57 protein-coding genes and 1 other annotated feature (2 of these 58 only partly in view) are annotated in these 57,671 nt (G+C 45.2%); of the genes, 4 read left to right on the forward strand and 53 right to left on the reverse strand.

From position 1 onward, the window contains the following. The 12 genes from ACFQ0C_RS18160 to ACFQ0C_RS18215 form a co-directional block, all read right to left on the reverse strand. Positions 1 to 52 carry the 5' portion of an FAD-dependent oxidoreductase gene (locus ACFQ0C_RS18160; protein WP_379368451.1) on the reverse strand. 1,895 nt of this gene lie to the left of the window's left edge, so 52 of the gene's 1,947 nt are visible here — the first part of the coding sequence; its start codon is at positions 50 to 52; its stop codon lies beyond the left edge, outside the window. 240 nt (positions 53 to 292) lie between these two features. Continuing rightward, positions 293 to 469, reverse strand: a complete 177-nt coding sequence (locus tag ACFQ0C_RS18165) for a hypothetical protein (RefSeq protein WP_258215662.1) — start codon at positions 467 to 469, stop codon at positions 293 to 295. Positions 470 to 571: 102 nt separating this feature from the next. Beyond that, the gene (gene dtd, locus ACFQ0C_RS18170; RefSeq protein ID WP_379368452.1) at positions 572 to 1,012 is read right to left on the reverse strand and encodes a D-aminoacyl-tRNA deacylase; all 441 of its coding nucleotides are present in this window, start codon (positions 1,010 to 1,012) and stop codon (positions 572 to 574) included. Positions 1,013 to 1,057: 45 nt separating this feature from the next. Then, positions 1,058 to 3,247, reverse strand: coding sequence for a RelA/SpoT family protein (locus ACFQ0C_RS18175; protein WP_379368594.1), 2,190 nt, complete (start codon positions 3,245 to 3,247; stop codon positions 1,058 to 1,060). Positions 3,248 to 3,388: 141 nt separating this feature from the next. After that, a complete protein-coding gene (locus ACFQ0C_RS18180) occupies positions 3,389 to 4,444 on the reverse strand; it encodes a CotH kinase family protein (protein WP_379368453.1) in 1,056 nt (351 codons plus the stop codon). Positions 4,445 to 4,549: 105 nt separating this feature from the next. Then, positions 4,550 to 4,888 (reverse strand): hypothetical protein, encoded by a 339-nt coding sequence (locus tag ACFQ0C_RS18185; protein ID WP_379368454.1) that lies wholly within the window; start codon positions 4,886 to 4,888, stop codon positions 4,550 to 4,552. A gap of 205 nt (positions 4,889 to 5,093) precedes the next feature. Continuing rightward, complete coding sequence (locus ACFQ0C_RS18190; RefSeq protein WP_258215658.1) at positions 5,094 to 5,606, reverse strand: adenine phosphoribosyltransferase; 513 nt, start codon at positions 5,604 to 5,606, stop codon at positions 5,094 to 5,096. Continuing rightward, positions 5,603 to 8,050 carry a single-stranded-DNA-specific exonuclease RecJ gene (gene recJ, locus ACFQ0C_RS18195; protein ID WP_379368455.1) on the reverse strand — a complete coding sequence of 816 codons (2,448 nt, stop codon included), beginning with the start codon at positions 8,048 to 8,050 and terminating at the stop codon, positions 5,603 to 5,605. Before recJ ends, ACFQ0C_RS18190 begins: the two co-directional genes overlap by 4 nt. Positions 8,051 to 8,152: 102 nt before the next feature. Further along, positions 8,153 to 9,106 (reverse strand): cation diffusion facilitator family transporter, encoded by a 954-nt coding sequence (locus tag ACFQ0C_RS18200; protein ID WP_379368456.1) that lies wholly within the window; start codon positions 9,104 to 9,106, stop codon positions 8,153 to 8,155. 101 nt (positions 9,107 to 9,207) lie between these two features. Beyond that, positions 9,208 to 10,107, reverse strand: coding sequence for a protein translocase subunit SecF (gene secF, locus ACFQ0C_RS18205; protein WP_379368457.1), 900 nt, complete (start codon positions 10,105 to 10,107; stop codon positions 9,208 to 9,210). Next, the gene (gene secD / locus ACFQ0C_RS18210) at positions 10,097 to 11,329 is read right to left on the reverse strand and encodes a protein translocase subunit SecD (RefSeq protein WP_379368458.1); all 1,233 of its coding nucleotides are present in this window, start codon (positions 11,327 to 11,329) and stop codon (positions 10,097 to 10,099) included. The genes secF and secD overlap by 11 nt, the downstream gene beginning before the upstream one ends. A gap of 116 nt (positions 11,330 to 11,445) precedes the next feature. Next, positions 11,446 to 11,940, reverse strand: a complete 495-nt coding sequence (locus ACFQ0C_RS18215; protein ID WP_379368459.1) for a post-transcriptional regulator — start codon at positions 11,938 to 11,940, stop codon at positions 11,446 to 11,448. Between the two features lie 277 nt (positions 11,941 to 12,217). Here ACFQ0C_RS18215 and spoVB point away from each other — a divergent pair, with 277 nt between their 5' ends. Then, complete coding sequence (gene spoVB / locus ACFQ0C_RS18220) at positions 12,218 to 13,783, forward strand: stage V sporulation protein B (protein WP_379368460.1); 1,566 nt, start codon at positions 12,218 to 12,220, stop codon at positions 13,781 to 13,783. Position 13,784: 1 nt separating this feature from the next. Here spoVB and ACFQ0C_RS18225 read toward each other — a convergent pair whose 3' ends face one another. After that, the gene (locus ACFQ0C_RS18225) at positions 13,785 to 14,507 is read right to left on the reverse strand and encodes a YetF domain-containing protein (protein WP_379368461.1); all 723 of its coding nucleotides are present in this window, start codon (positions 14,505 to 14,507) and stop codon (positions 13,785 to 13,787) included. A gap of 356 nt (positions 14,508 to 14,863) precedes the next feature. Here ACFQ0C_RS18225 and ACFQ0C_RS18230 point away from each other — a divergent pair, with 356 nt between their 5' ends. Continuing rightward, on the forward strand, positions 14,864 to 15,223 hold the full coding sequence (locus ACFQ0C_RS18230; protein WP_258215651.1) for a TIGR04086 family membrane protein: 360 nt from the start codon (positions 14,864 to 14,866) through the stop codon (positions 15,221 to 15,223). A 66-nt stretch (positions 15,224 to 15,289) separates the two neighbouring features. Here ACFQ0C_RS18230 and yajC read toward each other — a convergent pair whose 3' ends face one another. From yajC to ACFQ0C_RS18300, 14 genes are all read right to left on the reverse strand, one after another. Further along, entirely contained in the window at positions 15,290 to 15,610 is a 321-nt protein-coding gene (gene yajC / locus ACFQ0C_RS18235) for a preprotein translocase subunit YajC (protein ID WP_379368462.1), read from the reverse strand. 31 nt (positions 15,611 to 15,641) lie between these two features. Beyond that, complete coding sequence (tgt, locus tag ACFQ0C_RS18240) at positions 15,642 to 16,781, reverse strand: tRNA guanosine(34) transglycosylase Tgt (protein ID WP_258215649.1); 1,140 nt, start codon at positions 16,779 to 16,781, stop codon at positions 15,642 to 15,644. A 25-nt stretch (positions 16,782 to 16,806) separates the two neighbouring features. Beyond that, positions 16,807 to 17,868: a tRNA preQ1(34) S-adenosylmethionine ribosyltransferase-isomerase QueA gene (gene queA, locus ACFQ0C_RS18245; RefSeq protein WP_379368463.1), complete on the reverse strand. Its 1,062-nt coding sequence runs from the start codon at positions 17,866 to 17,868 to the stop codon at positions 16,807 to 16,809. A 7-nt stretch (positions 17,869 to 17,875) separates the two neighbouring features. Continuing rightward, positions 17,876 to 20,056, reverse strand: coding sequence for a SpoIID/LytB domain-containing protein (locus tag ACFQ0C_RS18250; protein WP_379368464.1), 2,181 nt, complete (start codon positions 20,054 to 20,056; stop codon positions 17,876 to 17,878). 76 nt (positions 20,057 to 20,132) lie between these two features. Next, on the reverse strand, positions 20,133 to 21,140 hold the full coding sequence (gene ruvB, locus ACFQ0C_RS18255; RefSeq protein ID WP_258215646.1) for a Holliday junction branch migration DNA helicase RuvB: 1,008 nt from the start codon (positions 21,138 to 21,140) through the stop codon (positions 20,133 to 20,135). A 25-nt stretch (positions 21,141 to 21,165) separates the two neighbouring features. After that, complete coding sequence (gene ruvA / locus ACFQ0C_RS18260; RefSeq protein ID WP_258215645.1) at positions 21,166 to 21,801, reverse strand: Holliday junction branch migration protein RuvA; 636 nt, start codon at positions 21,799 to 21,801, stop codon at positions 21,166 to 21,168. Further along, positions 21,798 to 22,301, reverse strand: a complete 504-nt coding sequence (gene ruvC, locus ACFQ0C_RS18265; protein WP_258215802.1) for a crossover junction endodeoxyribonuclease RuvC — start codon at positions 22,299 to 22,301, stop codon at positions 21,798 to 21,800. The genes ruvA and ruvC overlap by 4 nt, the downstream gene beginning before the upstream one ends. A 180-nt stretch (positions 22,302 to 22,481) precedes the next feature. Next, on the reverse strand, positions 22,482 to 23,150 hold the full coding sequence (locus tag ACFQ0C_RS18270; protein WP_379368465.1) for a BofC C-terminal domain-containing protein: 669 nt from the start codon (positions 23,148 to 23,150) through the stop codon (positions 22,482 to 22,484). 803 nt (positions 23,151 to 23,953) lie between these two features. Continuing rightward, positions 23,954 to 25,579, reverse strand: coding sequence for a LysM peptidoglycan-binding domain-containing protein (locus tag ACFQ0C_RS18275; protein ID WP_379368466.1), 1,626 nt, complete (start codon positions 25,577 to 25,579; stop codon positions 23,954 to 23,956). Positions 25,580 to 25,874: 295 nt separating this feature from the next. Continuing rightward, positions 25,875 to 26,753 carry a branched-chain-amino-acid transaminase gene (ilvE, locus tag ACFQ0C_RS18280; RefSeq protein WP_258211201.1) on the reverse strand — a complete coding sequence of 293 codons (879 nt, stop codon included), beginning with the start codon at positions 26,751 to 26,753 and terminating at the stop codon, positions 25,875 to 25,877. Between the two features lie 9 nt (positions 26,754 to 26,762). Further along, positions 26,763 to 27,641 (reverse strand): prephenate dehydratase, encoded by an 879-nt coding sequence (gene pheA / locus ACFQ0C_RS18285; protein ID WP_379368467.1) that lies wholly within the window; start codon positions 27,639 to 27,641, stop codon positions 26,763 to 26,765. Further along, positions 27,638 to 28,612 carry a homoserine kinase gene (gene thrB / locus ACFQ0C_RS18290; protein ID WP_379368468.1) on the reverse strand — a complete coding sequence of 325 codons (975 nt, stop codon included), beginning with the start codon at positions 28,610 to 28,612 and terminating at the stop codon, positions 27,638 to 27,640. Before thrB ends, pheA begins: the two co-directional genes overlap by 4 nt. A gap of 81 nt (positions 28,613 to 28,693) precedes the next feature. Beyond that, positions 28,694 to 29,980, reverse strand: coding sequence for a homoserine dehydrogenase (locus ACFQ0C_RS18295; protein WP_258211204.1), 1,287 nt, complete (start codon positions 29,978 to 29,980; stop codon positions 28,694 to 28,696). A 24-nt stretch (positions 29,981 to 30,004) separates the two neighbouring features. Beyond that, a complete protein-coding gene (locus ACFQ0C_RS18300; RefSeq protein WP_258211205.1) occupies positions 30,005 to 30,478 on the reverse strand; it encodes an ACT domain-containing protein in 474 nt (157 codons plus the stop codon). 217 nt (positions 30,479 to 30,695) lie between these two features. Here ACFQ0C_RS18300 and ACFQ0C_RS18305 point away from each other — a divergent pair, with 217 nt between their 5' ends. Further along, the gene (locus tag ACFQ0C_RS18305; protein WP_379368469.1) at positions 30,696 to 31,205 is read left to right on the forward strand and encodes an NUDIX domain-containing protein; all 510 of its coding nucleotides are present in this window, start codon (positions 30,696 to 30,698) and stop codon (positions 31,203 to 31,205) included. Between the two features lie 84 nt (positions 31,206 to 31,289). On the opposite strand, the gene ACFQ0C_RS18310 is transcribed toward ACFQ0C_RS18305, so the two are convergent. The 21 genes from ACFQ0C_RS18310 to ACFQ0C_RS18410 all read right to left on the reverse strand — a co-directional run bounded on the left by ACFQ0C_RS18310 (position 31,290) and on the right by ACFQ0C_RS18410 (position 50,948). Further along, on the reverse strand, positions 31,290 to 32,279 hold the full coding sequence (locus tag ACFQ0C_RS18310) for an Rpn family recombination-promoting nuclease/putative transposase (RefSeq protein ID WP_379368470.1): 990 nt from the start codon (positions 32,277 to 32,279) through the stop codon (positions 31,290 to 31,292). Positions 32,280 to 32,368: 89 nt separating this feature from the next. Then, positions 32,369 to 33,418: an anthranilate phosphoribosyltransferase gene (locus tag ACFQ0C_RS18315; protein ID WP_379368471.1), complete on the reverse strand. Its 1,050-nt coding sequence runs from the start codon at positions 33,416 to 33,418 to the stop codon at positions 32,369 to 32,371. Between the two features lie 116 nt (positions 33,419 to 33,534). After that, on the reverse strand, positions 33,535 to 35,664 hold the full coding sequence (gene nasC / locus ACFQ0C_RS18320) for an assimilatory nitrate reductase catalytic subunit NasC (protein ID WP_379368472.1): 2,130 nt from the start codon (positions 35,662 to 35,664) through the stop codon (positions 33,535 to 33,537). 50 nt (positions 35,665 to 35,714) lie between these two features. Next, positions 35,715 to 36,947, reverse strand: a complete 1,233-nt coding sequence (locus ACFQ0C_RS18325) for an MFS transporter (protein WP_379368473.1) — start codon at positions 36,945 to 36,947, stop codon at positions 35,715 to 35,717. A gap of 315 nt (positions 36,948 to 37,262) precedes the next feature. After that, positions 37,263 to 38,564 carry a GTPase ObgE gene (obgE, locus tag ACFQ0C_RS18330; RefSeq protein ID WP_258211211.1) on the reverse strand — a complete coding sequence of 434 codons (1,302 nt, stop codon included), beginning with the start codon at positions 38,562 to 38,564 and terminating at the stop codon, positions 37,263 to 37,265. Between the two features lie 103 nt (positions 38,565 to 38,667). Next, a complete protein-coding gene (locus ACFQ0C_RS18335) occupies positions 38,668 to 39,312 on the reverse strand; it encodes a Spo0B domain-containing protein (RefSeq protein WP_379368474.1) in 645 nt (214 codons plus the stop codon). A gap of 145 nt (positions 39,313 to 39,457) precedes the next feature. Further along, complete coding sequence (gene rpmA / locus ACFQ0C_RS18340; protein ID WP_171654256.1) at positions 39,458 to 39,769, reverse strand: 50S ribosomal protein L27; 312 nt, start codon at positions 39,767 to 39,769, stop codon at positions 39,458 to 39,460. 19 nt (positions 39,770 to 39,788) lie between these two features. Further along, a complete protein-coding gene (locus ACFQ0C_RS18345; protein WP_379368475.1) occupies positions 39,789 to 40,118 on the reverse strand; it encodes a ribosomal-processing cysteine protease Prp in 330 nt (109 codons plus the stop codon). Between the two features lie 11 nt (positions 40,119 to 40,129). Further along, positions 40,130 to 40,441 (reverse strand): 50S ribosomal protein L21, encoded by a 312-nt coding sequence (rplU, locus tag ACFQ0C_RS18350; protein ID WP_171654254.1) that lies wholly within the window; start codon positions 40,439 to 40,441, stop codon positions 40,130 to 40,132. A gap of 12 nt (positions 40,442 to 40,453) precedes the next feature. Beyond that, positions 40,454 to 40,540: a sequence feature (ribosomal protein L21 leader region), on the reverse strand. A 51-nt stretch (positions 40,541 to 40,591) separates the two neighbouring features. Further along, positions 40,592 to 41,833: an Rne/Rng family ribonuclease gene (locus ACFQ0C_RS18355; RefSeq protein ID WP_258211214.1), complete on the reverse strand. Its 1,242-nt coding sequence runs from the start codon at positions 41,831 to 41,833 to the stop codon at positions 40,592 to 40,594. 22 nt (positions 41,834 to 41,855) lie between these two features. Next, positions 41,856 to 42,740: a M50 family metallopeptidase gene (locus tag ACFQ0C_RS18360; RefSeq protein ID WP_379368476.1), complete on the reverse strand. Its 885-nt coding sequence runs from the start codon at positions 42,738 to 42,740 to the stop codon at positions 41,856 to 41,858. Continuing rightward, positions 42,733 to 43,638, reverse strand: a complete 906-nt coding sequence (locus ACFQ0C_RS18365) for a peptidoglycan DD-metalloendopeptidase family protein (protein ID WP_379368477.1) — start codon at positions 43,636 to 43,638, stop codon at positions 42,733 to 42,735. Before ACFQ0C_RS18365 ends, ACFQ0C_RS18360 begins: the two co-directional genes overlap by 8 nt. 232 nt (positions 43,639 to 43,870) lie before the next feature. Further along, positions 43,871 to 45,016, reverse strand: a complete 1,146-nt coding sequence (locus ACFQ0C_RS18370; RefSeq protein ID WP_379368478.1) for an FtsW/RodA/SpoVE family cell cycle protein — start codon at positions 45,014 to 45,016, stop codon at positions 43,871 to 43,873. Between the two features lie 7 nt (positions 45,017 to 45,023). Further along, the gene (minD, locus tag ACFQ0C_RS18375) at positions 45,024 to 45,818 is read right to left on the reverse strand and encodes a septum site-determining protein MinD (RefSeq protein ID WP_258211218.1); all 795 of its coding nucleotides are present in this window, start codon (positions 45,816 to 45,818) and stop codon (positions 45,024 to 45,026) included. Positions 45,819 to 45,837: 19 nt separating this feature from the next. Next, positions 45,838 to 46,488, reverse strand: coding sequence for a septum site-determining protein MinC (gene minC, locus ACFQ0C_RS18380; protein ID WP_258211219.1), 651 nt, complete (start codon positions 46,486 to 46,488; stop codon positions 45,838 to 45,840). A 69-nt stretch (positions 46,489 to 46,557) separates the two neighbouring features. Beyond that, a complete protein-coding gene (gene mreD, locus ACFQ0C_RS18385; protein ID WP_258211220.1) occupies positions 46,558 to 47,082 on the reverse strand; it encodes a rod shape-determining protein MreD in 525 nt (174 codons plus the stop codon). Between the two features lie 7 nt (positions 47,083 to 47,089). Continuing rightward, entirely contained in the window at positions 47,090 to 47,950 is an 861-nt protein-coding gene (gene mreC, locus ACFQ0C_RS18390; RefSeq protein WP_258211221.1) for a rod shape-determining protein MreC, read from the reverse strand. A gap of 32 nt (positions 47,951 to 47,982) precedes the next feature. Continuing rightward, positions 47,983 to 49,017, reverse strand: coding sequence for a rod shape-determining protein (locus ACFQ0C_RS18395; RefSeq protein ID WP_258211222.1), 1,035 nt, complete (start codon positions 49,015 to 49,017; stop codon positions 47,983 to 47,985). Between the two features lie 268 nt (positions 49,018 to 49,285). Further along, positions 49,286 to 49,975: a RadC family protein gene (gene radC, locus ACFQ0C_RS18400; protein ID WP_258211223.1), complete on the reverse strand. Its 690-nt coding sequence runs from the start codon at positions 49,973 to 49,975 to the stop codon at positions 49,286 to 49,288. 58 nt (positions 49,976 to 50,033) lie between these two features. Continuing rightward, complete coding sequence (locus tag ACFQ0C_RS18405; protein ID WP_379368479.1) at positions 50,034 to 50,639, reverse strand: Maf family protein; 606 nt, start codon at positions 50,637 to 50,639, stop codon at positions 50,034 to 50,036. 66 nt (positions 50,640 to 50,705) lie between these two features. Further along, a complete protein-coding gene (locus tag ACFQ0C_RS18410; RefSeq protein ID WP_258211225.1) occupies positions 50,706 to 50,948 on the reverse strand; it encodes a DUF4321 domain-containing protein in 243 nt (80 codons plus the stop codon). A 254-nt stretch (positions 50,949 to 51,202) separates the two neighbouring features. Between ACFQ0C_RS18410 and ACFQ0C_RS18415 the strand changes: the two genes are divergently transcribed. Continuing rightward, positions 51,203 to 52,522, forward strand: coding sequence for an N-acetylmuramoyl-L-alanine amidase (locus ACFQ0C_RS18415; RefSeq protein WP_379368480.1), 1,320 nt, complete (start codon positions 51,203 to 51,205; stop codon positions 52,520 to 52,522). 70 nt (positions 52,523 to 52,592) lie between these two features. On the opposite strand, the gene ACFQ0C_RS18420 is transcribed toward ACFQ0C_RS18415, so the two are convergent. The 5 genes from ACFQ0C_RS18420 to ACFQ0C_RS18440 form a co-directional block, all read right to left on the reverse strand. Then, on the reverse strand, positions 52,593 to 53,963 hold the full coding sequence (locus tag ACFQ0C_RS18420) for an SPOR domain-containing protein (protein ID WP_379368481.1): 1,371 nt from the start codon (positions 53,961 to 53,963) through the stop codon (positions 52,593 to 52,595). Between the two features lie 107 nt (positions 53,964 to 54,070). Continuing rightward, the gene (locus ACFQ0C_RS18425; protein WP_379368482.1) at positions 54,071 to 54,577 is read right to left on the reverse strand and encodes a ferritin; all 507 of its coding nucleotides are present in this window, start codon (positions 54,575 to 54,577) and stop codon (positions 54,071 to 54,073) included. Positions 54,578 to 54,723: 146 nt separating this feature from the next. After that, positions 54,724 to 54,948 carry a DUF1450 domain-containing protein gene (locus ACFQ0C_RS18430; RefSeq protein ID WP_258211229.1) on the reverse strand — a complete coding sequence of 75 codons (225 nt, stop codon included), beginning with the start codon at positions 54,946 to 54,948 and terminating at the stop codon, positions 54,724 to 54,726. A gap of 208 nt (positions 54,949 to 55,156) precedes the next feature. Next, positions 55,157 to 56,542 carry a UDP-N-acetylmuramate--L-alanine ligase gene (gene murC, locus ACFQ0C_RS18435; RefSeq protein WP_379368483.1) on the reverse strand — a complete coding sequence of 462 codons (1,386 nt, stop codon included), beginning with the start codon at positions 56,540 to 56,542 and terminating at the stop codon, positions 55,157 to 55,159. Between the two features lie 7 nt (positions 56,543 to 56,549). Further along, positions 56,550 to 57,671, reverse strand: the 3' portion of a protein-coding gene (locus ACFQ0C_RS18440) for a bifunctional folylpolyglutamate synthase/dihydrofolate synthase (RefSeq protein ID WP_379368484.1). It continues 264 nt past the right edge of the window; 1,122 of the gene's 1,386 nt are visible here — the last part of the coding sequence; its start codon lies beyond the right edge, outside the window — the gene reads right to left on this strand; the stop codon is at positions 56,550 to 56,552.

The following is a 57,671-nucleotide window of genomic DNA, read 5'->3' on the forward strand; positions in this document are numbered from 1 at the left end:
TAACGAGTATCCATCCTCTTAGATTTCCGCCAGAATAACCTGATTTTCCCATTTTGCACCTCATAAGCTATGTATTTTCCATGAATCGGTATATACTATTAACGTTACTAATTACATTTGGTTACAATTTTTTTGTTATAATTGCCTATTTCATATAAACTCTAAGCAAATCTCATCCGTTTCTCCTAAAAGATCTGGTCCTAGTGCACCCTCTGTGGGGATTAATAAAACGCGTCAAAATAGACCTTCGGGGAAGGCTGTCACTCCGGAGGTCTACTCGACTTACTGTTTATTAACGAAAGGTTTTACGCGGCTGCTGCTTCATTTGTTCGCTAACCGAGGAATAATCCGCATGCAGCTCATTCCCGCTTAGCCCGGCAGCGATCATACCTGTCGAATCTGCCACACTGCAGGCCAGCAGCTGCTGTACCGGCATCGTAGCGATTTTCTCTTTGGCGGATTGTTGCATGGCGAATAAGCTCCTTAATCTAGTTGTGTAAGGATATGCTTATTTTGTCCAAATCCGTCCCAGCTTAACCAATCGTGAACGAAGTCGATTCGCCAGCTGCTGCTAGCGGCTTTCAATAATTAACGTAACCGGACCATCATTAACTAGAGAAACATCCATCATAGCTCCGAATATCCCCGTTGCAACCTCCAAGCCTTGCTCCTGCAAAAGCTCATTAAACCGCTCGTAGAGAGGCTTGGCCTGCTCAGGACGAGCCGCAGCCATAAAGTTGGGCCGCTTTCCTTTACGGCAATCTCCGTACAAAGTAAACTGAGAGACTGATAGAATTTGCCCCCCCGTTTCGGTAACTGAACGATTCATTTTGCCTGAATCATCCTCGAAAATACGGAGTCCTGCAATCTTCTCCGCAGCATAACGCGCATCTTGCTCCGTGTCCTCATGCGTAATGCCTACCAGCAGCACAAGACCGTGCTCAATAGCACCTACAGCCGCCCCATCAACGGTTACATGCGCCTGCTTGCTGCGCTGAACTACAATTCGCATCCTCTTACACCCTCATTTTTAAATATACTTGCTTTTATACTTGCTTTAGGACTGCATAATCCGCTGCACGGAATAAACATCCTTAACCCTCTTTATTTTCTCAACTACGGAATGCAGATGCTCAATATTACGGATAAGAATGGTCATATGAATAACGGCCATCTTATTTTTATCCGAACGGCCGGAAACTGCTGACATAACCGTTTTACTTTCCGAAACCGCCTGCAGTACTTCGTTTAAAAGTGCTCTGCGGTCATGGCCGGTAATCTCAATTTCCACATTATAATTGGCCTCTACGGAATCCGCCCATTCAACCTCAATCATCCGGTTGCTCTCGTCACCGCTTTCGGGAGCAGGAATATTCGTGCAATCAGCTCTGTGAACGGAAACGCCTCTACCACGTGTAATATATCCAATTATGGAGTCTCCGGGCACCGGGTTACAGCATCTTGCGAAGCGAACTAGTAAATTATCCACACCTTTAACTCGAACACCATGTGTAGGGCGTCCTTTTCGCTCAACAGGCGCTTTAACTTCCTTAATCTCGTTCGTTAGCTGCATCGCATTGAGCTGAGCTTCCTCTGCTTCCTTGCGCATCTTTTCGGTCAGACGAGTTACAATCTGAGCGGCTGTAATACCGCTAAACCCAACAGCAGAGAACATATCCTCAACTTCGTGGAAATTGAACTTTTTGGCAACCTCGAATAATTCATCTTCTTTCATCAGCGTATGCGGTTCTATACCAAGCCGCTTTAGCTCACGTTCAATCGCATCCTTGCCTTTCTCAACATTCTCCTCGCGTCGTTCCTTCTTAAACCACTGGCGTATCTTGCTCCTCGCATGTGAGGATTGCGCCAGCTTAATCCAATCCTGACTGGGTCCATACGAATGCTTGGACGTCAAAATTTCGATGATATCGCCTGTCTTCAGCCTATGGTCAAGAGGTACAATACGTCCGTTGACTTTGGCGCCGATCGTTCGATTGCCCACCTCCGTATGAATCCTATAAGCAAAATCAAGCGGAACGGAGCCGGCCGGAAGCTCGATAACCTCGCCTTTGGGCGTAAATACAAATACAAGATCGGAGAAAAAATCCATTTTCAACGATTCTACGAACTCAGAAGCATCCTCAGCATCCTGCTGCAGTTCGAGAATTTCACGGAACCAGCTGACTTTATCCTCGAATGTACCTGACGGCACTGGACTGCCTTCCTTGTAAGCCCAGTGCGCGGCTACGCCGTACTCGGATGTTTTATGCATTTCAAAGGTTCTGATCTGTACCTCAAGCGGTTCACCTTTGGGCCCGATCACCGTTGTATGAAGCGATTGGTACATATTCGGCTTGGGCATGGCAATATAATCCTTGAAACGTCCGGGCATTGGCTTCCACAGCGTATGAATAATACCGAGTGTTGCGTAGCAATCCTTAATATTCTCGACAATGATACGAAGCGCGAGCAGATCATAAATTTCATTAAACTGCTTATTGCGCGCAGTCATTTTCTTGTAAATACTGTAAATATGTTTAGGCCGGCCTGAAATATCCGCTTCCGTTCCCATCTCAGACAGCTTCTCTTGAACATTATCTATAACATCCGCTATATATTGCTCACGTTCCGTTCGCTTTTTCTGCATCAGGTTGACGATTCGGTAGTATTGCTGCGGATTCAAATAACGCAGAGCAATATCCTCCATCTCCCATTTAATCGCAGAAATACCCAGTCTATGGGCAATTGGACAAAATATTTCGAGCGTTTCATCCGCTATCCGGCGTTGAGCTTCCTCGGATTGATGCTTTAATGTACGCATATTGTGAAGGCGATCCGCCAATTTAATTAAAATAACACGGATATCCTGAGCCATCGCTACAAACATTTTCCGGTAATTTTCGTTTTGATGCTCTTCTTTGCTCTTAAACTTAATTTTCTCCAGCTTAGTCAAGCCGTCAACGAGCATAGCACAGGTTTTACCGAATTTTTCGTTAACCGTTTCGAGAGATACCGTTGTGTCCTCGACAACATCATGAAGCAGCGCCGCAATGATTGAAGTCGTATCCATTTGCATATTCACCAAGATTTCGGCAACCGCTAATGGATGCAAAATATAAGGTTCACCAGACTTGCGAACTTGGCCGGAATGCGCCTGTTCCGCAAACTCATAGGCTTCTCTTATACGCTTCAAATCATTTTCTTTTATAAAGCCGGACGCTTTCTCAAGAAGCTGCTCAATCCCCATTCGCTTATCCATTCCCTTAATTCGATTTTAATTCATTATGCCTTTCAAATAGGGGTGCCGTCAACTTATTTGCGCTATTTCGACATATTTTGTCGAGAACAAGAGCCTATTATTACCAGAAGTGTTAGCGGAGCAATACCATCAAAGATTTCTAATCGCTTCTTTTATAAAATTCCTTCGCTCCAGGATATAACTACGAATCATCTCAGGCTCACCGTCAAATACAGATAATGACCATTTTCTAGTTAAATCGCTGTGAATATGCGGTGCAATATGACGTGTCATTAGCTTAGCTGCCGGCATTATCTTTTTTACTGTAAAATGCCGCTTCAAAATATGATTAAGCAAAAGTTTATACTTTTTTCTGATTAGAGGAAATGCCAGCAATTTTTTTGTAAGCTCATTGTATCCGGTCACTTTAACGAGATCACTTCCGATTTGTTTTCCAAAGCAATTTCGCCCCCAAGTGCCTTCATAGTCCCAAGGGATCATCCGATATTTAAGTCTTGTCTGATGAAGATAAATCGCGTAATTTTGATCAAAACCGTCATAATTGCCTGTAAAAACCGCACCCGCCAACCAACGCAAATAGTTATCAATATCGAGTCTTTGATCCAAGTATCGTCCTAATTCCTTGCCTTTAAGCGTGTTGATCTTAAGAATAAAAGACTTTAAACGATTTACGTCTGCTTGTTTGCCAATAACCCTTTCATAGCCTTGGAATAGTGAAGCCTTTTTGCTTTGTGAATCCGGATTATAAAGTCCAAAATTGGCACTATCATTTCCGGCATAAAACAGTGATTGAACTGGAATCCCCCTTTGTCTGAAAAAAAGTTTGTCCACAGCTTCGATTTCTAAATAAACCCCCAAGCTTTGTCCGTTGATTTTAAGAAGACAGTAACGGGTTTTCGGGCTTGGCACACCAATCCATTGGAAAAATTGAAAGGATAATGCATTTCTAATCATGGAGGGGTCATCGTATTCCGCATTGTAATGATAGGTTCTGCCTTTGTAAATAATTTCGTATGATTTTTTGGGATATTCCCTTGTATGTCCGCCGCGGTACCGCAGTTTAACCAACTCTTTTTTTCCTTGTATGACCATATAGGCCTGCACAAAATTCGGACTCCAAACATTTTTTTGCAGCAGCTCTTGTTGCTTGGGGCTTATGGTTATAGTTCGAGTGATCCATTCCATCACATAATTCCGCCCTTCATTGAAAAACACAAAAAGCCTATCAGATTCGATAGACTTTATGCGGTAATTCAATTTATTCAACTAAGTCCGCTGCTGCCACTGGTTCTACTCTTCTACGACTTCATTTCCTCTGGTGCGGTTACCTATAGAGCGATTGCCAATCAAATGATGTCCGCATGGACAAATACGGCCTATAGCATTTAATCTGTTGCCTATTGAGCGGAATTGCCCGGAACGGTTGCCGAATGACCGGTTACCTATTGCTATTGGACATACTCCAAAAGATCGGTTGCCTATTGAGTGGAATAATCCGGATCGGTTGCCTATTGATCGGTTTCCTACAGATCTGTTACCTATTGATCGGTTTCCTACAGATCTGTTGCCTGTAGAACGGTTTTTTACAGAGCGATTCCTCTTGTTACAACCGCATTTTATTCTAGCCATAGTAAACTACCTCCTTATATAAGATAGTATATCTTATGAAAAAAATAGAATAGATGACAGGGACAACTCTACAAATTTCATTAACAAGTTTAATATAAATTGAATTTCTTTACTCTCATCAAGGTTTGGGGATCCTAAAACAAAAAAGCCCGTATACACTAGGTATCGGACTTGATAGTCAATTAAATAGGGTTGCATTTCCCAATTAATAGGTAACCAAAGAAATTACATCAATATTGCCAAGCTTCTCTCTTCCGTTCAAATCAGCCAGTTCAATCAGGAACGCTGCCCCGACAATGTTACCACCTAGCTGCTGAATAAGGTTAATGGAGGTTGCAATAGTTCCGCCCGTTGCCAGCAAATCATCGGCAATCAACACCTTTTGCCCAGGTTTAATGGCATCGTTATGCATAGCCAGCTTATCCTTACCATACTCTAGAGCATAATCCGCTTCAATGGTTTCACCAGGCAGCTTACCGCTCTTGCGGATCGGGATAAAACCAACGCCCAAAGCTACAGCCAGCGGTGCGCCGATTACAAAGCCACGAGCCTCTGGGCCCGCGATACAATCAATTTCAACATCCTTCAACTGGCGAGCCAGTTCGTTAATGACCTCTTTGTAGACCGGGCCATTTTGAAGCAATGTAGTTATATCTTTGAAGCTAATTCCCGGTTGAGGGAAATCTTCAATAACGCGAATGTATTCCTTGAAATTCATATGATATCCTCCAATAATTGAATAGTTTGTTTCCTTTGGTCTAAAAGCCATTGAAGCAGCTCATGTGCGCTGGAATAAAGCAACGTTTGCTCGGCCTCGATACCATTCTGGCGACGTTGGTACAATAAGGATAGGCTTAACTCCTTCTTCCCGGTATTCACCGCAGGCATATAGCCATCTTCAGTCCGGTTGATTAACCCCAGTTCCATAAACACATCCAGCATAAACTGAATTAATGTTGGGGAAAGGCCTGAGCGTTTGGACAGAACTTGGAGAAAAGAAGCGCTCGGCAAGCGCTGTACCTTTTGCTGCTGCACAGCCCCATAAACCGTTTTAAACATATCTCTTGAGGGCAATGTTCCAGTATTTCTATCTCCACCCTCGAATACTGCATAAACCCTCTGAACATTTTGAGCCATCAAGAGAGCCCCGGCTAACTGTGGGAGATCCTCCGGAAGATCATATAAAATAAGATCATAGATGGATTCAATGGACTGCTGTCGCGCTTGCTCATTAAGAGCGATACAACCGCCCTTCACTGACTTATCCACTCGCCAAACAGGTAATTCCCCAAATTTATCCAACGACGCTATTCCCTCTTGATGGAATATGAGAATAGCGGGACTCTTCTTCTCCCCTGTGCGCTGCGCCCCAGACAATCTATCGGCAAGCTCGCTTAGTTTATGCTCAAGCTTTGAAGCTCCTCGCCAATCAAATAATTGTATGTGTGGAATCCGCAAATCCTGTATCATCATCTGCGGCTTGCGTACACCGTTCCATTCATTTATAGACAGCTCACCTATTACATCCAATGTTGCTGTTGATGAAATCCACGGAATCATTGTACCTTTATTAAACCCCACTGCATCCAAAGTAGCCGCAGCCGCAGCTTCAGCTTTACTCTGCTGAAGCGTAACTTTGATATGCTGATGCTCTTTACCAATGGTTCTGAGCTCTTGGCATCTTATATTAGACAGTACAAACTTGGGTGTAGGATTGCCCATGCCGAATGGGCCTAGCTGCTCCAGCTGCTGAATCGTTTTCAAGCCGATTTCTTCAAGCGAGCAGGTCAAATCTGCCTGCAGCAAAGGCAACAAATCATCTGGAGTCAGCCACTCCTCCGCCAAAGCATTTAACCTCACTTCAAGCTCGGGCAGATGCTCTCTTTCCAAAGTCATTCCTGCTGCCGCTTGATGGCCTCCAAAATGCTTCATCAGATCCCCGCAATGGTGTAAAGCTTGATATAAGTCAAAGCCGGCAATTGAACGAGCCGATCCCTTGGCCAAACCGGATTCCTTATCAATACCCAGAATAATTGTCGGGCGATAAAATTTATCGACAATCTTCGATGCGACAATTCCAATCACACCTACGTTCCAGTCCTCATGAGCTAACACGATGACCTTATTTTCGATGCCTGCCGCTTTCTTCTCTTCCATCATCGACATAGCCTGCTTTGTCATTTCTTCCACGAGCCGCTGTCTTTCTTTGTTAAGCTGATCCAAATCGAATGCTACATTTTCAGCTTCCAGCTCATCATCTGTAATTAGCAGCCGTACAGCATGATCCGCCTTATCCAGTCTTCCGCTTGCATTAATTCTCGGCGCTAGGGCGAAGCCGATATGCGTTGCATTAACATCCTTAGGCTTAATTCCCGCCACATCAAGCAGCGCCCGTATTCCCGAATTAGAAGTAGACTGCATTTGCTTAACACCAAGCTTAACAATAATCCGGTTTTCATCCAACAACGGCATCAAATCCGCCACAGTTCCTATCGCTGCGTACTCTAATAATTGCTCCGGCCAATATCCCAATAGAGCCTGTGCAAGCTTAAGCGCTACTCCTACACCTGCAAGCTGCTTAAAAGGATAGGAGCAGCCCGGCTTCTTCGGGTTTATTACTGCATATGCGTCAGGTAATAGCGGAGGCGGTTCATGATGGTCTGTAACGATGACATCGATCCCAAGCTCTCTAGCATAAGCAATCTCTTCAACCGCGCTAATTCCAGTATCGACAGTTATTATTAAATGAATTCCTTGCTCCTGGGCTGCAGCTAGTGCAGCTTTATTCAAACCATAACCTTCAAGCACTCGATGAGGAATATAGTAATCGAATGAAGCCTCCAGCTGCTTCAGCAAATGCACCATCAATGCGGTGCTGCTAACCCCATCCGCATCGTAATCGCCATACACCCGAATTTTTTCCCCATTCCTCAACGCTTGGCGAATACGATTAACTGCTTTTTCCATCCCATCTAAAAGGAACGGATCATGTATACGATCCGTTCCTCCATATAAAAAGGCTGCGGCTTGCTCTTTTTCGGTTATTCCCCGAACAATAAGCAACTGTGCTAGCAGCGGCTCAATTTCAAGTTCCTTCGCAAATTGTTCGACCTGATCGGCATCCGCCTTGTTTGTGTTCCACCTTGCTCTAGCGTGAAGCATGCCGTTACCTCCTAAGTCCGTAAGCACATAAAACAACTATGCTCAACTTACCACTGTATACCATACTTTAATTATATCCCATTTTTCCAATGAGAGGTAGCTTTAATGCAATAAAGAAGGATGATCGTCATATTCAGGGCCTACATTATTTTTATATGGATATCCTGGATCATAAGGCTGGACTTGAATGAAAACATCCGAAATATGAATAAATCTCTTCATTAACGTTTGCTTCACTATTTTGGCTACATCATGTCCTTCCAATACGCTAATTCGAGGATTAACACTGATTTTCACATCAATTATTACATAATGCCCTCGTTCGCGAGCTCTAAGATCGTCAACAGCAATAACGCCTTTAATCATCTGAACGGTGCGAAGCAGCTCAATCGGGTCTTCATTATGGATAATGGAGTTTATTTTCTTATGAATAGTACCTTTTAAAAGCCGGTAGCCTCTTATGAAAATAAGCATCGATATAAAAATTCCAGCAGCCGGATCTAAATAATACAAATATTTATTTCCCAGGTAATTACCCCATATCGCTCCACCGGTACCAACAAAAACAGCTATTGAAGAATAAATATCTGACCTGCGATCCCAAGAATTAGCAATGGATGCCTGACTTGAGAATTGTTTGTTCGCTCTGGATTTAAATATAAGTATGGCTTCTTTCAAAATAATTGAAATAACAACTGCAATAAATGCGATGGTTCCCGGAGGGGAATCGATTCCATTATAGACGGCTCTTGCAGATGAAATAAAAATTTCAATGCCTACAAGCAGAAGAAGTACAGAAACAATAATAGATGTAATGGACTCCGCTTTCACACTTCTATAAGGATCATCTTTATCAGGCGAAGATTTAGCTGTGCTTATTCCTGTCAAAACAGCAAATGAACTCGCAACCTCCGAGGCTGAATGTAGCGCATCGGCGATCAAAGCCTTGCTGCCCGAAATATATCCAACTGCACCTTTCACTACCGTTATGACCATATTACAGGCAATTCCGATCCAAACGGCAAACTCCGTTTTTTTGAAACGTTCGTTCGACATGAGGCCACTCCTCCAAGCAATAAATGGTTTCCAATGTGCGTATTTCACTAAAGAAAAGCCGCCGAAACTCACCGTTTCGCGCGGCCGGGTATATTGTTGTTTTACGCTGCAACCTTCTTTTTAGAACCAATGCTTTTATTTTTGAAGTAGTAATACAAAGGTCCGGCAATACAAATTGATGAGTAAGCACCGCTGGTCAAACCAATAATCTTCGCCAGAGCGAACAGTTTAATCGACTCGCTGCCGAATATCAACAAGCATATAGCAGCAATCAATACCGTTACTACTGTATTAACGTTACGGGCCATCGTCTGCCAAATACTGTCATTTAGCAAATTCGATAAATCTTCGGTGGTTTTCAGTTTTGCAAACCTAAGATTTTCCCTCACACGGTCAAAAATAACGATTTTATCGTTGATGGAATAACCGATCGTAGTAAGAATCGCTGCCATAAACGGCAAATTTACTTCAAAGCGAAAAATCGCAAAGAAGGAAATAACCACAAATGCATCATGAAGTATGGCAATGATCGAAGCAACTGCAAAACGCCATTCAAAACGGATCGTGACATAAATACAAATGGCGATACTTGCTATAGCAATTGCGACCATCGCTTTATTTCTTAGTTCTATCGCCATATCGGGAGAAACTGTATTGATCTCTTGGGATACTTTATCTCCGAATGCAGCAAGAAAAGTATCTTTAACCTTCTTCGTGGTGGCATCCGGCAAAATATTATCAAACCTCGCTGAAATACGATCCCCTGAAGCTCCACCTATCGTAATTACAGAAGGCTCAACTCCAGCATCCTTGAACACCTGCTCGGCCTTTGCTTTATCCACTGCTTGTCCAACAGTAATATCCATGGATGTACCTGCACGGAAATCGACACCGTAATTCAATGAGCTAACAAGGAGCATAATTAATCCTAGCACTGTGATGGCCAACGACAGGAAGTAAAACTTTTTCCGGTTCTTAATAAAATCAACTTTATAATCCACGGATTTCCGACTCCTTTACACCAAAGTAACCTGGCTTCTTGAACAAATTGCCACGTATGAGCAAATGGATTAAGAATCGGGCAAAAAATACATTCGTTACAATACTGAGAATGGTACTAAGTATCGTTATTAAAGCAAAGCCTCGGATTGCACCATTACCTATTGTGTAAAGAACCGAGCTTGCAATAATATTCGTAATATTCGCATCCATTATAGTTCTGAAGGAATGCTTGGAGCCTGAACGAAGGGACGACAGCATGCTTTTACCACTCCGAATTTCTTCCTTGATCCGTTCATATGTAATGATATTAGCATCTACGGCTATCCCAATACCCAATATGAAGGCCGCAATACCAGGCAATGTTAAAGTAGCATTAAGTAGATCGAATACAAGCAGCAGCAGCCAAGCATAAGTAATAATCGTAATAGCTGCTACAACACCAGGAATACGGTACAAGAGGAGCATAAAGATTAGAATCAATACGGAACCAATGATCCCGGCTTCAACAGTTTGATGCAAGGACAACTGTCCTAGAGTAGCACCCACACTTTGTGTGTACTTCTCGGTCAACTTCAGAGGCAGAGCTCCTAAGTTGATTGTATCCGCCAGTTTCTTGGCTTCATCAAATGTGTAGTTACCGGAGATAGATGCCCGGCCATCAGAAAGCACCTGCTGAACGGTCGGTGCGGACAATTGGTTTTCATTCAGGTAGATAGCAAGCGGTTTACCAAGCAGCTTTTCTGTCACCTTACGAAACTTCTCTTTGTCCTTTACTTGGATTGAGATGTTTGGACGGTTGCCTTGGTCGAATTCCACCTTGGCCGCGCCCTCCACAAAGTCGCTCCCAATCATTTCTTTGGTTCCATCCGGTCCACGGAATGTTAATTCGGCCGGTTCTTTCATGATTTTACGAACTTCTTCTTCATTGGCGACGCCCGCAAGCTTAACACGGATACGGTCATTGCCCTCGGTTGTAATTTCCGGTTCAGCAATACCCAGATCGTCTGCACGTTTTTCTAGACTTGATGCCGTTTGTTTGAGTGAGTCCATGGTTACGGGTTTCCCAGCTTCGATAGGCTCAGCCACATACAAAATTTCAAAGCCACCTTTGAGGTCCAAACCAAGCTTTATGCTCCTAACCAGCTGCGGGCTTGTTATCGCAACCGATGTGAACACAACCACTACAATGGCTAGAAAAGCGATGATTCTTTTGATGTCCATTTACTTTCTCCTTCCATACTCAATATTCCTATTATACCCACCTGCGAAAATTGAGTCAATTTGACAATTTACGCAACAATAATTTGCCCAAGTATCCACAGAAAAAGACCCTCTCATCACTTGAAAGGGTTGGACTTATATATACTCATCGTCATCCAGTTCATAAAAGACGTGACTTTAAGAGATAAAATATCATTAACAATTTGATGGAGTTTGGGAACACCGGTCTTTTTGTACTTGTCACTAATACATTCCCATACTTCTCTGCCCGTCACATGCTCATATCCCAACATACGAAATTCCTCAGCCTTGCTGTTACATATATTCTCAATAACCTCATTGAGTTCAATCTCAGATAACTCCACGGCCTCCGTCTCTGCATATTCCGACTGGACAGTCCCATCAAGCTCTGCCTCCGACTCCATAAAAGCATGTTCTTCCAATGCCGAGTCGTTATTCGAATCATCCCCATTTGTTACAAGATCACCCGAGGAGTCCGTTTCATGAATAGACGAGTCCACCATTGTCTGCTTGTCTTGCTCCAACATCTCGAAATCTCTTCTCGCTTCTACCTCTTCCGAAGCATCCATCTTCCGACTCTCATCATCCATCTGCCTTAACCTCCTGCCGAACATCATCCTTAATAAACACATATTCGATACTTTGATGTTATTTCCTTCCTATTCTCAATGTATTGCTCAAATATTGTGCATGTACTAGGACAGGTCCCGCATATCCATTTAATAGAGCCAATGAATGCTTGTCAAGACAGCTTTCGCAGGAAAGCTCAGCTTATGCTTACGGAGATAGCTTTCCTCTGGAAAGCTCAGCTAACACTTACGAAGATAGCTTTCCTCTGGAAAGCTCTAAGGAGGAAGAGGAAACCAAGTGACCAAACAATCATTTATAAAAGGTACGCTTATATTACTTACGGCAGGCATCATCAACCGCATTCTCGGTTTCATTCCTCGAATGGCGCTGCCCAGAATTATCGGGCCCGAGGGGGTGGGGTTATACCAGATGGGCTACCCGTTCATGATTGTCATTCTGACTATCATCACCGGAGGTATTCCTATAGCTGTTGCAAAGCTTGTGGCAGCAGCCGAAACAGAAGGCAATGAATCCAGAGTTAGGCGCATCTTTCGTTTGGCACTAGCCTTCAGCTTCTCTCTTAGCCTCCTCTTTACATTGATCAGCTTGCTGGGCGCCCATTGGATCAGCTCCAATCTTCTCACCGATTCAAGAGTCTATTACACGTTCATCTGTATGACTCCAATTATTTTATTTGTTGGCGTAGGCTCTGTTATCCGCGGATACTTTCAAGGCAAGCAAAATATGATTCCTACTGCTGTCTCCCAGGTTGTGGAAACACTCGTTCGAATCATAACCGTACTTTCGCTTGCTTATGTAATGCTGCCTTACGGGATCGAATATGCAGCTGCAGGGGCTATGACAGGCGTCATGATCGGTGAAGTTTGTGCTTTGCTTGTACTCTATCTGCACTTTAGACGGGATCGGAAAAGGGCACCTCACACTCCAACTGCCAAGATTGGTTCTGCCCCTATAGTAGGACGATGGGCTAACCTAAAGCAGCTGCTGAAGCTAGCCATGCCAATTACCGGAAGCAAGCTGGTAGGCTCATTTTCCTATTTCCTTGAATCGATTCTCATCATTCAAAGCTTAGCCGCGGCAGGAATAGCAACATCGTTGGCAACCTCACAATATGGCGCCCTGCAAGGGATGATCATTCCGATATTATTACTACCGAGCGCTCTAACCTATTCTTTGTCTGTTTCTCTAATCCCTTCACTGTCTGAAGCTGCCGCCAGGGGGGATATGAAAACTATTCACATGCGGCTTCATCAGTCGTTAAAGCTCGCATTGGTGACAGGCGCCCCCTTTGCCATGATAATGCTGGTCTTGGCTGAGCCGCTATGTCATTACTTATATGGACAAAGTCAAATCGCATCGATGTTAAAAATGATGGCACCTGTCGCGATGTTCATTTATTTTCAAGCCCCGCTTCAGGCAACACTGCAAGCATTGGATAGGCCGGGCAGCGCATTAGTTAATACTTTAATCGGCTCAGTAGCCAAGCTCACCCTGATCTACATGCTTGCCACAAAACCAGAGTTCGGAATCTTGGGTGCTGTTATGGCTATCAATATTAACATTATGCTGGTTACAGCACTGCATTGGCATAGTGTCGTGAAGCTGCTTCAATTCCGCATGCAAATGTTGGACTTTGCAAAGGTCGGCCTAGGAATGCTAATTTCGGGATGGGCAAGCTATCTCATTATGTATAGCAATTGGCTTCCCAATGATGGTATGCGGTTTTTGATATCATGTTCTACAGGCATTATGCTTTATTTATTTTGCTCAGTTCTGTTAGGCTTGATTGACCGGAACGATCTGCTGCGGGTTCTATGGCTTGGACGGAAAATCATCAAATAATTTACTTTTTGCGATCAATGAACCATCTTCCACGTTGATCATAAGAACAATAGAACACATCCTTGAAATCCTTCACACCTTTAGCCTGCAGCTCGCTTTTCAGCCAAAAACGCGTTTTATCCAATTTCTGCAGGCTATCTTCCTGTACCTTTCCGTCCATAATCATCGGCAAAGGCAAGCCTTCGAATTTAATTTTAGATAATTCATCTGATTGCTCAGCACCTTGAGATTCCTTTTGTTTATCTTTTTCTTTTTCACTATCTTCCTGTCGTTCAACCTCTTTCTCAACCACGGTCAGCTTACCCGATGACTCCAATATTGCAAATTCAACATTCGCCACATCCATTACTTTACTTTGCCTCAATTGAAGCAGCAGATCATCCAGATTGTAACGCTGACGTTTCATTTCGGCACGATCCAGCTTGCCATGCTTAATAATAAAGGAGGGTTTACCTTCAAAAATACGGCGGACTTTTTCATTTTTCAGTGAAACAAATGCTATTAGCAGCTGAACGGCCACTAAGGTTAACATCGGCAAGACCCCTGCAACAATCGGCTTTTCCAAATCCTCAAGTACAAAAACTGCAATTTCTGCAATCATTACAGATATTACAAGATCAAAAACAGACAGCTTCCCGATTTCCCTCTTCCCCATGATGCGCATAGTAAAAAACACAACAAAGTATACCAATACCGTACGAAAAAAAAGGGCCAGCATATCCATAGTTATCCCTCCCAACTAGATGTCATTAAGGCTCAAATTCCGTTGATAATTATTTCTGCTAGTCAATAAATTCTTGAAACCGGCTTTTATGAGGTATCGGAGGCGAGGTAAGTTTCCAAGGTATTTTGACCTCAACTTGTTAATGTCATGCAATAATGCCTTTTACGAATTGTTGCCAATAAACTGATAATTGGTTATAAATTCATATAATTTTGTCCTAGAAATCACTTCGCTCCTACGGGCTAACCTGTACTAATTTTTTAAACAAGCCCATACAATGGGATTAAAGAACCTATAACTTGCCCTTTTAAAGGCTAGCTCAAATAAACCATATTTTGATTGGAGGTAGAACAGGTATGAAACAATCCCCTATATTCTCCGGTTTAATGTACGCCATGATTTTCATGCTGCTTGGAACACTTATGACATCATTGCTTATGCTCACTACAAATTTGCAAGAAAACTCCTTATTCAGCTATACAATGAGCGTTCATGGAGTTGCTATGTTTGTTGGAGGACTTGTCTCCGGAAAGCGCAGCGGCAGTAAGGGATGGTATAACGGAGGACTTTTAGGATTGGTCTACACTTTGATTGTTTGGATTATCGGATTTTTAGCCTATGATGCCGGACTATCCTGGCAAACACTTTACCTCCTGGGCCTATCTTTTATGGCAGGCAGCTTGGGAGGCATGATCGGGGTTAACCTCAAAAAGTAGTTTTCTTGTTTAAAACACAAAAATGCGAGCTCATCCATGTGGATGACTCGCATTTTTCGTTTCATGCTACTTCTTCTCTTCTACAGAAACACTGGAAACAGCATTGATCGAGGAACGCTCGAACGTCAGCTTCGTTACATCGTTTACACGAAGAATAATCGTGTCGTCTGTAATTTCAAGAATCGTACCATGCAAACCGCCGATGGTAACGACCTTGTCCCCTTTTTTCAAGTTGTTAAGCATCATACTGCGCGTCTTTTGACGCTTTTGTTGAGGACGGATCAATAAGAAATACAAAACAACAAACATTAAAACCAGTGGACCGTATGTAACTAAATATCCTTCTAATCCTGGAGCTGCTGCAGCTTCTTGAGCAACTAATGACATTGCATATCCCCCCTTTCTTTATACTATACGTTTAAAATCCTTTTCCGTTTTCATCTAAGCCGTATTTTTCAAAAAAATGATCACGGAAATCCAGCAAACTATCATTTTGGATCGCTTGTCGGACCTGACGCATCAATTCCAGCAAGAAATGCAGGTTGTGATACGTTGTCAGACGAATGCCGAATGTTTCATCTGCTTTAAGCAAATGTCTCACGTACGCACGAGAATAATTCTTACATGTGTAACAAGAGCATTCCGCGTCCAACGGTCCAAAGTCTTCAGCATACTTAGCATTACGAATTACAAGTCTTCCGGAGCTGGTCATAACGGTTCCATTGCGAGCAATCCTAGTAGGCAATACGCAATCGAACATATCGATGCCACGAATAGAACCTTCCAACAGTGCATCCGGAGATCCGACTCCCATTAAATAGCGAGGCTTGTTAGCTGGCATCAGAGGAACCGTATAATCCAGAACTTCATACATTAACGGTTTTGGCTCACCAACGCTCAATCCTCCAATAGCATACCCCGGGAAATCCATGGAAGTCAACTCGATAGCGCTCTGTTTTCGTAAATCTTCGTACATTCCACCTTGAATGATTGCAAATAATGATTGGTCCTCAGGACGACTGTGGCTTTGCAAGCATCTCTCCGCCCAACGTGTTGTACGCTCAAGCGATTGCTTGGCATAGCTGTGTTCAGCCGGGAATGGCGGACATTCATCGAAGGCCATAATGATATCTGCCCCGAGTGCATTCTGAATCTCGATTGATTTCTCAGGTGAAATAAACAGCTTGTCCCCATTGAGGTGAGAGCGAAAAGCGACTCCTTCCTCGGTAATCTTGCGCATTTCGCTTAATGAGAAAACTTGGAAACCACCGCTATCGGTCAAAATAGGACGATCCCAATTCATAAATTTATGAAGTCCCCCTGCTTGACGCACAATTTCATGCCCAGGTCGCAAAAATAGATGGTAAGTATTACTCAAAATAATATGAGCATCCATCTGCTTTAATTCTTCCGGACTCATTGTTTTTACGGTTGCCTGAGTTCCAACAGGCATAAAAGCAGGCGTCTCAATTACACCGTGAGGCGTATGTACACGTCCCAAACGCGCACCGGACTGCTTGCAAGTTTTGATTGGTTCATAGGTTACTGCTGGTGCCATAATGATCACTTCTTTCCTACATATACTAATAAATAAACATGGCGTCGCCGAAGCTGAAAAACCGATATTCTTGCTCTACAGCTTCCCGGTACGCTGCCAATATACGCTCTCTCCCGGCTAAAGCGCTGATTAGCATGAGCAAAGTCGACTTGGGCAGATGGAAATTCGTAAGCAATGCGTCGACAACTTGAAAGGTATAGCCCGGATAAATAAATATGCTGGTCCAACCGCTGCAGGCCTGAAGCTGGCCATGAACTTTACTTTCCCGCGCCGCCGTTTCTAATGTTCTGGCTGAGGTTGTCCCGACAGCAACAACTTTGCGTCCATTCGCCTTAGCATTGTTAATTAACATTGCCGTTTCTTCTCCAACTTCATAATACTCCTCATGCATATCATGAGTTTCTACATTCTCTACAGAAACCGGCCGGAATGTACCTAATCCAACATGCAAAGTTACATAAGCTAATTGTATTCCTTTTACAGCTAGTCTATCCAAATATTCCTTCGTAAAATGCAAGCCTGCAGTCGGTGCCGCTGCTGATCCTTCGTGTTTAGCATATACCGTTTGGTAACGCTCACGTTCAGGCAGTTGCTCTTTAATATAGGGAGGCAGCGGCATATGTCCTAATCGGTCAAGGAGCTCGGGAAAAATGCCGTCATAAGAAAAACGCAGCACCCGGTTACCCATTGTACTCTCTTCCTCCACGGTTGCTGTAAGCAATGGAGAAGAAGATCCGTCCGGATTCATTTCACTCCCAAACGCAATCACAGCTCCAGGCCTCAGCCGTTTTCCAGGACGCACGAGCGCCTCCCATCTATCGCCTTCCAGCTGTTTAAGCAGCAATACCTCGGCTTTCGCACCAGTATCAGCTTTCACGCCAAAAAGCCGGGCTGGCAGTACCCTCGTATCGTTCAACACGAGTACATCCCCGGCTTCCAAATAATCGATCAGGTCTTCAAACTTTTGATGTTTAATAGCTCCATCGGATTTCCCAAGCGTTAACAGCCTTGAGGAAGTCCGATCCTTTAGTGGGGTCTGTGCAATTAGTGACTCCGGTAATTCATAATCAAACCATTCTACCTGCATATTCACGTCATTCCTTGATTATCGAGACTCCATCATAGTAGGTCTGCAATATTTTTTTATAATCATAGCCTAGCTCGGCATAACCCTTGGCACCCCATTGGGACATGCCCAAACCATGACCGAATCCGGTCCCTTTGAAAATAAACTGAGACGGCTGGTCTGTCATTCTTACCTTATTATTCCCGCCCATAACAAAGATCTGAGAGCTGGCTGATTCTTTAGCTTGACCGCTCCCAGCAGCAATAACGACTTTTGGGGAAGATGCTGTCTGCTTGCGTACAGTACCATTCGCCCCTTGTATAGTATAACTGCCTGTTTCCTCAATTTCAAACCGGGTACTAGGCAAATTGTTAAAAAGGGTGCGAAGGGCGTCCGGATAGGCTGGTTTAAGCTCTTGTCCATTAGCCTTCATGCTTGTAACACGACCAGATGCACCACGTGCGGATACCTCCAGTCGCTCCAATGCGCCTCCAATTGGCTGCGCAAGCACCGTGTTGACCTTCTCTTTCAGCTGGTTAGCAGCAAACGGTCCACGAATCCAAGAATAGGCATTGGATTCCACAGCCTGATCAATCACAATGAACTGATCTCCTATATTTACCTTGAACAAGGCAGGATTAGCCGTATTGTCAACATAAGGGGCGGAACGAACACTAACATCGGTTCCTGTGGCTTCATAATACACAAGCCCTGCAGCATTTTTTTGACCTGTAGCTTTGGCATAGGACGAATGGATAAAGCCTGTTTTTCCATTGGGCAGAATAATTCGGTACCAGATGGCTTTACCTTTTTCCGCTCCATCATCCGGCGTTGCCGCACTCTTTAAATAATCAACCTTATTCCCCCATACCTCGGTGGGGTCGGCTGTCATGCCCCCTGCATTAGAACTAAACAACGGCGTAATTAGACCAGCCTTATCGGCAAGCACTTCCCCTTGTGTTGCCGATGTTGCAGCAAGGGCGGAAGCAAATTCAGCGCCGGAGCCTTTGTAAGCCTGATCTAGCGTCGTATCCGTTACATGCGCGATCTGGTATTTAACCCCCTGCTTAAGCGCGTAGGTTCTTGCCGCAACAGCCTGAGCCTTGAGCGCTTCCAACGGCCATTCTTTACTTAATTCCGAGCTAACTACGGAAGTCACATACTGCTCAAAGGGCAGCTCATTGATGACTGCAAGCTTCCCGTTCAACCTCGACAGCTCTACCAAGCCGCGATATGTCCGCTCCGACCGTTCCAACACCTTAACCGTTTCAGTCGGCTTAGGCGAAACAAGAAGCTTCGCATTGGTGCCGCCAAGCAGCACACGTTCGATCGTGCCTGCCGCCGTACTGTCCGACGCATCATCAAGCTCCGTGCGCTTTAGCACATAAGACGCTGCTGCATCGACAGCCTGCAGCACAACAGCCGGCAGCACAGCATTCAGCTGCTGCTTGGCTGTGGCAAGCTCAGCGGCATCGGAAGCTGCCGCCACCATAACCGCGTATGCGGGCAAACCCGCCGCTACATCCAAAATCGCTACATCCGCGTCAATACCGGCCTGCCCGATAGCAGCAACTTGCTGCTGCGCCTCCGCTTCCGCTGCGTATACGCCAGCGTTCAAGTGCAGAGGGCCGGTTACTGCGGATGCATAGCCCTTGACCACGCTGCCGACTGCCGGCAGCGCGACCAGCTTCGTGAGCGCAGCTGAAGCAGCCTCCTTCGAAGCATAAGGCCCTACGCTGACTTGGTAAGCGACCTTGCCCTGCTTCGTTCTTTTGACCAATGCCGCATCAACATTCGCGTCACCGAGCTTCTGTGCGAGTGCCTTAACCTGCATGGCATCCCCGCTCTCCCACAACAGCACACGATGAGTGTCAAGGGAAGCCTTGACGCTCGCCTTATCCGTTGTAGAGAATGCCGGCTTGGCGCCTGCAGATGAGCGAAAGGTCAGGTCCAGCCCTTTGTCGGAAGAAAGCGTGACAGAGGGGGTATTGGCGGTATATTTGCCTGTATCCAGAAATAAAGCAACTCGTATCGAGTCAAGCTTAGGTACGACTGCCGCGTAAGCTGTGTTAATAGGTCCACCCACCGGAGGTATCAGACCAGCAGCAGCTCCAAACGTTGTTATACAGCTGACAATCAACCAGCTTTTTAATGAAACCGGTCGTTTGCACAGCTTGCTTATATTTAATGAAGGCAGATGCTTTCTCATGTTCTACAGCATTCCTTTCTCAAGTTGGTTAATCCGCACCATGCTGCCGCAAACAGCTAACATAATACGAAAAATGTTAACGGCTCTCAGGTACCGGCAGCCCAAGATGACTATATGCTGTGTGCGTGGCCATCCTCCCTCTTGGAGTACGCTGCAAAAAACCAATTTGAAGCAAGTAAGGCTCATACACATCTTCGATCGTCTGACTTTCTTCCCCGATTGTAGCCGCAATAGTATCCAGGCCGACAGGTCCCCCTTGAAAGCTCTGGATAATGGCTCGAAGCATTTTATGATCGATTTCATCAAGGCCTAAATTGTCGATCTGAATGCTTAATAATGCCGCCTTGGCGATATCCAAGGTAATAATACCGTCTCCTTTAACCTGTGCAAAATCCCGCACCCGCTTTAACAAACGGTTAGCAATACGCGGCGTTCCTCTTGATCGCATGCCCACTTCTCTAGCAGCTTCCCCAACGATCTGAACCTGCAAAATGTCCGCTGTCCGGCTAACGATATAGGTCAGCTCGTCAACCGTGTAATATTCCAATCGGCTTATTACACCAAAACGGTCGCGAAGCGGAGCAGATAACAAACCTGCACGTGTCGTCGCTCCAACCAACGTAAATTTAGGCAGATCAAGACGGACCGAGCGAGCGCTTGGTCCCTTACCAATGATGATATCAAGCGCGTAATCCTCCATCGCCGGATACAGCACTTCCTCTACAGTACGATGCAGACGATGAATTTCATCGATAAATAGAACATCGCCCTCCTGCAAATTGGTCAATATCGCTGCCAGATCTCCTGGCCGTTCGATTGCCGGACCTGATGTGGTGCGCATATTAACTCCCAATTCATTGGCTATAATGTTGGATAAAGTTGTCTTTCCTAGTCCCGGCGGGCCATACAGCAGGACGTGATCAAGCGCTTCCTTGCGCATCTTGGCAGCTTCTATATAAACCTTAAGGTTTTCTTTAGCTTGCGATTGACCGATATATTCAGCCAAATAGCGCGGGCGGAGGCTGAGCTCCATCGTCTGCTCCTCCATCATCAGATGGGCCGAAATGATGCGGTCGTCTTCCATGGTGTTCCGATCTCCTTCCTAAGCATTATTTCGTGGATTGCTGATACAGCGCCTGGAGCGCCAGCTTCATTACGACATCCACAGCTTCGCCCCCCTGCAGCTTGGGCTTGATTGCGTGCCCTGCACCATCCGCTTCTGCCTCCGTATAGCCAAGCGCCAGCAGTGCTGCCTTCGCTTCGCTCCATGCCCCGCTGCCTTGCGGTACTGTAAATAGATCTCCGCCGCCAGTAAATGCAGACAGAGAGCTCGCTTCCGTTGGGATACCGCCCAGCTTGTCCTTCAAATCCAATATCATCCGCTGCGCTGTCTTGCGCCCGATTCCCGGAAGCTTGATCAAGAAGCTGATATTTTCCTGTTGTATAGCGGCAGCAATAACTTCAGGGCGACCACCTGCCAAAATACCTATCGCTACCTTAGGACCGATACCATTAACCTCAAGCAGCATCCGGAATAAAGACTGCTCCTCCCGTGTCTGAAAACCGAATAGAAGGTGAGCATCCTCCCGCACCTGATAATGGATAAACAACGTTGTTTCTTCTCCATCCTTGGTCTGTACGGCATAAGGATTCGCGCAAAAAACCCGATAGCCGACCCCACGTACATCCAAAACAACATATTCAGTTTCTCTATGTGCAACTAACCCTCTTAAATAGTCTATCATCGCTTATGTACCTCGTCTATTTTCTGCTGCATCGTGCAGGAATGGGCATGACATATAGCCACTGCCAGGGCATCCGCCACATCATCGGGCTTAGGTACCGCAGATAAATGCAGAAACATCCGAACCATTTCCTGCACCTGCTTTTTCTCAGCCTTCCCATAGCCAACAATCGCCTGCTTCACCTGCAGGGGTGTATATTCTCCAATCATTAATCCTTTCTGTATAGCGGCTAGAATCAGTACTCCTCTTGCTTGAGAGACAGCCATAGCCGTCGTTACATTGCGGTTGAAAAAAAGCTTCTCAATTCCTATTGCATCAGGCTTATAAGTATCAATGAGCTGCACCATCGAATCGTAAACCATCTTCAATCGCACAGCACTATCCGTATGAGCCTCCGTCTGTATACAACCGTACTGCACCGGGACTAACCGGCTGCCCTGCTTATCTATCAATCCGAAACCGACTATAGCAATTCCGGGATCAATTCCCATAATCCGCAACGCCTACACACTCCCTCATCCCCAAAAGCGAACATATGTGTTCACTTGCCCATTATATCAGAAATTACCACTTCTGAACACAGTCCCAAAAGGCACAAAATCCTTCGAGCCACTTCCCATAAAACGCAAAAAAACGAACCCGCCAGCTCTTGCAAGCGAGTTCGTTCCACTTTTAAAGGACTAATTCAATAATTGTTCCATTTCCTCAACGGCAAAATCAGCAAAAGTAGAAAGCACACTGTTGTATTCTGTCAGGTTATTAACAGGTATACCGCGGTACAATTGCTTCACTGTCTCGTGAGGCAAACTACTCTCCAAATACTGTATATTGAGCTGAAAAAATGTACGAATGACCTGCTTGTCCTCCGGAACACCTTCAAATAGCGACAAATTACCGCCAGCATCCAGACCGAAATAAGCATTTTTTTTGCATTGCGGCGACAGATCCTCAATTCTTTCGTTAAAGATTACACCGCCAGCATTATTCAATCTGACAGATAAATTAGGATGTTCCTTATGATATTGTAAAATTTGCTGTGCATTCATCATACCGAGCATTTGCACTTCTTCGCCGCATACATATGTTTTTTGTGAATAGGCTTCACGCTGTCCACTCATTTGCTTCATCATCGCCCGCACTTCTTCCTCTGGCTGCACCCCGTCAATTTGATGAGTAAATACTTCTTCTGTTGTTCTCATGCCTACGTCTATGGAATGGGAGCTGTCTTGTCTCAACAACACAAAAGCTATTGAACCAAGCCCCACCAGTAATAAAACTGCCGCCAAATTCAACCATCGACGCTTCCAACGCAGCTTTTTTTTCAATTTGCCCAGCAAGCTGAAAAGCATCTTCCGTATCCCCTTTTATGTCAGATAGTATTCTTACTATTTTTCCCATGGATACGTATGTTTATACCGAATTACTATTCACCCCTCAAAGAAGCAGCCGTTCAATCATGAAAAGCCATGAATACCCTAGTCATATTCCGTGTACATACCTTCATCACCTACTTCGCACCTAAACGGTGGCGTCGCTTCCAGATCCCAAACCCCTGTTCTTCCCATAATGCATTAGTTGAAGCATAGTTGAAGCATTAGCGGAAGTAATCATTCCGTTATGATGAGAAAAGCACAACAAACAGAGAGATAACGGAACAACCTCTTCCGGTATCTCTCTGTTTTTGTTCAGTATGTCCCAACTCGCTCCAAATAGCAAAATCGCAACTTCCGCTATCTTCGTTAATAGGGGGCCGGAGATTAAATAACGGAATTTTCAATTCCGCTAAGGCCCATAGAGCAGGTAGCTGCCTTCCCGCTATCTACTTATAAAAAGGAAGTCACCTTATCACAGAATACTTAACAATCTCAAGCATTCATCGATGCTCAGAACTTCGAAAGGGTACCCCTGCTTCATACTTAGTTGTTATAAAAAACTTGAATTTTCTAATGTTGAAAATTGTCTTGAGGCATCCATGGTGTACCATTTTATGTGTTTGGTGGGGAGAGATGGATGTCGGTTTCCCCGCTATTCTTTGCGTTGCTTCTTTGCTGACTAACCCATATTCAAGCCATGCATTCTTTCTGCCATTAGCCTCTCACAAAAAACCGGGAGCATCTGCTCCCGGCCCGGTATCCTTCCTTACTCTGGTTTCTTATACATTAATCCAAGGAGATTGTTGGGATCTAACTTTATTAGAGCTGCTGCGACGCTTTTTTTGAGCTAATTTTCTTATTGAAGCTTCTGTTGAAGTACCGGCTCTTTTGGAAGCTTTTGCACTCTTTACCTTAGCTTTTTCCTCATTGCTGGAAACTATTGTTGGGGTCTCTATCCGCTGAGCAGGCTCAACGCTTATATTGGCTCTGTCATGGCAGCCGCAATTGCAGTGCGTTTTGACATTGGCAGTTCCGAAGGGAGTTCCCGCAGTTCCGAAGGGAGACTCGTAGGTTGGATAAGCAGGAAAACCCTGCGAAGGAAAACCTGGACCCGGAAAAGCGTTAGTCATAGCAAATGCATCATAAGGTGTATGGAAGCAAGGAGCTTCCATTCCTGGCATCATCATATTTGGATAGTGAGCTTCCATTTCTGGCATCATCATGTTCGGATAGGGTGCTTCCATTCCTGGCATCATCATGTTCGGATAGGGAGCTTCCATTCCTGGCATCATCATGTTCGGAAAAGGAGCTTGCGGATAATGCTGGCTCGCATTAACTAATGAAGGATGCTCAGCCATCGGAAACTCGGAAAAAGGACTAAAAGAATATGGCATTGCCTGCGGATAAGACGGGAAAGCCGGTCCTCCGCAACCGCAATCGTTGAAGCTGGGCTGTTGTGGAGGCATGTAATAGGCGGGCATAGTTGAAGCTTCCGGATATGCATTGAAAGGCATATTGTCTGCCGCAGGCATTTCTTGATGGGAAGGCTGCGCCGGCATTGTCCACGATTCATAATCGAATGAAAAGACTTCTGTCGCAGGCACTTGAAACTGCTGGAACAAATCCATATGGGGCGCTTCATGCATTTGCATTTTTGTATTTACTTCTGGCATTTGCATCATGTTTGCTACTTCCGGCATTGGCATCTTATTTACCACTTCAGGCATTTGCATCATGTTTGCTACCTCTGGCATTTGTGCCTTATTTGCTACTTCCGGCATTTGCATCATGTGTGCCACTTCTGGCATTTGCGCCTTATTTGCTACTTCCGGCATTTGCATCATGTTTGCCACTTCCGGCATTTGCGCCTTATTTGCTACTTCCGGCATTTGCGTTTTTTCCGGAATCGTTGGAAGTTGGGCTATCGGCTGAACGTTTTCATTATTTGCATTCGCTTCAGGTGTTTCAATCACAGGCGATGGAACAGCAGGTGCCGGTATCGCAGGCTGTGCCTTAGGATTGTACGAATGTCCATGGTGCTCATGCTGGTGCTGATGGGGTTTAGTCGGAGACTTCAACTTTGGAATGTAGACGACTTCTCCGGTCATCAGCACATTAGGATTTTTCAGCTGTGGATTAGCTTCAATCATTTCGTGTAAAGGAATATTCCACGCTTTTCCCAGCTTCCACAGAGTATCCCCTTGTACTACAACATGCTTATAAAGATAATCAGTCGGTGGGACTACCGGCTTTGGCGCATTAGGGATTTTCACCTTCATGCCCACTTCAATGACATTTGGATCGGCGATTTGTGGATTATTTTCGATTAACTTATCCAGTTCTACGTTATACTTGTTAGCTATATCGTATAGAGTATCGCCTTTCTTTACCATATGAATCTTCACTGCATAACCTCCTTCAGTTTTTCGTAAGATGCCTTCCGTTCACCTGTCCACTTGATTCCAAGGTTTTCCAGAAAGGTCTCTCGACAAACATACGCTTCGTTTGCATGGATTTTGGAGTTGCAATGCCGGTTTAGCCCAAGTAAACCGCATTGTTTCCCAGCTCACATGCACCAAAACAAAATGACATTACAGTTTATGCAGGAAGGTGGGCATTTGACCATGGATTGAGAAAAAAATGCAAAAAAAGAACCTGCGTGCCATACTTCGCACACAGGTTCTTTCCAATTGAAGCTTATTATTCGTAAACCTTAACACCGTCAATCTCAACAAGCTTGCGGAACTCTTTGAGCAGATTCGTTGTGATCGGACCTGCTTTACCTTCGCCGATTGTTCTTGCATCAACCTCACGCACCGCAATAACCTCAGCAGCCGTTCCTGTAAAGAATACTTCATCAGCCACATAAACATCATGCAGGGTAAACGGCTCTTCCTTTACTTTGTACCCAAGCTTATCGCTAATTTCAATGATAGCAGCACGTGTAATTCCTTCCAATGCGCCACAATAGCAAGGCGGGGTGAAAATAACGCCCCTTTTTATTATAAAGATGTTATCCGATGAACCCTCAGCCACATAACCTTGCGAGTTCAACATAATCGCTTCTCCTACCCCGGCTAAATTCGCTTGAATTTTCACCAAAATATTGTTCAGATAGTTTAACGATTTGATCTTAGGATTCAGCGCATCCGGAACATTACGGCGAGTCGATACCGACACGGTTTTTAGCCCGTTAATATAGGCTTCCTCCGGATAAATTGACAGCTGCTCCACGATGATAATGACATTTGCTTTGGGTGAGCGGCGCGGGTCCAGCCCCAGATCTCCAGGTCCACGAGATACTACAAGACGTATGTAGCCATCACGCAGCTCATTGCGGCGAATGGTTTCGTTAAGAACTTCCTGCATTTCGCTTTGCTTTAATGGAATATCAAGCATAATCGATTTGGCCGAATCGTATAGTCGGTCTAAATGCTCCTTGGATTTAAAAATGTTGCCGTTATAAATCCGAATTCCTTCAAAAATCCCATCACCGTACAAAAATCCGTGATCATAGACAGAAATTTGTGCATCTTCCTTGCTCACGTACTTGCCGTTTAAGTAAATGACTTGTGCCATATAACTTCTTTACACCTCCGAATGAGTGGGTTCAAAAGAATAAGTGGGATAGCAGCCTAATATACGAACCTGACAGCCAATCGCTTCAATTTCTTGAAGAGCTGCAGGGAGTAGAACAGAATCCATTGAAGCCTCAATGTCAATAAAAAAGTAATAAGTGCCCAATTTCTTTTTCGTAGGCCTTGACTCGATTTTGGATAGATTGATTCGACGCCACGCAAAGGCTGACAGCATCTGATGCAGCGCCCCCGGGTAATCATCCGGCAAAGTCACAAGAATCGTTGTCTTGATTGCAAGAGGCTGTCCCTTCAGCTGAAGTGGTTCCTGGCCAATGAGAACAAACCGTGTAAAGTTATTTTGGTGATCCTGCACGCCTTGCGCCCAAGTCTCAAGACCATACAAGGCGCCTGCCGACAAAGGAGCAAGTGCAGCCACATCCGAGCGGCCTATTTCTTTCACAAGTCTTGCCGCTTCTCCGTTACTGCCAACCTGCTCCAGCTCAACATGCGGCAAATAACGCTGCAAAAACTGCCGGCATTGCGTCAATGTGACGCTATGCGAGACGATCTTTGTCAAACCTTCACAGTCCATCTCTAGCGATTCGCCCGCAGGTTTAACTCCATGTAGGCTAATCGAAATGGGATACACCCATTCCGCCTGCATGGGAACATCAATTTCATTGGCAAGCCAATCCAGATGCAATCTCACAGAGCCGTCAAACGTATTCTCAATAGGAATGACACTGTAGTCGCTCTCACCGTCCACCGTCGACATAAATACATCGTCAATCAGGCTGCAGTTTACGTATTCGAAAGCATCTGTCCCCAGAAAATGATGCGCTGACTCTTCAGTGAACGTACCTGGTCCCAAAAGCGCGATTCGCTTCATGCTCGGACCTCTCCTTTGATGTTTTCGAATAATGTACACCTTTCATCAAAGTGTGTCAACACTTGCACACCACTGCTCGCTGGCTTCAGCCACAGCAGTGTTGCTTCGATCTGCTCGCCGCGCAGCGTGCCCTGCAGGAACTGCTCCAACTCCCCCTTGCGGGAGCTGTCACGCTCTACGAGCGCGAGCATCGTCGGCCCCGCTCCGCTCAAGGCAACCCCGAGCGCGCCGTGATCCGTCGCCTCGGCGAGGATTTGCCCAAGCCCCGGAACAAGCGGGGCTCGGTAAGGCTGATGCAGCGCGTCTTTCATCGCGCGCGGGATCATATCAAGCCGCCCTGTGCAGAGGGCGGCAACCAGCACGGATGAATGCCCGACGTTGTAAACGGCATTCGCCAGGCTCTGCTCGCGCGGCAGCACATGCCGCGCCTTCTCTGTCGACAGCTGGAAGTGTGGTATGGCCACCAACACTTCCAGCCTGTCATCGGGCTCAACGCGGATATGCTCCGCGCGTTCGCCATCCCAGAAGGCGACGACCAAGCCGCCAAAGAGCGATGCCCCGACATTATCGGGATGCTGCTCCAGCTCCGTCGCCATTTGAAACAGGGTGTCATCGGACAAGGGACTGCCGATGAGTGCATTAGCCGCGGCTAAACCGCCAACGATGGCCGCCGCGCTGCTGCCAAGCCCCCTTGTCAGCGGAATATCGCTGTACATCGAAATTTCCAGCTCCGGAATGTGGACTCCAGCCTTTTCAAACACCATTTGAGCCACTTCGTAGATCAAATTCGATTTATCCGTCGGTATCCCTTTCATCTGATCGCCGATCAGATGAATCTTCGTTTCCGCAGTTTCGCTCATTTCTATCCATGCATATAAATCCAGCGCCATCCCCAGAGTATCAAATCCCGGGCCTAAGTTCGCAGTACTTCCCGGCACTTTGACTCGTACTTTTCTACTGCCTATTTCCATCTTACGACTCCTTTAGCCCTGCAGCTTTTGAATAACTACCATTAACAGCAAACAGCCCATCTGAAACCTTATTAGCCAGTCTTAGCCCTCAACCCGGTAAACACTCTTGATAGCGTGGACCACGTCCATCGCTTCGAATTGATTCAACACTTTTTTCATAGCTGCTTGATTGGCATCATGGGTAATAATGATAATTTCCGCATTAGGATTTAATGAATTCGGATGCTGCAGCACAGATTCCAAGCTCACCTCATGCTGGGCAAAAACCTGCGTGATTTGCGCAAGCACACCTGCTTTATCTGCCACATGAAGCAAGATAAAGTTTTTCGAAGCGATTTGCTCATCCGTTTTCATTTTCTTTTCCTTGTATGGAGCAAAACCGCGCTGACCGTTAATCCCCAGCTTCAGGTTGCGAACTACTGCAACCAAATCAGCTACGATCGAGGTTGCGGTTGGCATTTCACCTGCACCCGGACCGTAGAACATAGTTTCACCCACAGCTTCACCATACACATATACGGCATTGTAAACTCCATTCACAGATGCCAATGGATGCGACGTCTTCACCATCGTAGGCTGCACGCTGATACTAATGTGGTCATCATTACGCTCTGCGATGCCTAGCAGCTTAACTTCGTATCCCAATCGTTTGCCATAGGTGATATCCTCTTTGGTCACTTGGCTGATACCTTTAACTGTTACATCACTCAAAGAAACGTTAGCATGAAAGCCTAATGTGCCAAGAATCGTCATTTTACGTGCAGCATCAAAGCCTTCCACATCTGAAGTCGGATCAGACTCTGCATAGCCAAGCTGCTGGGCTTCCTTCAACACATCATTATAAGCTGCGCCCTCTTGACTCATTTTTGATAAAATATAGTTGGTTGTCCCATTTACAATTCCCATAATTTTAGTGATACGGTCTGAAGAGAAGCCTTCAACCAATGTGCGGATAATAGGAATTCCTCCAGCCACACTAGCTTCATAGAAAACATCGCAGCCCTTTTCAGCAGCTTTAGCCAAAATTTCCTGCCCATGCAGCGCCATTAAATCTTTATTAGCCGTTACAATATGCTTGCCTCTGTCCAGAGCTTCCAGCATATACTTTTTGGCCAGATCAATTCCACCCATCACTTCCACAACTATATCTATTTCAGGGTTTTCAATAACATCCCACGGATTCTCAGTCAGCTTGTCAGCAGAAACAGCAATGTTTCTCGCCTTGCTTTTATCCTGAACCAAAATTTTCTCAATTTCAATTGCCGCACCAGTCTGGCTAAGCAAATCCTGCTGATGCCCCTCCACTATACGTACCACACCGGTTCCAACAGTACCAAGTCCCAGTAATCCCACTTTAATTGGCTTCATATTGAGTTCCTCCTCCATTTTTTACTATCCTTGGCCAACCAATGTAGCTCTGCTGACACCGTCCTGATCACGCAACCGCTCCAGTAAGAAAGCTACATTTTCGCCCATTTGTGAAGTTTCCACCGAAATAACCACATTCGCCACACCCTGGAGCGGAATCGTTTGATGAATCGTCAGCACATTCCCCTCGAGTCCTGCAATCATAGCTAAAACTCTGGATAAAATACCTGAACGATGCTCCAGATCCATGGAGATAGTTACAATCCGCTCCCGATCCAGCTTACTCAGTGGAAAAATGCCATCTTTATATTTGTAAAAGGCACTTCGGCTCAATTCAACCTGCTCTACCGCTTCATGAATGGTCTTCACTTCTCCGCGGGCTAGCAGTTCCTTTGCATGGACGGTTTTTACTAGTGCTTCAGGCAAAATATCCTCCCGAACCAAATAGTAACGTTCATGACCGTCAGGCTTGATTTCTGCTGCTTTTTTATCCAGCACTGTAACAGTCCTCTCTAGAAAGACGAATGTTTCTACATAGTGGACATTATATCGAAAAGAATGCAATACGGCAATAGGCTTTTTACAAGTCAGTACAGGTGTCATCAAATTTCCACAACTGTACGCTATCCAAGCTGAACTTATCCGTGATAAAGTGGGAAAAGAACCCCAAGCTCGGGCAGGAACCGTAAACCCGCTCTATGCAGAAAAGGAGAGAATGCGCTTGTTCCGAACACGCATGATCGCTACCGCAATGCTGTTTAACGGCAATGACTTATTGATGATGAAAAGATCGCTTAGCCGCACCTTAAATCCCGGTATGTGGGCTTCTGTAGGCGGCCATATGGAGCCGGAAGAGATAAATGATCCTCGCACCACTTGTCTGAGAGAAATTTATGAGGAAACTGGCTTGTGTGAATCTGAAATTTCGGATTTGCGATTGAGGTACATTCTAATTCGTATCAATCAGCAGGAAGTACGTCAGCAGTTCATCTACTCCGGTTATGCAGCAAGAAGAGATGTGTTGCAAACCGATGAAGGCGTGCTCCATTGGATTCCCCGGGAGGAAGTATTGAACCGCGAGATCCCTTTTATATTTCACTGCTTGCTGGAACATTATTTACAGATCGGGCCCGCTCCCCATATTTGGGTGGGAACAGCCGGATTTACCGATACAGCTAAACCAACCGTTCATTGGACTGCCTTAAGCGATCCAAACACCGTATGACTGGCTAAACATCAAAAACCGTAGGAACGAATCCCTACGGTTTTTTGGATTGAAATTCATTCTGATTTTACACTTCCCTATACTTTAGTTCAGCTTTCCTTTTATTTTAGCTACAGCTTCCGGCTGCCACCCGGATAACTCACAAATAAGCGCGATGTCAAATCCTTTCTCGAGCATCGCTTTTACCATATCAGCTTTTCCTTGCGCCATACCTTGCTCTATTCCTTGCTCTATTCCTTGCTCTATCCCTTGACGTAACGCATTGCTTTCAATCTCATCGAGAGTTTTATCCAGATTTGAAATCACTTTTTCCACACCCTTTTGTTTAATTTCCGAAAGGATAAAGGCAACTTCTTCCTCTACTTGAAGCGGAAGTTTGCGAGCTAACTTATGCATAAGCCAAGTTAAAAAGCGCTGCAGTTGAGGTTCGGTCATTTGTTCCATTGCACCAACCAATAATCTTAATCGCTGGTTTAGTAAGTCCATGTCCGCTTTTTGTTCCAACAAAAAAGCAGCGCCAATTACATTGGACAATTTCAACAAATCACTTTCCCTGTACCGCTGAACATCCAGAAGTATATACTCAAAATCTACTATACTTTTGCCAAAAAGTTCGACTCCATGAACCGTTTTTCTAAAACTTTGATTGGCTGTCCAAGCTGCCTCACCATTATAAATTACAATCGGAATAATTGCCGGAAGATAAAATCCCTTCCTGCTTGCTATTTCTTTGGATGTATTTTTTAATACATCACGCCAGATCTCAGTCTGATATAAGAGCAATCGATATGGCATTTGAAAGTCAACTGTCGATTGTAATTCCATCAATATATATAAAATAATATCTTGCTCCTGCAGCTCCAAACGATAAACGAGATCCGCTTCCTTCTCACTAAAATCAGGAAGAACATAAGATTTATCAATGGCAACCAGCTTCGATTCATCCACCTTGCTTACCCAGCCTTGATCGACAAAGGATCGAAGTAATTGGACAAATATTTGCTTGCTTGATAATAGATACTTATACCCTTTGTCATGTGGTTGATGAATAGAAAATGGAGTATTTTCCTGCATTCTACAACTCCTTAACAAGCAGATCGATAATTTATTATATCATATGAAACCTTACAAGCGAATTGATAGTAACAAGTTTACAAAACAAATTAATTAGCCTGTCGAGGACGAAATTCACTTTTATTGCTCAACTCCCGCCATTTATCCAGCATCTTTTGAGCCTCTCCGCGCTGCAGCAGCGAACGCGCCAACTGAAAGCCTTCTTCATAGGAGCCTACTTTATCAAACCAATACAGTCTCAGTCCCGCATTAAAAACGACATGCTCCCGTTCGTTCCGCACATCTTCGGAGTCGTCCCCTCCTATTATTCGGGTCAGCAGCCTTAACTGCTGCTCCTTCGTGCATTTTTCCAAAGGATCCCCTCGAAAGCCAAAGGTTGCCGGATCGATGCTGTTGGATTCATCTCCCCATGCCGTGACCTTACGGATCGAACTTAATTTATAAAGCGGCAAGTCCTCGGATCCTTCAATCCCCTGTACAATGTACGCTGTCTCAAAGCCCGATTGTGGCAGCAGATGAATCAAATGATTCATTGCCGTTTTATGATTTACACCAATAATTATATTCTGTGAGTGGATCGGATTAATAACTTTTTCTACTGTATTAAAAAAGGTTCTTAGTCCCATCTGCTCACGAACTGCGCGAACACGTCCAAATGGCGGGCAAATCAGATCAGTCCAAATAAAACCGATATGGAGATTTATAAAGATCTTCTCCCATTCTCTAGCCTCCAGCTCCACTTGAATACCCAGTCCCTCCAAAAGCTCCTTTAAAGATAAGCCCTGCTTGGGAGGCAGAGATTCGCTGCCATGCAGCACCTGCGGAAAGCCTACAGAAGCAATGAGCAGACTGACAGGAATGGTTATAGGAAAATAGTGCCTTCCATCGTACGGTCCAGCACAATTAAGTGAATTTGAGAAAGAACGGTAAGGTAATGAATATTTACGAAAAACATCAATAAATCCCATCATTTCTTCATCTGCTTCACCCTTCATCCGCATAGCCATTAAAAATGCAGCCGTTTGTGCATCTGTCGATTCTCCTCGGGCGATAGTGTGAGCTGCGGCAACCGCTTCATCATAGGTAAGATTTCTCGATCCTAGTTTCCCTGTACCTATCGCCTTGATCCATTGCTTCATGATGTACACCTCATTTCAAGTCTTTTGGAAATACTAGCTGCTTTTAAACCAACATAAACGTCAAATTCGCAAGCAGAAATATCTGCTTACGAATCGAGCCAAACCGTCCAAGTACCTTATGATGGATTGATTTGCACCGCACATACTTTGAATTCGGGCATTTTGCAGGTCGGATCCAACGCTGGGTTGGTCAAACGGTTGATGCACTGATCATCTCCCCAGTGAAAGGCGACAAAAACGGTATCCGGCCTAATTTTATGCGAAAATTTGACCTTGAGCCGAATCGTTCCCCGCTTGGAAGTAACCTTCGCGTGCCCTCCATTCACGAGTCCTATTTCATCTGCCGAATCCGGATGAATTTCCAGCAGCGGCTCAGGATATTTGGAGTTCAACTCGGATGTATTTCGTGTTTGCACTCCAGATAAGTAATGCTGTAGAACACGACCGGTAGTTAACAAATAAGGATACTTACGTGTAGCCACTTCCTTCGGATTTTGGTGCTCGATCGGAGTCAATTGCGCTCGGCCGTCGTCATGTTCGAATCGGTGTTCGAACATTCTTGGTGTCCCGGGATGCCCCTCCTCAGGGCAGGGCCAGAACATGCCATGCTGCTGCTCCAGCAACGAATAAGTCATGCCGAAATAATCCGCCTTGCCGCCTTTGGACGCCACTCTAAGCTCATTAAATATTTCTTCTGCCGATTGGTAGGGGAAATATTGGCCCTTACCCAATACAGAAGCTATATCGCAAACAATTTTCCAATCCAAACGGGCTTTTCCTGGCAGAGGCTTCAAGGCTCTACGAACCAGGACACGACCTTCAAGCTGCGTCATAGTCCCTTCATCCTCCAAATAAGCGGAGCCCGGGAGCAAGATATTCGCTAGGCGCGCTGTCTCGGATTCAAACAGGTCTATAACCAACAGAAACTTTACTTTCTTTAAGGCTTTCTCAACCAAGTGGCTGTTCGGATTCGATACTATTGGGTTTGAGCCAAGAATGATAAGCCCTTTGATCTCACCACGGTCTATGGCCTCCATCATTTCGTAAGCCGATACCCCCTTGCGAGGCAGCTCTTCTTCGGGAACTCCCCACACCTTCGCTATATAAGCTCGATGCTCGGGATTCTCAATCAGACGGTAGCCTGGAAGCTGATCTGCCTTCTGGCCGTGCTCCCGCCCTCCTTGACCATTCGCTTGACCGGTAATAGCACCATAACCACAGCCTGGCTTACCGATCTTGCCGGTAACCAATACAAGATTCAGAAAGTTGCGCACATTGGCTACTCCGCTTGCATGCTGCTCCACGCCTCTTGCTGTAAATATCATTCCGGTCTCCGCTTGACCATACATTCGCGCTGCCTCTGCAATTAACTGGGGGGAAACTCCCGTTAACGCAGCCACCTCGGATAATGATATTTTATTAACATGCTCCACAAGCTCAGCGTATCCGTTAGTCCTGCTTTCAAGAAAACCAGGGTCCGTGTAACCTTCATCCAAAATGACCTTAAGCATTCCATTGACCAGAGCCGCATCATACCCCGGTTTCACCTTGAGATGCAGATCCGCTATCGAGCAGGTCGCTGTTTCTCTTGGATCTATAACAATGATTTTGCAGCCTTCCTGTCGCGCTTTCCGAAAATACTGCATAATCGTAGGTTGGCATTCGGCTATGTTGGTCCCCGCTAAAATAATGCATTTCGCTAGAGGCACTTCAGTCAATGGGTTCGACAACCCACGGTCAATTCCAAAAGTAAGATTCGAAGCTCCTGCCGCTGCCGACATACAGAATCGTCCATTGTAATCGATGTACTTGGTTTGCAGAGCAATTCTCGCAAATTTCCCAAGTACATAACATTCCTCGTTCGTTAAGGATCCACCACCATATACTCCTATGGAGTCATTGCCATACTTCCCCTGAAGAGTCTGCAATTGTTCTCGAATTTTTTCCAATGCCGCATCCCATGAAACCTTTATAAGCTTGCCTTTTTCACGAATCATAGGATATTTCAATCGACCTTCGTCAACTGCATGCACATGGGCGTTTAAACCTTTAACGCAAAGCCTCCCGTCTGTCACCGGATCCTCTTTGTTCGGGGAAACGGAGTACCGGCTTACCATGATGGACTTTTCTTCATGCAAATTCATTGTGCACTGCACACTACAATAAGGACATTCTGTTTTAGTCGTTATCTCTCGCCGAGCCATAGCAGCCTGCTGCTTCTGAAAATGCTTAAGAAATTCGTTCATCTACTCACACACCTTACTTCTTCTGCCTCGTTAAAATTGTTGGAGCTTCATTAGTACTTTACGCCAGAGCCAGATGCTGCCCAAGCTTTTCTCCAGCTCCGGGTTACCGCATAGAACACAAGGGTCATGACCAAAACAATCGATGCGATAACAATAAAACCTGTTACATGAGATCCTGTTGCTTGCTTTAAAGGGCCCAGTATATTATTCGGGAGAAAAAATCCGCCAAAACCGCCAACCGCACCTACAATCCCTGTTACAAGCCCAATTTCTTTTGGAAAACGCTGAGGTACGAGCTGGAATATCGAACCATTCCCCATCCCCAAGCAAGCCATCATTACACTAGTAATTAAAAGCATAACCATGAAGGAGCTTGGCATCGTTGATACCAGGAACGCACAGATGGTAACAACCGAATACAAGATCAGCATAAACCGCATACCACCAATTTTATCTGCAATATATCCTCCGATGGGTCTAAACAAGCTGCCTGCGATGACCGTGATCGTAACCAGATAACCAATTTGAACTCTACTTAAGCCATCGGCAACCGTTTTATCACCATACACATCATAAAAGAAAATACTGAAATAATTGGAGAAACCAACAAACCCGCCGAACGTTATTGCATAAAAAGCGCTAAACCACCAGGTATCTATATTTTTAAAAGCCGACATGTAATCCTTAAGACTCTTGGGCGCCGGTTGATTAGGACTATCTTTAGCCATAAAGATATACACGATTAAAACCAACACCAATGGAATGATACATAGACCGAAAACATTGTGCCATCCCATAGTAGCTGCCAATTGAGGTCCAAAGAACGTCGCCAAGGCAGTGCCGCTGTTTCCCGCACCAGCTATACCCATTGCCAATCCTTGATATTGGGGCGGGTACCAGCGGCTAGCGAGTGAAAGTGATACTGCGAAGCTTGCGCCCGCGATACCCAGCAAGAAGCCAAGAGCTTGAACTTGATTTAGGCTCGTTCCTCCAAGCCACCCCCAAGCTAAAGGAATTATGGTTAATATCATTCCAATAATCCCTGCTTTTCTAGATCCGATACGATCCGCTAACACCCCCATAGGAATACGGAAAATCGATCCGCCTAGCGTAGGAATGGCAACCATGGTCGCTTTCTGAATGTCTGTTAGTCCAAAGTCTTTGGTAATGTACAGCGATAAGGCTCCACATAAAACCCAAATCATAAAACTTACATCGAAATAGAGGAATGCTGACACCAAACTCGGAAAATGACCCGATTTTTTAAAGCTTTTCACATCCATAAGCTACAACCTCCAAAATTGTTCGTTATTCTTCAAATTCAATGTCCGATTAACGTTAGGTTTCATAACATATTTATAATATACAATCGAAATGAGAAAAGTTCAATGGTTTTTTTATGAAAAGTTCACGTTTTCCTTACTATTTCACAGTAACATTCTTATTTATTAACTAATGATCATTCATTCACGAACATTATAATAATAAATCATAGATTTCATTCGTATTTTAGTCAGTTTTACATAAAACAAGAGCACTAACCTCACATCATTATGACGTGTGGTAAGCGCTCCTGAATTTCTTATTCAGCCATATATTCATTCTCTCTCAACAAATTCAAATTCAAAATCGCCAATTCGAACCGTTTGTCCATCCTTTGCACCACGTTCACGTAAAGCTTGATCGATTCCTTTTTTACGCAATATGCGAGCAAAGCGAGTTATTGACTCTTGAGTGCTGAAATTAGTCCGCTTGATAAGCTTCTCAATGCTAGGGCTTTCCACCACGAAAGCTTCATTATCCCGACGTATGATGTAATCTTCATCATCTTTGGCCTCTAGTTTATATACTTTACGCTCGGACAAATCTACCAAGTCTTCTACCAATGGCATCTCCGGAATCGTCTCCAGCAGATCTGCAACTTTGTACAGCAGCTCCTGAACCCCATCCTTCGTCACCGCAGAAACAGGCTTGACGAGAACATCCGGATTAATTTCTGCCAATCGGCTTGTAAATGCAGCCAGATTCTCCTCCGCCTCAGGCATATCCATTTTATTAGCAGCTACAATTTGCGGACGTCCTTCCAGCTTGGCGTTATACAGCTTGAGCTCATCATTGATCTTTATCCAGTCATCAAAAGGATCTCGTCCCTCTGTTCCCGCCATATCAATAACATGCACAATAACTCGTGTACGCTCGACATGCCTCAGAAACTCATGACCAAGCCCGACTCCTTGATGGGCTCCTTCGATCAACCCTGGCAAATCAGCCATAACAAAGCTTCGGCCATCCCCGACATCCACCACACCTAAATTAGGAGTCAGTGTTGTAAAATGATACGCGCCAATCTTTGGCTGAGCCGCAGATACAACTGAAAGCAAGGTTGATTTACCAACGCTCGGAAATCCAACCAATCCTACATCCGCCATCACTTTAAGCTCCAGCACAAGCCAGCGCTCCACACCTTCTTCACCATTCTCAGCAATTTCCGGAGCCGGATTGTTCGCCGTTGCGAATCGGGTATTACCGCGCCCTCCGCGTCCCCCTTTGGCCACAATCACCTCTTGCCCATGACGTGTCAAATCAGCCAAAATTTCCTGAGTGTCATCATCGATAACAACCGTTCCCGGCGGCACTTTAACAATCATATCTTCGGCATTAGCGCCATGCTGGCTCTTATTGCGCCCTTTGACTCCGCGATCAGCTTTGAAATGCTTCTGATAACGGAAATCAATCAATGTCCGCAATCCTTCTTCTACCCTAAATATTACGTCGCCACCATTACCCCCGTCGCCACCACCAGGTCCACCTTCAGGGACATACTTTTCTCTGCGGAAGGCAACAAGACCATCGCCTCCATCGCCGCCCTTAACATATATCTTCGCTTTATCCAGAAACATAAATTCACCTCTTATAGCGCAACCATCACTCTAATTCCAGCCAAGTCGGTTGCCGCTTGATAGTGCAGCCAACAGGCCAAGCTTCAGCCTGATTGGTTGTCACTTATGTACAGAATGGTACTTCTATATACATAGCCGCATGCCGTTCATCCAGCAGCTGTATGTCCCATTTTACCGTTTGAATGGATTCAAACATTACTTTCTCCAGCTCAGCAGCGAGAATGCCGGCCCCTATCAAGCCTTGGTACCGCATCTCGATTAGTAATAAATCTGACTTCTCTATTAATTTAACCACAAGGCTATGAAGCCCGTCGTCCTTAAAGACGGAACTGCTTTTAAATACCTGAATCAAGCCGATCAGCAGCCTGCACAAACCTTGTGAGTCCAATGGCAGTTCATTCAAATGAACTTCCCGCTCCATTTCAATCTCTAACAATAAATCCTTTACCTCTGCCTGAAAGGATAGCAGGTAGACAATCAGCTCAGTATTTCCTAATTTTGAAATAAAACTTTCCTGCTGGACCTTATTTTTTATTTTCTCCATAAGGTCTTCTAATTTATCATACTTTTTTAATTTCACATAACCAAATAACAATTGAATTTCATTCATCCAGTCGTGACGATAATGGTTAAATAGGCGGATTAATCGGAGATTGGGATCAACTCCTGCATCTTCGCTATCCAATGCATGTTCTAAGTTGCTTTGTTTCCCGGCAGTTTCTTCACTCTTTGTCCGATCTGACTTCATGAGCACCTCTCCGATTCGTATAACCTGATTCTAACCATACAATCAATTGAATGTAAATATGCTTTTTTTCTTTTCCCCACAACCCACGAATACATGAAAAAACCCCAGCGATACTGGATCGCCGGGGTTATCGTCGATGATGGTATTACACTTCTACAGCTGCAGCTACAGGAGCCACAACAACTGGGTAGACGCTAACCTTTTTGCGATCGCGACCCAAACGCTCAAACTTCACAACGCCTTCAATCTTTGCAAACAACGTATCATCGGAACCGATGCCCACGTTATTGCCAGGATGAATTTTGGTGCCGCGTTGACGAACCAAAATGCTTCCTGCTGTAACTTGTTGGCCGTCTGCACGCTTCGCGCCAAGACGTTTACCAATACTGTCACGACCATTCCTAGTGGAACCTACACCCTTCTTGGATGCGAACAACTGAAGATTTAATTGTAGCATGGATGTCTACCTCCTTCACTTAGTGTTTGTCTTGCAATGCTATATATGCACCATACGATTGTTCAATCGACTGCAGCATGACGACCATAGATTCCAACAGCAACTGCACCTTTGCTTTCAACTCTGCATCAAGGTTATCTGCGACCCTCACATGAAGCAAACCATGCTCGGTGACGACTTGTAATTCAAGTCCGAGAAGAGCCTCAACAGAGTTAACAGTGCCTACAGTAACTGCCGAAACACCGGCGCAAACAATGTCTTTGCCGGATTCGTCATACAATGCATGACCTTTCACCCGAAATGACTCAATACAGCCATCCGGTTTGCGCTTTACAGTAACCCGAATCATACCTTATATCCTTAAGCCTGGATTTTTTCAATCACAACTTTAGTGTAAGGCTGACGGTGACCTTGCTTACGACGGTAGTTCTTTTTGGCTTTGTATTTGTAAACGATGATTTTCTCACCTTTACCATGCTTTTCCACTTTCGCGGAAACAGCAGCGCCGGATACCAATGGAGCTCCCAAAACTAAACCGGACTCTTTGGATACAGCCAATACTTTGTCAAAAGTGACAGCATCGCCTTCACCTGCATTCAGTTTCTCGATGTATAGTACATCGCCTTCCTGAACTTTGTATTGTTTACCACCTGTTTCAATAATAGCGTACATTCATAGCACCTCCTCATGTCTCAGACTCGCCTAAAGCCAGGTGACCCGTCCCATCAAGGAACGCGTTCTTAAACCCGCTTCGCGCGGTTACAGCATGTCAAAAGCAACACACCTGAATATTTTATCATAATTGATAAATCATTGCAATGCCTATTTGGACCAAACCCAACCTGTTCCTTCACATGCTTTACAGCGAGTCACTTGAAGCTTCTGCTTACCGTCCTTAACCTTTTTACGTGTTAATTCAACCAGTCCCAGCTTAGTCCATCCGGCGATGGCATTTTTGGTACGGTCTTTTTTGGTTTCTTCCAATAACGTTTCAAGTACATGCTTTCGATTAGACTCCGACTCCATATCGATAAAATCAATCACGATCAACCCGCCGATATCCCGAAGTCGCAACAATCGGGCAATGTCCTTAGCAGCCATCAAATTCGTATCATAAGCGGTTTGCTCCAAATCCACGCTGCCTGTGTATTTACCTGTGTTCACATCAAAGACTGTTAGCGCCTCGGTGTAATCGACAATCAAGTAACCGCCGTTATCCAACCAAACCTTTCGTTTAAAGCCGCTCTGAAGCTGCTCATCAACCTGATACACGGAAAACAGAGAGCCTGCTCGGGTGTCAAACTGACGTACCCTGTCACGAAGCAACGGAGCTGACCATCCCACCATCGCGGCTATAGAGGTGAAGGCTTCCTTATCATCCACCCAGAGCTCGTTCACATCTTCACGAAAACCGTCTCGAATCCATCGTGTCAGCAGTCCAAAATCCGTATAAACCTTGCGAGGCGCCTTCCCAGACTGCTTCACAAGCTGTTGTACCGCTGTCCAACGTCGTCTTAATTCTTCAAGATCCGCCTCGAGCAGCTGTTCTGCAACCCCTTCAGCTGCTGTTCTCGCTATAAATCCTTCACCCTGAAGAAGCTTGCTTTCAGCTGCCTGCTTTAATCTCGTCCGTTCCGCTTCATTCTCAATTTTGCGGGAAACCCCTACATAATCGGCCTCCGGCATGTACACTCCCCATCTTCCCGGTATGGAGTGATGGGTTGTCACCCTTGCTCCTTTGGTACCAACTGGCTCCTTTACGACTTGAACCAGGAGGATTTGCCCTACTTGCACTAAATCCGTTATGGCCGGTTTTTGCTTAGGATGCTTATCTAAATGAGCAGGCAAAATATCGTCAATATATAAAAATGCGTTTTTTTCCAATCCAATATCTAAAAATGCCGCTTGCATCCCCTGCAAGACCGTCATTACGCGTCCTAAATACATATTTCCTGCTAATTGCTCGATTCCGCGTGATTCGCTGTCATATTCAACCAGCTTACCGTTTTCCAACACAGCCACTTCTATTTGCTCTTGTCCGCATTGAACCAGGATTCGCTTCATATTTTCCACCTCGGACTCCATTTTACATGAAAAGCTCGGAAATCGCACATCCCCGCTTGGATTCATTAAAATAGGAATGCAGCAAAGGCTGTTCTGGTAGCACAGTACGTATAATTCCACGCTCATCCATCACGTAAACGAGATGATACTTTTCCCGAATTAACAAACGGACAACATCCGTAACCTTTATACGTTCATTTACAACAATAGGTTGCGCCAACGTTCCCTGATTAATCAAACGTCTCAAAACAAATTCACGGTTGATGAGAAATCTCATAAAGTGATAAGACAATCCTTTATAGGAATACCAGTTGGAATAGAGCAGAAATAAGCCTATAATCAACAAATTCATTTGAATGCTTCCGCGGAGCAGCTGCAGTATGGACGCAAAAACCAGCACCGCACTGAGAATAAGGCTTAATATGCTACTAAATAAGATTACCCTATGATAAGGCAGCCACATGCTTAAACAGGACTGCATAATTTTTCCACCATCCAACGGAAGAATAGGCATAAGATTAAATACAGCAATAAATAGATTCGCTTGAACGAAGTATGCTGCCCACTCCCCCGATATAAGACCGCACCACTGCAAAACGAGTGCAGCAATAATCATCCAGCCATTTTGCAGCGGGCCCCACAAAGAAACGATAATTTCCTGCCAAGCAGGAACACTCCCCTGCTCTTCTACAACCACAACTCCCCCAAAAGGGAGAAGCTGCACCTCCTTGACCCGCCAACCGAAGCTTTTGGCCGCCATAACATGACCTATTTCATGAACAAATACAATGGCAAATAAAGTAGCCGTTTCAATAAAATATCCCGCCAATACTGAAAGCAGGATAACAATAGAGAATAAAGGATGAAACCTGTAATAGGTACCAAACCATAGGTTCCATTTAGTCAAAGTTAACCACATCCGCAGGATTTATAAATTTATTATCTTTGGAGACAGCGAAATAAAAATAGCCTGATGGTTTGGAGCTATTTTTCGAAACCGTTCCGATGGTCTCCCCCCCTTTTATCCAATCATTGAGCTGAACTCTACCTTGATCCACCCAACCATAGACGGATTGGAGCCCATTCGTATGTCGAATAATGACAGTAAATCCTGTGTCTTCTTTACTTCCCGCATATACCACCAAACCGGTATCTATAGCCGCAACTGCAGCTTCTGCTTTGGTTTCCAGCGTGACCCCCAGCCTGCTCGATTCGAATGGAGCTATTACTTTTCCCTTCACTGGCACAAAATAATGCTTGGAATCTGCAGTCACCTTCTGCGCTTCTTCCTGCTTCACCGGATTGAGTGCCGGCAATAAAGACGGCGCACCTCCAAATTGACGTTCATACCACATAGCTACAGGCTGAAAATCAAACGGTTCATTCAAAGCTGACGTTATGAAGGCTTTCCCTTTATTAGCCCAAGGATGATTGAACTGAAACATCCCCCAGACCGCTCCAAATAAAATGCAGCTGATCAGCAGTTTAGTGCGGATTCCCCCTCGCGTAGGCATAAATCTGCTGCCGCCGTCTTCGTAATCATAATCTTGTCTCCGAGTATTCATATCCCGGTTAAATTTATGCTTCCACACATACTCTGGATCGTTCCAGCGGCTTGAATCTTGCATAGCTGAACTATTCAAGCCCTCAACACCACTATCTCTTCGGGCATTTGCATTAGAAAGCGGTATAGGTCGATTGGTGTCATGATATTCAGGAGGGTTGTAGTAGGTGTTATGCTCCGTTTCTTGCAGCTGCCGAATGCGTTCCATACGCCGCTGTCTTACCTTATCTCTTGTTTCCATGTAGGCTCCTCCTAAATTCATTGGTTTGGACAGGTAGGGCTTGTATACTCCATCCTATGTTTACGTATGGGTGAATATAACAAAAGAGCTTTATGCGTCTGCAAGAATACATAAAATATCCCCACAAAGTGGGGTCTTGCTTCGAAGTTGATTCAGATACTTTGCGGGGAGCCCCGAAACATATAAATTATATATGAAAAAAAGCACTCCGAAGAGTGCTTTCCTTAACGTTTTAATATATCGGATTTTTTTCCTGATGCACACGGATGCTCATGACCAGACCAATGCTCATCATATTAATTAACAGCGATGTTCCACCGTAACTGATATAGGGTAATGTAATGCCTGTCAGCGGCATAATTCCAATCAGCATACCTACGTTTTCAAATATTTGAAATACAAACATCGAGACAACACCAATAATGATATATGAACCCGCCTTGTCGTTGCATTGAATGGAAATAAGAATCATCCGGTAAATCAGTACAAAATACAGCAGCAGCAAGATCGAGGAACCGACAAAACCAAACTCCTCCGCCAACACTACAAATATGGAATCCGAATAAGCATAGGGTATGAAGTTACGGTGAACCGAGGTCCCTTTCAAATAACTCTCCCCGGTAAGCCCCCCGGAACCGATAGCTTTAATTGAATTGTCGACTTGGAACTTTTGATCCTTGGTAGCACTCTCCGGGTTAACAAACGTATCGATACGAGCCACCCAGTGTGATTTGCCTTTTTCCGTAAAATAAGTCTTGATGGGTTCATGATAATGAGTGAATAAATACATAAATAAAACAAGAGCGGCTACAGCTAGCAATAGACCGATTAAAAAATGCAAATACTTCACATTTCCAATCCACAGCATACCTATCAGAATCACTATAAAAATAATAGCATTTCCTAAATCCGGCTGTATCAGCACTAGAACAAATGGAATAAGCACGATTACGCCTACCGGAAGGACATCCGTCAGAAACGTTAACGATTCCCCCTGCTTTCTCGCCAAAAAGGCAGCAAGTGCAATGATCAGCACCAGCTTCATAAGCTCAGCCGGCTGAAAATCCAAGCCTCCCGGGAGAGGGAACCAGCTTTTTGCACCATTCTTCTCCAAACCAAACTTGTAAACAGCAGCAAGCAAAGCTAAACCCGTTATATAAAAATAGGGAGATACCTTGACCAATACCCTGAAATCAACAAAGGTTACACCTATAAAGGCGAGAATTGAAATGATATAGATAGTAATTGTTTTTTTCAGATCAAAATCAATGTTTGGGTCATCTAATGTTGCACTGTAAACAAGCAGGGTGCTAATTACCATAAAGGCTATCAGAATCGCGACAATTAAAAGATCAATATTTTTAAATTTATGCAGCAACGCGCGCTCATCCTATCCCGATAAACTTCTTCAATTTACGCAGCATGCCCGGCTTCTCTTCCAATGGCATTAAAGGGACATTATCACCAAGCATACGGCGTGCTATATTCCGGTACGCAATAGCTGCGCGAGAGTTTGGATTCATGACCGTCGGTTCTCCGATATTCGCCGCTTTTATAACATATTCATCGTCCGGTACGATTCCAAGTAAATCAATAGCGAGAACGGAGCATATTTCATCGATATCGAGCATATCGCCATTCTTCACCATATTGGCCCGAATGCGGTTAATAATCAGCTTAGGAGAGCGAATACCCGCTCCCTCCAGCAGACCGATGATTCGATCAGCGTCACGTACTGCAGCATTTTCCGGTGTCGTTACTACTATAGCTTTATCCGCCCCGGCTACAGCGTTTTTAAAGCCCTGCTCGATACCTGCCGGACAATCAATGATTACGAATTCAAAATCTTTTTTCAGATCAAGAATAATCTCACGAACCGCGTCCGGAGAGATTGCATCCTTGTCTTTTGTTTGAGCAGCTGGCAGCATGTAGAGCTCGTCAAACCGTTTGTCTTTAACTAATGCCTGAGGCAATCTGCAGCGACCTTCAGCAACATCAATTAAATCATAAATAATCCGGTTTTCCAGACCCATCACAACATCCAGATTACGCAAGCCGATATCTGTATCCACCATACAAACCTTTTTACCCTGAAGCGCCAATGCTGTCCCGATATTTGCCGAAGTGGTTGTTTTACCCACTCCGCCTTTTCCCGAGGTGATAACAATTGCCTCTCCCATCGTGCTCAACTCCTTCGCATTACTGCATCAAGTCTAATTTATGCAAATGGTGAATCTTATCTATTTCCATTTTACCGTCTTTTATATATGCAAATTCCATAAATGCCTCGTTGATTCCCCACTCATCCGGAGGTCGACTAATAATCGATGCGATCCTAAGCTGCGTTGGCCTTAAATGGGAAGCAGCAATAACCGCCGATTCATCCCCATCTACACCTGCATGAGCCATTCCACGTAGGGAGCCCATCACATAAATGCTGCCTGAGCTAATAATCTCTCCACCCGGATTGATATCACCCAGAAATAAGATATTGCCTTCTTTTAACATCGTTTGCCCTGATCGAACCATGCCTTTTACCAGCTTAATATCCGTCATGCTCGCAACAAGCGCCGAGGGGGCTACCGCTAACGATTCGATGGATTGGATAAGCAGATTCCCTTTTTGCCCGATGATATCACGAATCAATTCTTTTTCCTCATCCGAAACAAGACGGGATCCCAGCTTTACATAGACGTGAATTATCGGACCCGTTAAAATTTTTTGATGAGTCTTCTCCAGCTTGTGCTTCAGCTCTTGAATGACTTCCGCAAACTCACAAGTGTCATCCAGCAAAAATACAAGACCGTCTTTGACACCTTTTATCATCACATGATGCTTTACCGCCGTCATACACGTTCCAACCCCCCAGCCTATACAATTCGGCTTTTTTGCGCTTATTTCCTGCATAACCCATGAAAATTATTCATCTGCCGCGGACTGACTGTTCTGCATGCTCTCAAACAGCTTTCTTACCGGAACATACACAAGCAATGCGAACAGAAGATTGATCAGCATGCTGGGAAGCATTTGGTGGAAAAAAGCCCACTGGAGATCTAAATGCGTAATCTGAAACAAACGGTAAAGTCCAAAAATAATGCCTTCAAAAAACAGATTGCCTAACGCAATAACCAGCATGCTTACAACAATACTCGAATAAAGGCGGCGATGTGTCAACCCAGCCAAATATCCGGTTAAGCCCATTGCAAACGATACAGGACCAAGCATGGGCGAATAATACAAAATATCCTGTAAAAATCCGAAAATAAGTCCATACATTAATGCCGAATGGCGATTAACAAATAACCCGATATAAAGCACAATAACCATAATGAAATGAGGAGCTACATAAACTTTGGATTGCCATACGCTTGGAATCATCCATTGCAGCAATGTACCTTCCAATATAAACAGAACGGCTAGAATCAACCACAGCCAATTGCGCATCACATCCTCACCCCTGCTCCGGAACGATAACTACAAAGACTTCACGGAGATGATCAAAAGAAGCAAATGGCTCTATTACCGCTTCATGGGATATTCCGAAATTGCCAGGCTCTCTGGAGATTACTTTACCGATTTCAATCCCTCTTGGAAAAACCTGCCCCAAACCGGAGGTTATTACGACATCGCCGATCTCCATCTTATCATTGGGGTCAATCTTGGTCATAATCAGCTTCTGTTTTTCCTTATTGTAGCTCTCCAGCATGCCGAAAGTTTCATTCTCCCTGCCTTTGACCGTAACCGAAATAGCCTTCGATTCATTGTTTGTATCATCTATGCCCTTCAACAGCTGAACATTGGAATAAAAAGATGAAACCTGCTTAACACGGCCTACCAATCCTTCGACGGACATGACAGCCATATTAGGCTTGATGCCGTCTTTCTCTCCCAGATTGATACGAACCGTGTTATTGAGCAAATCAGGGTTAAGAGCTACGACCTCAGCTATTCGGAATGTGTAAAGGCCTGCCTGCTTTTGGCGCTCAGTGAACCCAAGCTCTTCCTTCAATCGCTTGTTTTGCTGCTCCAAATCATTCAGCTTGGTTGTATCCCTTGCATACCTGGTCAAGGTTTGTTTCAACACCTTATTTTCTTCAAAAATGACATGCAATTTCCCAATATCCTCAAAGAAACCCGCTATGTAGCCAGCGGGCTTATAAAACAATCCTTGTGTCCAGGAGACGGTATCGGTTATAAATTTTTCAGGCCACGTCATTCGTTCACGCTTCCCTAGCGTCAAGCCCATAAGAGCAATGAAGCAAATGAAGCCCAGCAGCAATATGAGTAACCTCTTGTTTCCAAATAATTTCAAAGCTACCACCTTCTAACCTTTACCTCTTATATTTAACGTCTGGATTTACTGGCAGGTCCCGATTTCATTCTAAATAAATGGATGTTTTCCAGCGCACGCCCGGTGCCGATCGCTACACAATCAAGCGGATTCTCGGCAACAAGCACCGGCATTCCCGTTTCGCGGGAAAGAAGCTTGTCCAAATTCCGAAGCAGACCCCCGCCGCCAGTGAGCACGATGCCACGGTCCATAATATCAGCAGCCAACTCAGGAGGACATTTCTCCAAAGTAACCTTTACAGCCTCGACGATGCTGCTGACCGTATCGGATAATGCATCCGTAATCTCATCGGAAGTAATGGACATCGTCTTCGGCAGGCCGCTCACTAAATCACGACCGCGAATTTCATACCGTACAGGTGGATCCATCTGTAAAGCAGAGCCAATTTCCATCTTGATCTGCTCGGATGTACGTTCACCAATCATTAAATTGTATGTACGTTTGATATATTGAGTAATAGCTTCATCCATTTCATCGCCCGCTACACGGATCGAACGGCTTGTAACAATCCCGCCTAACGAGATAACCGCTACTTCCGTCGTCCCGCCTCCGATGTCGACAACCATACTCCCTGTCGGTTCCCATACGGGTAAGTCAGCGCCAATCGCAGCAGCGAACGGTTCCTCAATCGTAAAGGCATCACGAGCTCCCGCTTGTCTGGTCGCATCTTCCACTGCGCGTTTCTCAACTGCAGTAATACCGGATGGAACACAGACCATTACACTTGGATGGCGTTGAAATAACCAGCGCTGCTTTTGAGCTTGGCGGATAAAATACTTGATCATTGTGGAAGTAGTGTCGAAATCAGCAATGACGCCATCCTTCATAGGGCGGATTGCGCGGATATTGCCGGGAGTTCGACCTATCATTTTTTTCGCCGCTTCCCCAACAGCTTCTATGGTTTTGGTATCGGTACGGATCGCCACAACAGACGGTTCTCTGACCACGATGCCTTTTCCCTTTACATATACTAATGTGTTCGCTGTACCCAGGTCAATTCCCAGATCTTTTGTAAACCCACCTAACATGATTGGTACTCCCTTCCTTATGGCTCTATATTCATCGATTAAATTTGATTGCGTTTGTTTGAATAAGGAAGTTCACGAGCGCCCTATAGGAGTGAGTTTAAAAAGCCCGCTTTCATAACCGATAAGTTCAAGTTTTCGTAGAAAACTCATTTCGTAAGCAGTTGAGGAAGGAGAAACGGAGCTACAAGCTTCTTTAGCCGTCCTGAGAGGACTTTTTAAACAATGACTATAATGGTTTTGGGAACTTGATTCCTTATCTTCTATTATATTACATCAAACCTTGCTCCTTCAAACTGACGAACCGCTGATCGCCTATCACGATATGATCCAGCACATCGATACCGACAATGTCACCGGCTTCAACAAGCCGCTTTGTCATTTGAATGTCTTCAGAGCTAGGGGTCGGATCGCCGCTAGGGTGGTTATGCGCACAAATAATCGAAGCACTGCTTCGTTTAATAGCTGCACGGAATACTTCCCTAGGGTGAACAATAGAGGCATTCAAGCTGCCCATAGAGAGCGTTTCCTGACCGATGACGTGATTTTTGGTATTTAAAAACAAGCAAACAAAATGCTCTTTCTGCAAATAACGCAGCTCTTCCATAAGCAAATCTGCAGCATCTTTAGGTGACCTAACCGTAATGGTATCCTTCATGGCGGTACGTGCCAGACGACGGCCCAGCTCAATTCCAGCCTGAACTTGCAAGCCCTTCGCTTTGCCAATTCCTTTGATCTCGGTCAGCTGCTCCAAGCTCATATCAACCAGACTGCGCAATCCGCCGGATTGACTCAGCATGCGCTGCGCCAAATGGACCGCTGATTCCTGGTATGTTCCGGTCCGCAGCAAAATTGCCAGCAGTTCCGCGTTGCTTAATGCTTGAGCCCCATACTGCATCATGCGTTCTCTTGGTCGTTCGTCGTTTGGGACATCGTGCAATGTTAAATTGCTCGATTCCATTCATTCCCCTCTTTCAATTTAAAGTGTGTGTGAACTCACATTATAGCACGATAGCCTGCTAAAGAACAGCGATGCCAAGACGCTTTAATAAATCGCTCAACAGTGACATTGGCAGTCCGACCACATTAAAATAATCTCCCTCAATCCTCTCAACAATCGTTGCGCCCAGTCCTTGTATAGCATAAGAACCCGCTTTATCCATTGGTTCTCCAGTTAGGATATACCGCTCTATTTGTTCATCAGATAAAGGCTTCATGTAAACAGATGTAACCTGGTGATCAACAAGCTGCATTCCCGAGGACAAGTCCAGACAGGCAACGCCGCTGAATACTTGATGTTCTCTGCCTTGTAAAGCATTCAGCATTCGGGAAGCATCCCGACTATCCTTTGGCTTACCTAAAACTTGTCCGTCAAGCACAACAATGGTGTCCGATCCGATGACAACACATTCCTTGGAAAGCTCACTCTTATACATTTCGCAAACGGCTGCGGCTTTACGACCGGACAACTGTTCGACAATTTCAGCCGGTGTCAAGCCTGGTTCCGTATCCTCATTTACATCGCTAACCCGAATTTCATATGGAAGCTGTAAAGTACGGATTAATTCCTGCCTCCGTGGTGATGATGACGCCAAGATCAACTTTCTTTCAACAATAATCGACATATATAGACTCCTTGTCACGAATAGTTTACATTAGAACTAGCCCATTTATGTGGGGATTTGGAAAAATTATAGCTTACGATAAATCCAGAACGCTCCAATCAGCCCAAGAATGCTAATCAAGTTTAGCTTCAGCTGGAAATGCATGTCGTATTTAAGTACCAGCAGATCCGCCTTGGGATCCCAGGAAAGCTCTACCGATTTGGTTAGAAAGGCGAGCGCAGGCACAGAAGCCAGCAATTGGCCCACTAGCGAACCTGCTACCAACCCTATAATAAGCAATAAAATGAACGTAAAAGTATTTTTCTTCACGAGCTACCATTCCTTTTTCGGGAGATAAGTATGAGTCTAAATTCAATTAAGGAGGGATAATCAAGCTTATTATAGCACAACATTTACCGAATGTTACCTGATTACACATGTACAGGAAGCCTGTAAAATAAATGTTGAATGTTAAGCTTTCTCGTGTAAATTTTAGTACAATTTGAGCTTTCCTTCGGAACGCTCTGCTACTGCTTACGAAGTAAGTTTCGTTATCGCGAAACTCTCAGGAGGGACAACCGCTTATGCGTCGGCCTTATGCTATCATGATGCTTATACTTACTTGCTTACTTGCTTCTCCATCCTCGTCATGGGCTATGAAAATAGTAGTCGATGCCGGACACGGAGGATCGGATCCTGGCGCAATTGGCGTGAATGGCTTGTATGAAAAAACCGTTAATCTTGACATTTCCCTGAAGCTTAGAGATATTCTAACACAAAAAGGTTATGAAGTTGTGATGACAAGAGACGACGATACTTTCCTATCACTTAAGGAACGCGTAGAATTCACGAATGGACAGCAAGCCGATTTATTCGTATCGGTTCACGCCAATTCCTACACTCCCAAAAGCCGTGGAGCTATGGTCCTTTATTATGACAATCGCTACCCGCAGGAAAGTTATCCAGCCAGTGATGAGATGGCAGAGCTTTCGGAGGACAGCAAGCAATTCGCCCAACAAGTGCTGGACAAGTTCGTAGAATCCGTAGACGTGGAAAACCTCGGCTTGCTTCCAAGCTCCGTATATGTAGTTCGAATGGGCACAGTGCCAAGCATCCTGGTAGAGACCGCTTTTCTGTCAAACAAGCAGGATGCAGCTATGCTCGCAAACGATAAGATACGAACTCAAATGGCGCAGGCGATCGGTCAAGGAATTGAAGCTTATATGCCGCCTACAGCTCAGTCCATTGTATTTCCTGACACGCGCGGACATTGGGCACGCGAAGCCATACTGCGCATGAAAGAGCAGGGAATCGTGGACGGCGTCGGTAAGCAGTTTCAACCGAACCGCGAGATGACTCGAGCGGAGTGGGTGACCTTACTGGACCGTGTATTCGACTTGTCGAAGGTCCAGCCGGCGGTTGCTGCAGCCGCATCTGGAAGCGGCTGCTCTACAGCAGGCTCCGGCGGAACGGTCGCCGGAGCGGTTTATGCCGGGGCTTGCGCCAAGCCAGCAGCCCCCGTCTCGTTCAAGGACGCAGCGTCAGGCCATTGGGCCGCTGCGGTCTTGAACAAAGCCGTCAGCGCCGGTCTGCTGAACGGCTACGCGGACGGGACGCTGCGTCCCGATCAGCCCGTAACACGGGCTGAGGTCGCGGCAACGTTCGCGCGGCTCGCGCTGCCGCAGGCACAAGCTGCGCCGGCAGCCAAGGAGCCGGCGTTTAAGGATGTGCCGTCCAGCGCCTGGTCGGCCAAGGCGGTCTACAGCCTGAAGCAAGCAGGCTGGATCGACGGCATTACGGCGGACAGCTTTGCGCCGGACCGCCGAATGACCCGTGCCGAAGCGGCCGTACTGCTTGACCGCTTCGTGCAAAGCACCAAAAAAACGCCGAACCGTCAGCCATAGGCTGTGCCGGTTCGGCGTTTTTTTCTATATACCATAAAAATCAGATGCCGCTGGCAAAATAGCCCGTCGGTTACTGCGCCGATACCAGTTTGCGAAGCTCCTTTTGCGCAAGCACGTACTGCATCATCGCATTCTGCGTCTGCCACATATAGGACTGGCTTGGATTCTTTTTATACTCATCCAATGAAGCAACGGCCGTGTTCATGGCATTGCTCATCTTTTGAACGGAAGCCCTCGCTTCATCTGCCAGTCCTTCATTCGCACCGGCAGCCAACCCCGTCCACGTTTGATGGGCGGTTTTAATTGATTGCAAAGCTGCTGCATCAAGCGCAGCCGGCTGTGCTTGAGTCAAATGTGTCAAAGTAAGCGGAGTCAGCGTCTGCAGAAGCTTATCACCCTGAGACAAATAAACCGATAAACCCTCTGACGGCTTCGCGCTCCATTTTATTTTCGTCAGTGCAGGCAGTTCTATGCTCTTGATGATGACATCCGTTTTCTTCTGCTGGAACTGCTGCGCCAAGCCTAAAGCTTCATCACGAGTCATGGACATTCCAACATAAACCGGGAATTTATCACCCGAGTCACTCACAGCTGCTAGTCCTTTCTTTTTCAATTCCGCTTGAGCAGTATCTGCAGCTTGTGGTGTGCTGAAAACTCCACTTTGGAGGAAGGCTATCGTTTTGCCTGGAATATTGACCGCCGTAACAACCGGGGACCCACTCGTGACCGGAGCCATTACCGGTGCAGCCGCCTGCCCTGTGTTCGCTGAGCTGCTCACTGGCAATTTGGTTACAGCAGTCCCGTTAGTTTGCGTACTGGCAACTGTCGACCCTGCTGCTCCAGCAGGAGGAGATGTATTCCCTCCCTTGGGGCTCTGAGTATCCTGAGAAAACATCGATAAAACAAAAAAGCCGAAGGCGATACCAGTAACAACTGCGCCTGCAACAGATGCAGCTACTTTAAGCCACGAAGAACCGGAAGATTGGCTCACGTACACCGTTTCCTCAGGGACATACCACCGGTGATCTCTTATGGGCTCATACTCCGACTCATCATCACGTCTAACGTTTCTATTATTCTGATTATCCATATAACCGGTTTCGGGATGATACTCGACCTTTGCAGATTCACGTATCAATTTCTCCACCCGTTGTGTTTCTGTATCAAAGGAGCTTTGCCATCCGCCAAAGTCATTCGTATATTGATTTAACGGCTGGGCGTCAATAAACGTTTCAGATCTGGAATTGTGTAGACGAGATGATGGCGGTGTCGCAACAGATTCCATCTCTACAGAAGTTTGCTCTGCGTCCACATCTTCGCTGCGAATTACTGTATATTCTTCGTTATGCAATGGAATTACCTTGGGCTGCTCTTTTACAACGCGTCCAGAGTTTTTATGTTTTCCATTCTCAAATCGAAAGGTCATTTTGGCATTATTCATTTCTACTTCTCTCCTCTTGTCCAATTTTCGTATTACTAGACTATGAGAGAGACAAAAAAAATAGAACAACCTTAGATGATAAGGTCGTTCCATGTATGAGAGAAATGTTAAGGAGCTGGCGACGTAAATACACGTTGGGAAAACTCAGCGTCAAGCATAAAAAATGCGTTACTGTCCGTGTCGATCCGCTTCAGCTTGTTGATAATGCTGTCAAACATCGCTTCTTCCTCAACCTGCTCGTCGATAAACCACTTCAAGAAATTAATTGTGGCATGCTCACGTTCATTCATTGCCAAATCCGACAGATCATAAAAACGTTGTGTAACGAGCTGCTCATGTTCGAATGCGTGTTGGAACACATCCAGCATGGATTTGTATTCATTATTCGGATTTTCCATTCCCATAATAAATGCCCGTCTTCCACGGTCATTCAAAAATTTATATATTTTCATTGCATGGAACCGTTCTTCTTCGGCTTGTACAATATAAAAATTAGCAAATCCATCCAAGCTTTCTGCTGAACAGTAAGCGGCCATTGCCAGGTATACTTGGGCGGAGTAGAACTCAAAATTTAGTTGATCATTCAGCGCTTTACTTAAAGCATCGTTTAGCAAAAGAGCACACACCTTCCGTTTATTTTCGCGTAATTCCCCAGAAGTACAGTACGGGGGACACAATTAGTATACCTAAAATTGGGGAGAGAATCCATAAAATATTCCAACTCATCCTCCAAACGACCTTTCTGGCGAGTCGTATTCATCTAGCCGATCAACTGCTTTAATTCCTTAAGAAGCTTGCCCGGTGACGATGCTTTAATAACATCCTTCTTGCCAAGCCTGACAAAGCACTCTTTAGAGCAAAGCTTGCAATTGCCCAAGCAGTCGCGCTTCTTTTGTTTTATATCAGGAAATTTTTTCTTTAACTTCTTATATACAGCCTCGGAACCCTGCTTAAAGTTTCGGCAGCAATAGTTGATCTTTTTCATGAAGGATCCCTCTCTCCATCAGCGTTCAATGAAAATGATAATCGTTATCATAATTTATGTCAACGGAGAAATAATATGCATTTAATCTATTTAGCATTTATGGCAAAAAAATATCCCAGTCCACACTCTAAATTCAGTGCAAGCCGGGATATTTTCATTTATGTTAAGGGATTGTTATGCTTTTATTCAATCAAGATATCAACACGAATTACTTTGCTTCTGCCTGCTCCTGCAAGGCTCGTGCTAATCCGTCAGCAGCCTTCCAGATATCGCCCGCTCCCATCGTCAGCACCAAATCGCCGCTCCTCACATGCTCCATCAAATATGCCTGTACTTCTTCTTTTGTAGGAATGTACTTGACGTTAGGGTTGCTGTTCTCACGAATTAGTTCCACCAGCTTGGCAGATGTGATGCCTTCGATTTGTTTTTCACCCGCCGGTGAGTAGATATCCGTTATGATAACCTCATCCGCTTCAGAAAAAGCCCGGCTGAACTGCTCGAATAAGAAATAGGTGCGAGTATATCGCTGGGGCTGAAACACTGCCGTAATTTTTTTACCTGTCGCTTTAGCAGCGCTGATAGTCGCTACAATCTCGGTCGGATGGTGAGCGTAATCATCTATAACCAGGATGCCTTCGACTTCTCCCAATACTTGAAAGCGCCTTTTAGCTCCCCGGAAATCTGTAATTGCATCAGCGACCTGCTCAAATGTCAGCCCCGCCTCCATGCACGCTATCAAGGTTGCCAAAGCGTTATATACATTATGTTTGCCCGGCACTGACAGCTGGATCATCCCGAGAATGTTGCCCTGATGCTCCACCTGAAAGCTAACCTTGCGGTCGCCCAGCTCAATGCTGCGGGCTATATAATCGGCATCGTTGTCTATGCCGTAAGTAATTACTTCACTTGCAATATGAGGAATCATCTCGCGTAAAAAAGCATCGTCATTGCAGACAACCGCTTTGCCTTCCTCTTTGACCTGACTTAAAAATTGAGCATAAGCTTTTTTCAAATTTTCGAAGTCGCCATTATAATTTTCCAAATGATCCGCTTCGATGTTGTTGACCAAAGCAACAAGTGGGTGATATTGCAGGAAGGAGCCATCGCTTTCATCTGCTTCGGCTACAACCCAATCCCCTTTGCCGGCTTTGGCGTTGCTGCCTACATTCATGATTTCGCCACCAATAATATAGGTCGGATCTTGACTGCACTCCTCCAGAACCAAAGCAATCATGGAGGACGTTGTCGTCTTTCCATGCGCACCAGCAACTGCAATGCCTTTCTTGGCATTCATAAGGCGCGCCAACATTTGTGAACGGTGAAGAATTGGAATTTTCAATTCCTCGGCAGCTGCCATCTCCACGTTATCCTTGGATAACGCAGTCGAATAAACAACCACATCCGCGCCATTCACATGATGTGCTTCATGTCCAATAAACACTTGCGCTCCTTTGGCAGCGAGCTTTTCTGTTAACTCCTGCCGCGCTAAGTCAGACCCCGAAATTTGGTAGCCCATTTCCAGCATTACTTTGGCAATAGCACTCATACCATACCCGCCAATGCCGATAAAATGGATGTGCTCAGATGTATTCACGCCGCTCTCACCAGCCTTTTTCAGAATCAGTTTGATGTAGGATCCAGGAACGAACATCCCCAATCAAATATAAGGTACCGGAAACGACAGCCAGGTCGTCTTGCCCGATTAAGCTATTCAACCGAACGAGCGCTGTCTTCCAGTCAGGTTCAACTATCACATCCACATCGGAGCGGCCCAGCTCCTTCAAAAGTGTTTCAGCCAGATCGGCAAGACGTGAAGCTTCTTCCTTTTTATGCCAATTGGGTTCAGTCAGGATGAGTGTATCCACCAATGGTAGTATATGCCGCAAATATCCGGAATGATTCTTTGTTGAGAGCATTCCCATCATAAAATGTAGCTTGTTATAGTGGTATGTGTCCCTTAATGCCTGGGCAAGCGCCGCTCCACCTTCAGGATTGTGTGCTCCGTCTATAAGAATACGGGGACTATGCGACACCATCTCCAGTCGTCCGGCCCATTTTGTTTCTTTCATTGCTTGCAGAAGTACCTCATCCTCGACAATCAATGCATAGAACTGCCTCAGCAGTTCTATCGCCATTAATGCTACCGACGCGTTCGTAAGCTGATGCTTACCATTTAGCGAGATGCCCAGACCTGTCATATTCCGGTAGGGACCGAAGAAATCAAAGGTTTGGTCGTTTTCCAACGAAGACAAGCTTTCAAAATGAAAATTCCGGTTCATTAAATACAGCGTGCTGTTTTTGGCTTTGGCCGTTTGCTCAATCACATCGATAACTTCCGGTTGGGACACCGCGCTCACAACAGGTACGCCTGATTTGATAATCCCGGCTTTTTCACCTGCGACCTTCTCGAGTGTATCTCCCAAAACATCCATATGATCATGACCTACATTCGTAATAACGGTCAAAATTGGGGAAACAATGTTCGTGGAATCCAGTCTTCCCCCTAAACCCGTTTCCCAAACCACATAGTCAGGACAAGAGATTCGGGCAAAATATTCAATCGCCGCAGCCGTAGACACTTCAAACATAGTTGGCTGCCCTAGCTCGGAAGCTGCGATTTCATCAACGATCGGCTTTAGCTTATTAACTACGCTCAGCAAATCGTCATCCGCAATATTTTGACCGTTATACCGGATGCGGTCCGCATACTTCTCGATGTAAGG

The organism is Paenibacillus sp. GCM10027630 (assembly GCF_042676305.1).
Lineage (GTDB): Bacteria > Bacillota > Bacilli > Paenibacillales > NBRC-103111 > Paenibacillus_S.

What these genes read in the sequence shown, in the direction of transcription:
- ACFQ0C_RS18165 (WP_258215662.1), bottom strand. Translation starts at nt 469, where the DNA reads ATGCAACAATCCGCCAAAGAGAAAATCGCTACGATGCCGGTACAGCAG.
- dtd (WP_379368452.1), bottom strand. Translation starts at nt 1,012, where the DNA reads ATGCGAATTGTAGTTCAGCGCAGCAAGCAGGCGCATGTAACCGTTGAT.
- ACFQ0C_RS18175 (WP_379368594.1), bottom strand. Translation starts at nt 3,247, where the DNA reads ATGGGGATTGAGCAGCTTCTTGAGAAAGCGTCCGGCTTTATAAAAGAA.
- ACFQ0C_RS18180 (WP_379368453.1), bottom strand. Translation starts at nt 4,444, where the DNA reads ATGGAATGGATCACTCGAACTATAACCATAAGCCCCAAGCAACAAGAG.
- ACFQ0C_RS18185 (WP_379368454.1), bottom strand. Translation starts at nt 4,888, where the DNA reads ATGGCTAGAATAAAATGCGGTTGTAACAAGAGGAATCGCTCTGTAAAA.
- ACFQ0C_RS18190 (WP_258215658.1), bottom strand. Translation starts at nt 5,606, where the DNA reads ATGAATTTCAAGGAATACATTCGCGTTATTGAAGATTTCCCTCAACCG.
- recJ (WP_379368455.1), bottom strand. Translation starts at nt 8,050, where the DNA reads ATGCTTCACGCTAGAGCAAGGTGGAACACAAACAAGGCGGATGCCGAT.
- ACFQ0C_RS18200 (WP_379368456.1), bottom strand. Translation starts at nt 9,106, where the DNA reads ATGTCGAACGAACGTTTCAAAAAAACGGAGTTTGCCGTTTGGATCGGA.
- secD (WP_379368458.1), bottom strand. Translation starts at nt 11,329, where the DNA reads ATGGACATCAAAAGAATCATCGCTTTTCTAGCCATTGTAGTGGTTGTG.
- ACFQ0C_RS18215 (WP_379368459.1), bottom strand. Translation starts at nt 11,940, where the DNA reads ATGGATGATGAGAGTCGGAAGATGGATGCTTCGGAAGAGGTAGAAGCG.
- ACFQ0C_RS18225 (WP_379368461.1), bottom strand. Translation starts at nt 14,507, where the DNA reads ATGGATATGCTGGCCCTTTTTTTTCGTACGGTATTGGTATACTTTGTT.
- ACFQ0C_RS18230 (WP_258215651.1), top strand. Translation starts at nt 14,864, where the DNA reads ATGAAACAATCCCCTATATTCTCCGGTTTAATGTACGCCATGATTTTC.
- yajC (WP_379368462.1), bottom strand. Translation starts at nt 15,610, where the DNA reads ATGTCATTAGTTGCTCAAGAAGCTGCAGCAGCTCCAGGATTAGAAGGA.
- tgt (WP_258215649.1), bottom strand. Translation starts at nt 16,781, where the DNA reads ATGGCACCAGCAGTAACCTATGAACCAATCAAAACTTGCAAGCAGTCC.
- queA (WP_379368463.1), bottom strand. Translation starts at nt 17,868, where the DNA reads ATGCAGGTAGAATGGTTTGATTATGAATTACCGGAGTCACTAATTGCA.
- ACFQ0C_RS18250 (WP_379368464.1), bottom strand. Translation starts at nt 20,056, where the DNA reads ATGAGAAAGCATCTGCCTTCATTAAATATAAGCAAGCTGTGCAAACGA.
- ruvB (WP_258215646.1), bottom strand. Translation starts at nt 21,140, where the DNA reads ATGGAAGACGACCGCATCATTTCGGCCCATCTGATGATGGAGGAGCAG.
- ruvA (WP_258215645.1), bottom strand. Translation starts at nt 21,801, where the DNA reads ATGATAGACTATTTAAGAGGGTTAGTTGCACATAGAGAAACTGAATAT.
- ACFQ0C_RS18270 (WP_379368465.1), bottom strand. Translation starts at nt 23,150, where the DNA reads ATGCTTTTCAGCTTGCTGGGCAAATTGAAAAAAAAGCTGCGTTGGAAG.
- ilvE (WP_258211201.1), bottom strand. Translation starts at nt 26,753, where the DNA reads ATGGCACAAGTCATTTACTTAAACGGCAAGTACGTGAGCAAGGAAGAT.
- pheA (WP_379368467.1), bottom strand. Translation starts at nt 27,641, where the DNA reads ATGAAGCGAATCGCGCTTTTGGGACCAGGTACGTTCACTGAAGAGTCA.
- thrB (WP_379368468.1), bottom strand. Translation starts at nt 28,612, where the DNA reads ATGGAAATAGGCAGTAGAAAAGTACGAGTCAAAGTGCCGGGAAGTACT.
- ACFQ0C_RS18295 (WP_258211204.1), bottom strand. Translation starts at nt 29,980, where the DNA reads ATGAAGCCAATTAAAGTGGGATTACTGGGACTTGGTACTGTTGGAACC.
- ACFQ0C_RS18305 (WP_379368469.1), top strand. Translation starts at nt 30,696, where the DNA reads ATGCGCTTGTTCCGAACACGCATGATCGCTACCGCAATGCTGTTTAAC.
- ACFQ0C_RS18310 (WP_379368470.1), bottom strand. Translation starts at nt 32,279, where the DNA reads ATGCAGGAAAATACTCCATTTTCTATTCATCAACCACATGACAAAGGG.
- ACFQ0C_RS18315 (WP_379368471.1), bottom strand. Translation starts at nt 33,418, where the DNA reads ATGAAGCAATGGATCAAGGCGATAGGTACAGGGAAACTAGGATCGAGA.
- nasC (WP_379368472.1), bottom strand. Translation starts at nt 35,664, where the DNA reads ATGAACGAATTTCTTAAGCATTTTCAGAAGCAGCAGGCTGCTATGGCT.
- ACFQ0C_RS18325 (WP_379368473.1), bottom strand. Translation starts at nt 36,947, where the DNA reads ATGGATGTGAAAAGCTTTAAAAAATCGGGTCATTTTCCGAGTTTGGTG.
- obgE (WP_258211211.1), bottom strand. Translation starts at nt 38,564, where the DNA reads ATGTTTCTGGATAAAGCGAAGATATATGTTAAGGGCGGCGATGGAGGC.
- ACFQ0C_RS18335 (WP_379368474.1), bottom strand. Translation starts at nt 39,312, where the DNA reads ATGAAGTCAGATCGGACAAAGAGTGAAGAAACTGCCGGGAAACAAAGC.
- rpmA (WP_171654256.1), bottom strand. Translation starts at nt 39,769, where the DNA reads ATGCTACAATTAAATCTTCAGTTGTTCGCATCCAAGAAGGGTGTAGGT.
- ACFQ0C_RS18345 (WP_379368475.1), bottom strand. Translation starts at nt 40,118, where the DNA reads ATGATTCGGGTTACTGTAAAGCGCAAACCGGATGGCTGTATTGAGTCA.
- rplU (WP_171654254.1), bottom strand. Translation starts at nt 40,441, where the DNA reads ATGTACGCTATTATTGAAACAGGTGGTAAACAATACAAAGTTCAGGAA.
- ACFQ0C_RS18355 (WP_258211214.1), bottom strand. Translation starts at nt 41,833, where the DNA reads ATGAAGCGAATCCTGGTTCAATGCGGACAAGAGCAAATAGAAGTGGCT.
- ACFQ0C_RS18365 (WP_379368477.1), bottom strand. Translation starts at nt 43,638, where the DNA reads ATGGAAACAAGAGATAAGGTAAGACAGCGGCGTATGGAACGCATTCGG.
- minD (WP_258211218.1), bottom strand. Translation starts at nt 45,818, where the DNA reads ATGGGAGAGGCAATTGTTATCACCTCGGGAAAAGGCGGAGTGGGTAAA.
- minC (WP_258211219.1), bottom strand. Translation starts at nt 46,488, where the DNA reads ATGACGGCGGTAAAGCATCATGTGATGATAAAAGGTGTCAAAGACGGT.
- mreD (WP_258211220.1), bottom strand. Translation starts at nt 47,082, where the DNA reads ATGCGCAATTGGCTGTGGTTGATTCTAGCCGTTCTGTTTATATTGGAA.
- ACFQ0C_RS18395 (WP_258211222.1), bottom strand. Translation starts at nt 49,017, where the DNA reads ATGTTAGGTGGGTTTACAAAAGATCTGGGAATTGACCTGGGTACAGCG.
- radC (WP_258211223.1), bottom strand. Translation starts at nt 49,975, where the DNA reads ATGGAATCGAGCAATTTAACATTGCACGATGTCCCAAACGACGAACGA.
- ACFQ0C_RS18405 (WP_379368479.1), bottom strand. Translation starts at nt 50,639, where the DNA reads ATGTCGATTATTGTTGAAAGAAAGTTGATCTTGGCGTCATCATCACCA.
- ACFQ0C_RS18415 (WP_379368480.1), top strand. Translation starts at nt 51,203, where the DNA reads ATGCGTCGGCCTTATGCTATCATGATGCTTATACTTACTTGCTTACTT.
- ACFQ0C_RS18420 (WP_379368481.1), bottom strand. Translation starts at nt 53,963, where the DNA reads ATGAATAATGCCAAAATGACCTTTCGATTTGAGAATGGAAAACATAAA.
- ACFQ0C_RS18430 (WP_258211229.1), bottom strand. Translation starts at nt 54,948, where the DNA reads ATGAAAAAGATCAACTATTGCTGCCGAAACTTTAAGCAGGGTTCCGAG.